Genomic DNA, 53,512 nt, shown 5'->3' on the forward strand with positions numbered 1-53,512 from the left:
GCTAACGACCTTGTTGCTGGAATCGGTTCGAAGGACTGATAGTTGGCGAAGGACCGGACCTTGCTCCAGCTGCGTACTTGTTCACTTTCTCTGGAGGCTGTGAGCCTAATGGGCCGTCTCGTCTGACCAGGCGACGTACACTGCACGCTCGATAACGTCCTCGTCAGCCGTCGAGTACCTAGTCAGCTCTTCAGCTGTGAGCCTAGCAAGTTGGAAATGTTCAGGATCGTCTCTCATCTTGCGCAGCCATTCTTCGCGAGAGACTGTTTCGCCGGTAGTGGCTGGCAGAACTATCCAAAAGCCTGTTTCTCTTTCTGCAACGACGGTATAGAGATCTAAAAATTTGTCCATGGCGTAGATTGATCGTGATGATTTCCGCAGCATACCAAAGGTAAATGCTGCTCTTCCGATTCGAGTTGAGCCCCTTTGCCTAGGTAATGTCTGAGCTTTCGCCCCCCTAGCGCAATAGTGGGTTGCCATCAGAACGGCAAGAACCGCAGCCGCTATCCCAACCATTCGCAGACTGACGAATACTCGTGGCTGTCGTCAGCGACTAACGGCGAGGCGTATCGTTTGACATAAAATTCGTTATGTCGGCCTAGCTCTCGGTCACCGGGCTGCTCGCGTGCATACTACTGCATGGATATACAGTAGTATTTCGGCATGGGCTTCAAAGAACCTTTGCCAACAGCGCAGCTACGCGAGATCCAAGAACGCAATCTGGACTCAGCTGATGTACGGGCTCTGCTTTGGGAAATCAAGCGGCTTCGATCGGTCCTGCTGTACGCCGACCAGCTGCAGCGCATGTTGACGACACTGGCCGGGCCTCAAGGGGCGATCCTCGATACCCTTCGGGAGAAGCTGCGCGACGAGCCCTGCGTGAAAGAATTTCCTCGCCTACCTCCCAGCGCCTAGGCGCTTTCTAGAAAAACTTTCAACTTACCACCATAACAACATTCTCATTACACTGAGCCTTATTAAAGGTCTGCTATCGGCCTATTGTGTTGAAAAAGTCGCTAGGCAACTTTTCTAGTCAGTTTTTGGTGGTCCCAACACTCCAACTGGCGGGCGGTCGCCGCACATAGCGGCCTTTCTGGACAGTCGAGTTACCGATCTTCAGTTGCCTCTCAGCACGTGGACCGAGTTTTTCAACAGAATAGGCCAAGAGCAGACATCCAGATGGTCTCAACCTAGGTCAAATAACCGTAGATGACTCACATATAAAAAGTTTCATAAATTACACTTATATGGTTTAATAGAAATATTACAATTGTTGGGACGATAGGCGATATGATCAAGTTACGAAAAGTGCTCGCAGTGTTCGCTTGCACAGCTGCACTCGCTCCCGCACACGCCGGGCTCCTCACCCAAGAATTTGTTTCCGAATGGACTGTTTCGACTTGGGACTACTATGGTGACGTCGCCGCTCTTCAATGGCACTACATTCCATATCTCGCTTGGGATCCTGCACTTGGAACGCTCGAGAAAGTGTCGGTCTCGACCGCAGTTTCCGGAAACAAGAATGTGTTCGAAGACCTCGCTATCCGGTATTCATTCTTTACTGGTTGGAGTTCCGCCGCTTACCAATTCTACGACGCTAAGGTCTTTGCCGCAGGCGCGGGCTCATTTGCCGACCTGTTCGAGTATGACATCGCGGCGAGCAATTTCGTCGCCCCTCTCTACCTTCCTCAAGCTAACTATTATTTCGAAAGCCGCTCGGCGACGACGCATCAGATAGCAGCACGCACAACGCTCTCCTATCAGTATGCTTATCCTACCGAGGTAGCAGTTCCAGAACCATCGACTGTGGTGCTTGCCGCAATTGGAGCTTGCGCATTTTTCCTCGGCAGGAAAAGCTGGGCGAGGCATTCAGGCGTCGGCTGATGGCTGCGCACTGAGTATTGCGCTCAACTCGGACACACATGGACTGCTCTATGAACTCGACATGAATCGCCCCGGGTTTTGTAGAGGCTCCATTGTTTGAGAGAATGGAGCTATGAAAAAGCAACCCAAGTATTCCCCTGAAGTCATCGAGCGCGCCGTGCGCATGGTCAGCGAAGCCGGCAGCCAGTACGAGTCGCAGTGGGCCGCAATCACGTCAATCGCTGCCAAGATCGGCTGCACACCGGAGACACTGCGCCGCTGGGTACGCCAGCAGGAGCGCGATACCGGCCAGCGTCCAGGACCAACCACTGCCGAAGAGGAGCGCGTCAAGGCGCTTGAGCGAGAAGTGCGCGAGCTGCGCAAGGCAAACGAGATCCTTCGCTTGGCGAGTGCGTTTTTCGCCCAGGCGGAGCTCGGCCGCCACTTCAAGCCGTGAGGGCTTTCATCGACAGGTACCGCCACGCCTACGGTGTCGAGCCGATCTGCAAGGTGATGCAGGTCGCGCCGTCGGGCTATTGGCGCCACGCTGCGCAGCAACGCAACCCGGCACTGCGCTGTTCCCGCGTCCAACGCGACGACGTGCTGAGCGTCGATATCGAACGTGTCTGGCAGGCGAACCTGCAGGTCTACGGGGCTGACAAGGTTTGGCGCCAGCTGAGGCGTGAGGGAACGGACGTGGCCCGCTGCACCGTGGAGCGCCTGATGCGCAAGGCCGGGCTGCGCGGCGTCATACGAGGCAAGGTGGTACGCACGACGGTTGCCGATGCGAAGGCCCCGTGCCCGCTCGACCGCGTCAACCGCCAGTTCAAGGCCCAGCGGCCAAATCAGCTGTGGGTCAGCGATTTCACCTACGTGTCGACCTGGCAGGGCTTCGTCTATGTCGCTTTCGTGATCGATGTCTTCGCTCGGCGCATCGTCGGCTGGCGCGTCAGCAGCTCGATGCGGACCGATTTCGTGCTCGATGCATTGGAGCAGGCGCTGTACGCACGTCAGCCCGAACGGAACGAGCTGGTCCACCACAGCGACAGGGGCTCGCAATACGTGTCGATTAAGTACAGCGAGCGCCTGGCAGAAGCCGGCATCGAACCGTCTGTGGGTAGCAAGGGCGACAGTTACGACAATGCCTTGGCCGAGACGATCAATGGGCTCTACAAGGCTGAACTGATCCATCGCCGCGCTCCCTGGAAGACGCGTGAGGCCGTCGAACTGGCCACGCTCGAATGGGTGTCCTGGTTTAACCATCATCGTCTGCTTGCGCCGCTCGGCTATATACCGCCAGCAGAAGCTGAGGCAAACTATTACAAGCAACTGAGCAGTCAAGCCGTCGCGGCCTGACTCACACTAACTGGCCTCCACGAAAGCCGGGGCGATTCAGTTGGACTTCAAGTTCACTCCAAAAATGTGGGACGAGGCAGTTGCAGAGTCGCTTTTTTCCGAGGCGCTACAAGAACTCTATCTAGGCATGCCTTCCAATTGATCGGGTGCAACGATGGAAACTGGCCGGATTCTTCTCGACACTTATCGCGCAGAGTCAGAGCAATGGTCGTGGCGGCCGGCTTGGCACGTTTGCGGGGAATCAGTGTGCACGCTTTTCTGGAAGTTTGCCCAGCTCAACCAGATAACGGCAAAGGAGCTCGCTCAACTCATTGCGAACCGAACTTCGGGGCGGCGAACCGCAATATGCATTAAGCCCGATGTCGACTTACGTGATGCCTCGGTTTTCGACCTCGACGTTATAGGACAAATTCTTCGAACCAACCGAGCAACGATTCGCCAATCGTTTTTGTTTGAGGTTCTTCCCGGGAGTGTCCTCCGTTCACACGAGCGGTTGCGCTGGTGTGTCCAATGTATGGAGCAGGGCTTTCACTCCCCTTTATTTCAGATGCGGCAGACCCGAACGTGTCCTCTACACGCACAGACCTTGCTAGACTGTTGTCAACAGTGTCGCCGTGAAATTCCTTACCGACTGAGCACACCATTCCTCGCTAAGCCTTTTCATTGCCCGCACTGCGGATGCGATTTCGCACCAATGATGGCGTCCGAACGGCCACGCATTCTTCAGTTATCCCACGAAGAAACCTCCCAAATTGCATTGTTGCTCAAATTCTATAAAACAGCGGATGTTGAGTCAGTCAGCGTCAGCGACGCGGCGCGCCTATTCATAACGGCACAAAAGACCAGAGTATTCCATGTCGATTTGAACGAGTCAGACGTTCAGAGCCATTATGCCAGTTTCATGGCCCAGACCTTAAAACACTTAGTGCCAGGCGAACTTGAATTAGAGGGAGATCTTTGCGCTAAGCCAGTCGCACGCAGTGTCCGCGGCTACCTCCATCACATTGGCTATGAAGACAGTAGTGAGTGCGACGAGCAGGAAAACAGAATCGATCCCGAAGAGAACGATGTTGCGGAATCAACATCAAAACAATTCATGGCTATTCTAGTGAACTCCTATAGGGGGATACGTCGACATTTATGGCGGCGGGTTTTTAAGGATCACCGGCGTTGCATCGTTTCTGCTGCCTTCTGCTTACGAAACGACATGCATAACAAGTCTACATGCGGATTCTGTCCACACGCGTTGGCATTCATTCGCTGGCGCATGCTTTGGGAGGGTTGCGGTACTCCTCGCTACCTTTTTGCTAAGCGACCCGCTAAATTCTTTGGCATTCTCGGGTGGCACTTGGCTCGGCCCTCTCCAGCTCCAGAGAACTGGTCGACGGAGACAAAAGCATGGATTGCGGGGCACATCTTCAGCTCGACCTGTCTGGCGTCTCTTGCTGAGATATCGAAGTTAGCAATGACGGCGTGCGAAGAAGACGTCGTTCTCTGGGAGAAGAAAAAAAGCGCGGTTGATTACACGTGCTTGTGGGCGGTAGCTGGTCGAGACCGGCGGGAACAACCGGCTACAATCTACTTACGCCATGAGCCGCTTCGGCACGTGAGCGCGTTGACGATAAGCGGGATGGCCGGACACCGTCGGCGCCACGAAGCGGACATGGGTCGTCTGCAGCTGTTTGCGTAAATCTGGGGCTTCGGTAACGCCACTAGATATCATCCCCGAGCAAACCTGGAGCCACACTATTTGTTGAACGAATCAAATCGAGGGCTTCCTGTTCTGTATAGACCATCGTGGTACTTAGATCACGGTGGCCTAACCAAGCCGCCACATTCCGTACATCTTGTCCGGAAAGCAATGCTGCCTTCGCGAACGTATGGCGCAACCAATGTGGAGATGCTTGCCTGATTTGCTCAGCGCGGGCCGTGTCTCCTACCTCATCTAAAAAGGCGGCAGCTGCAGCGAGCCGGCCTTTTACGATGTGATACAGGCCGTGGCGGGTCGTAATTGGTCGCCACGCTTGAAAGTAGCGGCGCGATTGGACGTCCTTGATCACGCGTCCGGTCGAGGTCGCAGCGCTGCGGTTCGTTCGGACAGAAAGCACAAGGGCAATCGTTTCACCTGGTTCGGGTAACCTGGACAAGCCAAACGCCTGACGGTAGGTACCCAGCGCGTCCATGACGCTGCGGGGAACCGGTATCTTGCGCTCCTTACTACCTTTCGCGGTTTCCTCCCTGACCAACATGACCCAGTAGGTCTTCCCGTCACGCGGATCCGATAAGCGGTAGAACGCAGACATGTCCGCTTTAATGAGCTCGCTAGCGCGCAGACCAAGTTCCCGCAGTACGATGAAGATGAACCGATCACGTAAGTCGGTCTGGCGAGCCGTGAAGGTCCGTTTATCAGCCTCGTCCATGCATTGAAACACCATGTCGTACAGGTCAATCGACACTGCACGATTGGCGTTGACCTTGCGGACCGTACCCGCGCCATGCAGCCCCATCGGATTGATCTGGACGTAGCCCATCTCACGCCAGGCACGGAACATGGCGTGAATACAGCGCTGGATGTCCGAGCGGCTACTTTTAGAAGGTTGAGTGCGAAACGGGGTGTATCCGTCGTCCTCTGGGCGGGCAAAGGCACCCGTGATGGGATCCTGCGCACACAACGCCTCATCAGGCAAGTCCGCCAGGAACGAGTAAAACGCATCGACATCTTGCACGGTCCAGCGTGACGGCGGCACGCCATGTATGTTCTCACAGAACCAGCGCAACTTTGCTAGGTGATATCCGTAGGTCGCAACCGTCTCAGGCGAGTTGCGCCGGCCGCGGCTGGCAATCGCCCTCAGCCACACTTGGGCGGCCGCCCAGTCGTCGGCTACCGGGCCGAGACCGTGCGTAATCGCCGAAGCAGGGGAGAGCAGGGCATCATACGTCAGGTCGGTTAGCTGATTCATCGTGGCTTGTTTTGTAATAGTGCTTCGGGGATTGCGGCGCCGGCCCGGTATGCTTTCTGGCGGAACGTCTCGAGCAACTCGGCGTCCATCTTGCGCTGCCCCTCCAAGATTACGCAGCGTTCTTTCCACACGCGCGCTTCGCCACGCGATTCCTCGATCGCCTGCATCGCAAATTTTCTGTGATCGGTTACTTCAGTTCCCAGCTTCTCGACTGCGTTGGCCTGCTGCGTGACGACAGCACGCATCCGTTCAGTCTCTTGTTCTAGACTTGAAATAGCCTGGCGCGCTGCCATCAGTTCCGCGGCAAGCTGAGCGGCCTGAGCGCGGGCTGCCAGCAATTCCTGCTCGGTGTCGTGCAACCTAGCAGCATAAAAATCGGCTTGGCTCGAGCCAGTGGGGCCAAAGCGTGCGCTTCTCACTAAGGCGGCATCGACAGCGTCAGACACGATGGCGTGCAACTGGGTCGAACTAACGGCCGACTGCTGAACACTCTCGGTCGCGTTGCCGGCGCCTTGCTTGAGATGGAAAACGTCCTCCAAAGCCAAGGCCTGCTTTTCCGCCGCGAGGGTCGCCGTCGAGGGTCGGCGTTCCGGTGCGAAGGCCGCCAGGAGGCGTTGATAGATCGCCGGACTGTAGAGTTGGCCGGTCGCTTCCTGCACGGCGCGCAGAAATCCGCGGACGAATGGGCGGTGGTTGCGGGAATCGTACGGATATGTGGCCTGTAGCGCTGCCACGCGGGATGCCAGCAGGCGGGCTTGGTCATCGGTTAGCGAGAAAGTCGGGCGGGCCATCGAGGAAATGCTTGGTTTGGGTAGAGGTATATTAACCATCATATTTATACCTGTCAAATTACACTATTTACCTTAGCACGGATTAAGGTAAGTAGTTTTAGCGGAGGCTTTATTGTTCCACGGAGCGCTTTTGGCGGCGCTATTGAGGCAGATGCTATGCACGTAAAACGATGGGTAAAGCGGAAGGTGAGCTTCTACACGGAGCTGACAAGCGACAGCCTGTGCTGCGTATCGAGTAAACCCAATTGGATACCTGTCACGTGTTGTACGTTGAGTTGCGGTGGGAGAACACTTTCCTAGCTCGAGCGTCGTGCATACTGGCCTTGAGGGACGTGCTAGTACGACCGCCGGCAAGCTGATCGAACGTGGTGTAGCTTTGGATTCGGCCGCTGCTTAGCGACTGTTGGCCTGTCGATGCAGCGAAGGCAGAAAATGTTTCTAAAGATGGGGCTACTGCCAACGAGTGAATGCAGTCTTCACGCCGAAGGGCCGGGTACGGCCCCATCGACTAGCTGGACACTGAGCCAAGCAATGCCAACCGACAGGTGTAGAACGCGAGCGACTTGTGCAGTTTAGGCAGCGTGCGCTTCCGTTGTTCGTTCTGGTTTCAGTCGGCTTTCCAATAACCGCGCGCTCTACACACCGAGGGGTGATGAACGTCCCCAAGCTGTAAACCGTTACTAAAGAGCAACTTGGCGTCAACCCGTTACATTCGGCCCATGCCAAGTGAAGCTCAGGATGTCGCCCCTTCATGTTTGTTCGACTGCCCCATATAAGCAATCGCGGCTGCGGCAGATCGCTATCCTTGAAACGCCATGTATCTCACCGTTGAGATAAATCGACAATACTAAATGTATTGTCGAGTTATTGGTTGTGATAGTGATGGCCTAACTTCGAGCAACCTAGGGCGCTGCTTTCGATTTCGTGAATGGATCCCAGCAAGGAGGCGACTACTCCAGTCCTGCTGAGCGACCTTGCTGAGTCTATTAACTCAGCCGTGAGAAGCCACCGCGGGCTATTAATCCCCTCTTCTACGCCTGCTATCCTGCTTTGGCGGCCTTGCGCATGTAGAGCTTTCAGGTGCCCTTGCTGAGAGCAAGTAGTACCGCGCTTGTGCTTGAGCGAGCCCGCGAAATTTGCGCTTACCGAAGCGAAACTCGACTATGCGCCAGTGGCTCATTTATTGCATTACACTTGCATTGTGCTGCTGGTTTTCTCTGAGACCGCTTAACTAAGCACCTTAGCCCGGCTTCGCTGCCGGTTTCTTTTTTCTGAATATTGCACCTATTCTAAGCACCAATGGCCGACCGCGAACCCATTGTAGCGTCCGCTTACGACCTAGGCTGTGTTAGATCTTGGCTTCAACGCCAGGGATCGCCGAACGCGCCAAGAACGCCGCCGTGATCTGAGGCAGGTGGTCCAGCAGCCAAGCAGCCATTGCCTTTTCCTGCACTAAGATCTGTTCGCAGGCCGTTGCGGTCGTCGTGTCGCCCACGGCATTGGCTGCGCCGATCAGCGAGGTATAGCTCGCGATTTCGAGGTTCTCGAACACGTATCCGGCCATCGCGCCCTTGACCACTTCGTCACTGGTCATCATGCCGCCCACGCCCTGGCTAAAAGCAGCCACTTTGCCTCCTAAGTCCTTCAGCACCGAGTTCTTGATGCCGCGGCGGCTAAGAATGCCATCCAGAATGCGTTGCTGGCCACGGGTTTCTTCGATGTGCTGCACGATGCGTGCGCGCAGTTCAGGATAGTGCTCAAGACGGTCGGCCTGGGCCGTGAGCATCGTTTCAGCCTGCTGTTCGATTGCATGCGCGTCGCGCAGCCAGTCGTTCAGATGGTCGTTTGCTGCTGTGGTCATGATCTTCTCCGTCAATCGTAGGTTGGGGATGAGCGCTGCAGCGCTTTTCTGTGCCGAAAGCCGGCTGCGTTCGCCATTTGACTTGACTTTCGCAGAATTGTGCACAGGTGTTTGTTAGGTCAAACACATTCAAGCCACATCTGCGTCGATATCGCCAGCCAGCAGATAGAGCCGATGCCCACTGCGGTAGGCTAGTAAAAGATTTGCGAAGCCGAACACCATACATCATCAAAGATGGGGCTTCGCAGATGTCTGCAATCGACCTAAAACGTGCGAATTTGTCTCTTCTCCTCGACAACTGTGTAACTGCTTTCTACCTTGCATAACTTTGATAGCGAAGTCAGAAAAGCGTCTTGTAGCAGGACATGGTATTTATTCTTTTAGGCCGGCGATCGGTGCTAGGCCGGCTCGTGCGAGCTGCATCTGGGCCAGGGTTGAATACAATGGCAGGCTGATCACTCGCGACACCATGCTCGCTACAAGTGCGCACGCCATCAGGCTAAGCACCATTGAATGGCCATCTACCATCTCCATAACGATGATGAACGCTGTCAGCGGCGCTTGCGTGGCGGCCGCGAGAAAACCGACCATGCCCAGAGCAATGAGCGCGGGTACCTGTGCCCCATAAAATGCAAGTGCCACGTCGTTGCCTAGCGCTGCCCCGATTGCCAGGGATGGGGCGAAAATTCCTCCCGGGACGCCAGACCAAGCGCTCAGCCATGTCGCCACGAATTTGAAGAACGCATACATCATGGGCATGGTCGCTATCCCCTCGACCATGCCACGGGTCGGGCCATAGCCGGAACCGAAGGTCGTGCCTGCCGTGACAAGACCGATGACGGCCACGCAGAGACCGCACATGGCGCCGAACAGGACAGGATGCCGAGCGCGCAGGCGGCTGAGTCCGTTACTGCCCTGCCCCGTTAGTGAAAGGATCAGCAAGCGCGAGAACAGGCCGCCCGCTAGGCCTGTGCACAGTGCCACTACCACGCCCGGCAGCAGCAGCGCAATGCCGATGTCGCCCGTGTGAACGACGCCGAAATAGGTAGCGTTCCCGTGCACGGAGATGGCCACCACACCGCCCAGTACGATAGCGGCGATGATCAGGCCGCTACTGCGCTGCTCCGGCGCGCGAGCCAGCTCTTCGATGGCAAACATGACGCCGGCAAGCGGTGTGTTGAAGGCCGCCGCAATGCCCGCTGCGCCACCAGCTACCAGCAAGCCGTGGACCGTCACCGAGGAGCGTTTCGGCAGCCAGCGCCTAGCCTGCAGCATGATCCCTGCCGCAATCTGAACCGAAGGGCCCTCTCGCCCCAGCGATAAACCAGCCAGCAGCCCGCTGGCGGTCAACGCGATCTTGGCTACGCTCAGGCGCAACGACACGAATAGTCCACGCTGTTCGGGCGCAAGCGCCGGATCGAGCGCGGCCATGACTTGAGGGATACCCGACCCGGCCGCGCCAGGTGCGAAGCGGCGTGTCAGCCAGACGATGGCGGCGGTACACAGCGGCGTCCAGAGCAAGGCGCTCCACCAGACCTGGCCCCGCACATCCTCGAACAATGCAAACGCGCGCTCGGATAACCAGGTAAAGCCGACCACGGTCAGCCCAGCCACGCCGGCCAGCGCAACGACAAGCGCGCGCCCCCACCAGAGCTGCCAGTCGGAGAGTTCCACCCGCATCTTGTCGCGCCAATCGTGCGTAGTTTTCATGTCGGTTTGCTAGGGTAAAGTGGCCGCCACACCAGGCTGCGCCTGACTCGACACCGTGGGGGCAAGGGTTGAGACGGGAGGCGGACGGCGGTCGATCTTTCCGCGCACCCCGGCAAGCACCAGCCTTGCATTCGGGTTCATCATGCGCACTTTCAGCCATGCGTTGATGCGGTTGAGCTCAGTGGCCTTGGGTAGCTTGCGGCAGTCCGCGCTAAGAAAGGGAATCAAATCTGCCCCTTGATCCGGTGGCGCCGCCATGCCGATCAGGACGTTGCCGCACTGCGGATACTGGACCTCGAACTCGCGTGTTACCGCATCGGCCTGATCCACCCAGCCTTGCTGCGCCCTCACCTGCCCGCGCAGTAAAGCAATTGTGGCTTCCTTGTCCTCTACCACCTGCTGATTACTCCGCACAATGTCTGCAAGAATATCGGCCTTCAGGCTGCCGACATCGATCTTGTTGGTATCCTCGGCTTGCGCCTGATGCACTGACAAACGCGCTCCATGAAGTCCCGCCAGCGCCAAGCGCGATTCGATTGCGCGTATCTTGTCGGAAGACAGTCGTTGGCCAATTAGGGTAACCTCGATTTCGTGTGTCCGGGGTGTCAGGCGCGTCTCAAGCACGTGTACTTTGGCGGCCTTGAACTCCTTGCGCACGAAGTCGCGGGCGCGGCTGCTGAATACCTCGTTATCGACCAGGCGTACTGCCAGATAAATGCTCGGCAGGCCGGTAACCAGAACGATCGCGATCAACGCGCGCTTGACATGACGTTCCCTCACCGGATCGACGAATTTACGATGCGGCAAACGCAAGAATTCGATGACGACCACTGCGGCAAACGCAATGAAGACACAGTTGATCGAAAACAGATAAAAAGCGCCGCCGAAAACCGACCAGTCACCGTTAGCCAACCCATAGCCGGCCGTGCACAGGGGTGGCATAAGCGCGGTGGCAATAGCCACGCCGGGAATGACATTCGATTTTTCGCGCCTTGTCAGCCCGATGATACCGGCCAGGCCGCCTGCCAAGGCAATCAGTACGTCCCACAGCGAGGGCGTAGTGCGCGCCAGCAGTTCGGACTGTGCCTCGTCGAGCGGCGTAATCATGAAATACAGTGTCGAGGTGAGCAGACTGATCGCGGCGGCGATCGCCAGGTTGGCAAGCGAACGGCGCACTAGGAAAAAGTCGAAGATGCCCACACCATAGCCGAGTCCGACGATTGGCCCCATCAGCGGCGACACCAGCATGGCGCCGATGATCACCGCGTTCGAATTGATATTCAGGCCGATCGAAGCAATCAGGATCGCCAGCATCAGGATCCACGGCGTCGCGCCCCGCAACTCGATTCCGGCCCGTATGCTGCGGTCGATTTCCGCATCGTCCGCCTTGTCTTCGAGCAGACTGAAGCGGTGCGCAATGGCCGCGCCCAATGAGGAGGACGCAGGCGGGAGCGGGCTGTCGGGTGCGCTCAATATGTTACCCGGCTATTTGACCATCATCTCGCGCATCCGGCGCCGCAACTCGCGCTCTCGCTGAGCTTCGGCCAGCCAGTCCTCACGCAGGGCACGCGCCAGGGAAATCATCATCAGGACGATTACCAGGGCGAACGGCAAGGCAAACAAAATCGTTGCGGTCTGTACCGCCTTGAGGCCGCCGGCCACGAGCAAGCTCACCGCGATGCCGGCGACCAGCACGCCCCAGATGATCTTGATGCGCCGTGGCGGATTGGGATTGCCCGCGGTACTCATCATGCCTAGCACCAGCACAGCCGAGTCACCCGAGGTCACGAAGAACACGAATACCAGTAGCGTGGCCAGCACCGACATCACTAGCCCGAAGGGCATTGCGTCGAACATGGCAAACAGGCCGGTCGCGACATCGGCCTTGACCGCGGCGGCAAGGGGGACATGCTGCCAGATTTCCATGTACAGGGCGGTGCCGCCGAAGATCGAAAACCACAGGAATGCCGCCAGCGAAGGTGCCAGTACGGTACCGAGGATGAACTCTCGGATCGTGCGCCCGCGCGAGACCCGCGCGATGAACAGCCCAACAAATGGCGACCACGAAATCCACCAGGCCCAGTAGAAGATCGTCCAGTTACCGACCCAGCTGCTGTCGCGAAATGGCGTTGCGCGCAGGCTCATCCGCACAAATTCGCTCAGGTAGCTGCCCAGGGTATTCGTCAGGGTATCGATGATCGCTACAGTCGGCCCCAGCAGGAACACCGTTAGTGCCAGCAAGACCGCCATTCCCATATTGAAGTTCGACAGGTAACGGATGCCCTTCTCGACGCCAGTGACTGCCGATGCGATAAACACAGCGGCGGTCAGGACGATGATTGTCACCTGTGCTGCCTCGCTGACAGCGAGTCCGAATACCGCATTTAAGCCACTGTTGATCTGCAATGCTCCCACCCCGAGGGAGGCGGCAACGCCGAACGCGGTGGCTACCACGGCAAGCCCATTGAACAGCCCTGCCATTGACTGCACCGGGCGCCAGGGCAAAGCGCTCGTCACGGTACTAATCAGGGGGCTGCCGCCGCGGCGGTACTGGAAGAATGCGATTGCCAAGGCGACCACGCTGTACACCGCCCAGGGATGAATGCCCCAATGGAAAAATACATAACGCATGGCTGCGTTCGCTGCCTCCGGCGTATTCGGCAGTGTGCCAGGAGGCGCCGTACCATAATGCGATAAAGGTTCTGCTACGCCCCAGAACACGAGGCCAATGCCCATGCCGGCCGCGAACAGCATGGCAAACCAGCTGCCAATGCCAAATTCCGGCTCATCGTCTTCCCCACCCAGTTTCAGGTTGCCATAACGGCTGAATGCAACAAAAGCCGCAAATACGACCATGGCCAGTACCACCCACAGGTAGAGCCAGCCAAAGTTGCGCGTGAGCATGACAAGCAGGGAATCCAGCACTGACGCCATGTTGTCAGGAGCGAAAATCCCCCACAATACGACAAGCAAAATGAAGCCAGCCGAAAAAAACATTTGCATAGGCGATCCTTATTCTGTAATGGCCGTCTTTTTCGGGCGTGACAAATACAGTGTCTGCGTTGGGTAGGCAAATTCGATGCCTTCGTTCTCAAAACGCTCGAACAGGGCCATGTTGATCGCCTGCTGGACATCCATGTAGGTGCCGTATGCGGGCGTCTTCACGATATACACCGTCTCAAAATCGAGCGATGACGGTCCAAACGATTTGAAATGTGCACGGTCGAAATCAACGTCCGGCTGCGCCTGCACGATATCGCGCAGTATGTCAGGAATGGCAAGTAACTGCCGTTTGCTTGTTTCATACGTGACGCCGATACCGAAAACGATGCGCCGGGTCTGCATCCGCTTGAAGTTGCGAATCCGGCTTTTCAGCAGGTCGCTGTTCGAAAAGATGACCTGCTCGCCGCCGAGCCCGCGGATACGCGTGGTTTTCAGACCGACGAACTCGACCGTCCCTGAGATATCGTCGACAGTGATGAAGTCGCCCACGACAAACGGCTTGTCCAGCACGATCGATAGCGATGAAAACAAATCGCCAAGGATGTTCTGGAGCGCCAGCGCGACAGCAATACCACCGATACCCAGGCTGGCGACCAATGTGGTGATGTTGACGCCGAAATTATCCAGAATCATCAAGATGATGACCAACCAGATGACCGTGCGCACCACAAATCCAAGCGCGGCAGTCGAGGTTGTACTTGCAGCGTCCTGATCGCTGCGACGGACACGGTAGTGATGCAGCCAGGCACGCACGCCAACGTCGCCCCAGCGGGCCACCTGAAGCAGGAATGCTGCAATCGCCAGGCGCGACAGCAAGGTAACCCGCGCCTCGGACAAGACCAGCGACTGCGCTCCCGCATACCCCCCCATGAACACAAAGAAAATCGGATGCGTGGCGGACAGAACCTTCACCGCGAAATCGTCGAGATAGGTCACCGTTGTGGCTGCAAACATCTCAAGGCGGCGTACCAATATCTGCCTGGCAAAGTACAGAACCAAGCAAACGACCAGCCCCATGCCCAGTGCGATTGACCAGGTAGTCAAATCGTTTTCAAGAATGACGTAGCGCATAGCGTGTTTCCATAGTAGTGAAAGGCGGGCCGCATCACGCTGCCTTTGACTCGACTACCGGAGAGGGGGTACCAGTCGTTGCAACGGAAAACTCCTGTCAAACGGTGACATCGACTCGACGGCGATCATCGCCGTGCATGCGACAGGAGCGTCAGTGCGTCAGTCCTTGCGCATGGTCAGTCCCATTGCAGAGGGCAGCCTTGTGTCGACACCTGCTTCTAGATGCCGGGAGGAAACGAATGGAGACAAGCGCGTATTCGCACGTCAACGGTGGATTCAGGCAGCGCACCACCAGCGAACACAATCGCCGGAGAAACACTCCACTAGGAGTGCAGGAGGGTCGATTGTAACCAGTAAAAAGCATTTGCACAAATATTGATGATAATATTGCAATCGAACCCTGACTTTCCGCGCGTTTCGAGCTGGAGCGCTCCTTCGTTTAGTCGACGGTCAAACCACGCCAGCAGTGCGTTGGCCATGCTGCGTCTTCATGTAGAGTGTGCCTGCTTCAAGGTCTGGTTTATACAAATGTAGTGTTTGGTGTACGACGGTCCTTGTTATCAAGGACAGATAACAATGCAGACCATCACCTTCCTCGCAGCAGTAACCGGCAGATTTTTTCGGCATTCATCATCGCGGGTGGAGGACGGACATGCCCGAGGACCGTGTCGGGATCAAGCAATAATGAATTCAGGTTGCCATGACAGTTGACTTGATGCTGGCAGTCGCCAAGAGCTTTCTGTTTGTCCTGGTGACGATGCTACCTATCCTCAATCCCGCTGCCACGGCACCGATCTTCCTGAGCATGACCGAAGGCGCGTCACCTGCCACCCGCGCCCTGCTTGCACGCCGTATCGCGCGCAACATGTTCTGGCTGATGACAGGTTCAATGCTCATCGGTTCGTACGTCCTTGATTTCTTCGGCATTTCGCTGCCTATCGTGCGTGTTGGCGGTGGCCTGATTCTGGCTTCCGTCGCATGGCGGCTCCTCGGGGCAACACCGGCGACACCGGACAGCCGGGCAGCTCTGGCAGAGGCTTTTACCCCTGATCATGCTCACCGGCAGGCTTTTTACCCGCTCACCTTCCCGATCAGCTGCGGCCCGGCCTCGATCTCCGTTGCCATTACAGTGGGCGTCGCCCTGCACGACGTAGAACTTGTGGTATCGCTGGCACGGATGGGGGCTGCGCTGATGGCGCTGGCCGTCATTGGGGTCCTTCTTTATCTTGCGTTCCGCTATGGGGAGCATTTCCTGCGTTTGATCGGAGAAGCCGGGACAGCTGTTTTCCTGCGCCTCACAGCGTTCATCCTGCTCTGCCTTGGGGTGCAAATCGTGTGGGACGGTGTTCGCGAGTTGCTGCTTGAGATAAGCGCTTTTCGCTCGCATCCCGCCACAATCCAAGCGGCCATTTGGCCCATGTTTGCAAGGACAGTGCATGCCTGAACCTGGCAAAATTTCGGCAGGCATCGCCGTCGCCGTAGCGATCTGCATCTACTGCAATAGCGTTGCCGCCCAAACTACCCCTACCGTTGATTTGTACGGCTCGCTACGCACGCAAGTGGAAAGGGTAAGCCCGGGTCGCCGCGATCGACTCGGTGCTTACACGTCCCTGCGCGATGCCTACTCAAGATTGGGAATGAAGATCGACTATCCGCTCGACAATGGGATAGCGCTGACTGGACATCTCGAAATTCCTGTTGATTCCGCAAACTACAGGCTGCGCGATCCCTACGACCAGGAAGAGCCGCTCAGGATCGCCCGGGTGGGCATGCACAGTGACCACGGCTCGATTACCTATGGTCAGCAGTGGATGCCCTACTACAATACGATTGCTGCGCCGGTGGACATGTTCAGCAGTTATTACAGCGGTTTCGCGACCTATACCGTGTTCAGGGTGGCCCGGACCCTCGCTTACCAAACCCCGGATGTCAGCGGTTTTTCCATGGCCGCCGCCTATGCTGACAGATCCGCCAATGTCCGCTCGACCTCACGCATCGACGGTCGGCGCTGGCAAGCGACCGCCGCCTACACCCGCGGCGATACCAGCATTGCCGTGGGAATCGATGACCGGGGAAATTCGGGCTACGGACACAATCGTTTGTATGGCCTGTCTGCCAGCCATCAAGTCGACAAGCTGTATCTGGCAATGAAGTACGAGGTATTTGATACCGGAAATCGTCAGCCCGGCAGTTTTTCAACCGATGGCAATCGCGCGATCAATTTTTTTGGCAGCTATGTACTGGGCAAGAGCACGCTGAAGCTTATGCTCGCGAAACTGGAGAACTACGGCGACAACGTTGTGCATGTTGGCCTTGACTATGCGCTTTCGGACAAGCAGAAGGTTTTTGTTGAAGTGTATCGTGAGGCCAACACTGCCGCCCTTACCACGCGCCGCGGTGGCTTGGACGATATAGATGCACGTACTGGTGGCGGGCATGCGATTACGCTCGGTCTTCGCTATGACTTCTGAATTGTCCTGCCATGGACGACGAGCATCGATGTGCCCGTTGCACGGCCAGGCAGTTCAATGCCTCAAGAAGCTAACGATTTCGACAGTCCTCCTTTAAATGCCTACACCTCCCCACCAGCGCGACGCGTTTCACCCGGTTGAACACGGCGGCCCCCCTGGCGGATGGCGCGCACGCATCCATGAAATTATCTTTGGCATCGATACGCCAGCCGGGCGCGCATTCGACATCGGATTGGTGGCGGCAATCCTGCTGAGTATTCTGGTGGTCGTGCTTGACAGCGTACCCGCAGTCGGTGGGCGGCATGCTCGACTGATGTACGCCCTGGAATGGTTTTTTACGCTGCTATTCACTGTCGAATATGCGGCACGGCTGGCGACAGTACGGCAACCCTGGCGTTATGCGGTGAGCTTTTACGGACTGATCGACCTGCTCTCGGTCCTGCCTACCTACATTTCGCTGCTAGTTCCCGGGAGCGAGGCGCTGCTTGATATTCGCATTTTGCGCTTGCTGCGTGTGTTCAGGATTTTCAAGCTTACGCTCTACATCGAGGAATACACGATGTTGGGCGAAGCGCTCGCCGCGAGCCGGCGCAAGATCATGGTGTTCATTTCAGTCGTGCTCATGGCGGTACTCATCCTGGGTACGTTGATGTATGTAGTCGAGGGTCCCAAACATGGCTTTACCAGTATTCCCACTGCAATGTACTGGGCAATCGTTACCATGACCACTGTCGGATATGGTGACATTACCCCACAAACCGCACTCGGAAAGGCAATTGCGTCGTTCATGATGCTCCTCGGCTGGGGGATCCTAGCAGTGCCGACAGGCATCGTCACCGCCGAGATGACGGCACGCCGGCATGGTCTCCGCGATGGGAATCGGTCGTCGCTCACCTGCACAGGCTGTAGTAGTAGTGACCATGCCCCCAATGCACGTTTTTGCAAGGACTGCGGCGGCAGCTTGCCTGGGAAGGGCGACCGGCCTTAGTGTATGTCCGGCGTCGCGGGCCGGGCAGTGTTCCGCTAATCGAGAACAATGACGCCCTACGCGGTTATGCTTGCACTGTTTTAATCGGTCAGCCGGGCCAGCCAAGAGCTCCTGTACCAGCAACAGCAAACGAAAGCACCGCCTCAATGCACTTGCCAGATCAACTACAGTTTCTTTTGCAACGCTACCGGGAGCGGCTGTGGATCAAACCCGTGATTGCTTGCGTCCTGTCGGTTGCCGGCGTGCTCTTGGCGCACCTTGCCGATAGTATTTCGATCGACTGGAAAGTCCCAGAAATCGCCCAAGGCTCGGTGATCGACCTGCTGAAGATCATTGCCGCCAGTATGCTCGGGGTCGCGACCTTCGCCGTGGCCTCGATGGTTTCAGCCTATGCGTCAACTGGCCAGTCGGCAACTGCACGCGCGTTCCCGCTGGTCGTCGCGGACGATACCTCACAGAACGCGTTGTCGATTTTCGTTGGCGCTTTTATTTTCGCCATCGTGGCCTTGAGCGCGACGACCAACGACTACTTCGGAAAGGCCGGCCGTTTCACCCTGTTCGTCCTCACCGTGCTGACGATCGTCATCGTCGTGCTAGTATTTGTGCGCTGGGTCGACAGCATTGCCCGGCTCGGCAGGTTGGGCGCCGTCATTGCCAAGGTCGAGCAGGCAACGGCCGAGGCGATGTCCAGGCGCAGGCAGCATCCTTGCCTGGGTGGCATGGTCGCCGTCGGCCCGCCCTGTGGCCTTGCTTTCCATACCGACGCGAGCGGATACCTGCAGCGGGTGGACATGCCTGCACTGCAGCGTTTGGCCGCGCACAACAAGGTCCGCATCACGCTGGCCGTCCTCCCTGGCGCGATGATCGTGCCGTCGCGGCCACTAGGTTATGTGCTGCAGGACTCGACAGATAGCGGGCCGGTAGAGGTTGCGCTGTTGCGTAAAGCCTTTACCGTCGGTCCGCTTCGTCGCTTCGATGACGATCCGCGTTTCGGACTGGTGGTGTTGGCGGAAATCGGTTGCCGCGCGCTGTCCTCAGGTATCAACGACCCTGGCACGGCGATCGGGATTCTTGGCTCCCTGCACCGTCTCTTTGCCGACTGGGTCAGCCCCGCCGAGCCGGCGACGCCCGAGTATGAGCGCATCGAAGTGCCGCCGCTGTCGCTCGACGATATGTTCGACGATGTCTTTCCCGCGCTGGCGCGCGATGGCGCCGGACTGATCGAGGTGGCCATGCGCGTCCAGCGGGTCCTTGGCGAACTCTGTCGCTGTAATCACGCACAGCTTTCGACGATTGCACAGCGGCACGCTGCACTGGCGATGGCGCGTGCCGAACGCGCACTGGACTTTCCCCCGGATCTAGCGCTGCTGCGGCGTCAGTTTGCGGACTACCAACTCATTGGAATTCCGGTAGCGAAGCAGCCAGCAAGCCAGTAGTGCTTGCGACGATGCTTGCAGTCTCAGGGATTATTGCCGGTCCTGTAATAGCGCGGCATACGCGGTTCTGTTTCCTGCCTGGCTGGTAGGGATGACCGACAGGCTGCCATCGGCTTCCAGAATCACTGCATCGATATTCGCAAGTGCCCGTGGCCATGCTGCCGTACTGCGGCCAGCACTTCGTCGCTGGTGATGCGCACACGCTTCAGGTCATCTTGGCGCAACTGACCATCCAGCAACAACACCGTGGGAGTTGTCTTGACAATGTCGCTGATGAGCGAAGAGCGCACTGAACACCACGTAATGACAAGTTGCAGGACAATCAGCAAGGCAAGCGCCACAAGCCCCACTGCCAGACTGACGTCCTTGCTGACCAGGATGGTGGAAAGGGTCGAGCCAAAAGCAACCGTGACAACCAGATCAAAGGAATTCATCTTCGAGAGGGTTCGGTTGCCGCTGATACGCAGCAGCAGGACCAGTCCGGCGTAGGCAAGAACGCCGACGACGATAACACGGTAAATATTGTTCGAGCTATCGAAGAACATGCCGCCTCCCATGAATGCTCGACCGGCGACTATGATTGATCACTCTCGTCGGCAACATAGCCCAAGCAGGTATCCAATTCGCCACCATCTCAGGCGACCGCGCTCATGCTCCTGCACGACTCGGCACAACGGCGACAGGCTTCAGCGCAACGTTGGCAATGTTCCATCGAATGTTTTCCGCACTCTTCGCCGCACGACGTGCAGACGTCGGCACACAGTTTGCACATGGCCCGCGCGAATTGGCTGCCGCGTGCCATGTACGCAGCCGCCAAACGACATAGTTGTGCACAGTCGATGTCCGAGGCAATACAGCGAACCATCATCTTGACATCGTCTTCACCGAGGCAGGCGGTAGCACATTGATCACAGGCGTCCGCACAGGCATGGCAGGCGTCGATACATTCTTGAAAGTTCTCGTTGGTCATAATGTCCCTTATTATTTACCTGATCAAAAATGCACGGCGACGCGACGCAAATCCGCGCTCGAAATTACACTTGGATGCGTTTGCAAAAAAATTACACTTGGATGCGTTTGCAAAACAAGCCTACTCCTTTGCAGAGTACGAACACACACCTTTCGTTTGGGAAAGCCAAAATAAGACCAATCGCCGGTTAAAGCAGAACAGCAGTCTGCAACGCCCATCAGCAATGCGCCCCACCAATGTTTCGCACCGTCTGCCATGTTTTCCGTGCGCTCGCCTGCTGCGAAATCCTTGTATTCACATAGCCGCTGAAACGATGATTAGATCAGCGAAGCGTCTTGAACCTGCAGTACCAAACAGAATAAAGTGAATTCAAGATCTACTCTGCGTCCTTTATCATCGCTTGCAAAGCGATAAATCCCTGCGTTACGGCTCCGAAATCACCGAAAAAGGTTAATGATACGGTGCCGATTGGACGCCACCCCTCATTTAGGGCCTCATTTACCCTCTGCTCTAATGATTCAAGTGCCTCGCTTGGGTCTTGCCGAGCGCCCCTGGCAATCATATATTCCATTTAACTTCCCCCCTAAAATTCCTTGAGATAAGGCCGGATCCTGTTCATGTGTCGATTCAAAAATATACATTCATCTTGCAGGATACTGTTCAGTTGCGCGGTCTCGAGCAACATAAAGAGAAATCTCATTTAATAAATGTTGGCGTAGCATGCTGTCAGTGGGAATGAATGACTGTAGAGATTGAAGTTACCCAACAGGCTTATCCTCTAGACTTGCAGGGCCTTCTGTTCGGCCTGACAGCCAGCAATTGAATCTTTGGTCGAAGCTGAAGTACGTATAATGAAATGAGGTTGATCATTCCTACAAACCGGCCGGTTCGACAGGATTAGCGATGGCTGGGTCTGCGGTTATGATTGATTCCTCGCATTCTATCACCATGGAGCGATTTGCCTTCTTCTTTACTCGATATTAACAGTCCATCATTTTTTCTGATCGAGTGATATTGACGTCTTTCTCAATTCTCGATCTTCATAATGCCCTGGCATTCCCGCATCAAAAACTAAGTTTCACGAAAGACTGAATGACGACTATTTACTGGTTTTTACTAATCGGACTGCTCATGTTGGCACGGGGTTTGGCTGCCACGACCATCTCGCGTTTGCCGGTAACGTCCGCAATTGTCTATATGATCGTTGGCGTGGTGCTGGGACCGGTGGTGTTGAACTTGTTCCGTTTCGATCCTGTCGACAACTCAAAAGTGCTGGAAACGCTTACTGAAATTGCAGTATTGATTTCGCTTTTTTCCGCTGGCGTCAAAATGCCAGTGCCGTTCACGTTCAAACGCTGGGCCCCATCAATTCGTCTGGCGTGGCTCTCAATGTCGCTGACTGTCGGCATCGTAGCCATGTTTTCGTATTACGTGCTGAATTTGCCAATAGGAGCCGGCATACTGCTGGGTGCTGTACTAGCTCCAACCGATCCTGTATTGGCCACCGACGTCCAGGTTCGCCATGCGGGTGACCACGATACATTGCGCTTCACGCTAACCTCCGAGGCAGGAATGAACGATGGCTCGGCGTTTCCGTTCGTGATGCTGGGCTTGGCTCTACTGGGCGCCGGCGATAGCGATATCGGTGCCTGGGGCTGTAAATGGGCGCTGGCAGACGTGTTGTGGGCGACTTCGGCCGCAGTCGTAATAGGTCTTTCAGGCGGCGCAGCGCTGGGCAGGCTTAGTTGGGTGTTGCGCAATCGCGAGTCGAAACATGAGGTGCTCGATGATCCGGTCGGTCTCGGTTTAATCGCTGTAGTGTACTCGCTCAGCGAACTTGCCCATGCATGGGGATTTCTGGCGGTATTCTTTACTGGTCTGGGGTTGCGCCATACCGAGTTGTTACTGGCTGGTGCCCATAAGAATCGCCAAGGATTATTAGTCCCGGATGACCCCAAGGCCGACCCTGCCAATAGCGAGGTACCCGATCCCGAAACAACTCCGCTCGCCGTTAGCGCTGAGGCTCTGGTCTTCAAGGAACACCTGGAACGTCTATCTGAATTAACGCTTGTGTTGCTCTTGGGTGGCATGCTAACCCTGGCGAGCTGGAATTGGCGCACGTGGGGTACTGCCCTGTTCTTGTTTGTCATTGCGCGCCCTGCCAGCGTAATGCTTGGCCTGATCGGCAGCGGGCTGTCGATGCGCCTCAAACTCATCATCAGCTGGTTCGGCGTCCGAGGCATCGGGTCCTTGTATTACCTCATGTACGCGATTAATCATGGCTTATCCGGGCCTTTGGCTCATGATTTGTCCGAGATCGTAGCAGTCACGGTGGGCTTGTCCATCCTCGCACATGGCATCAGTGTCAAACCAGTAATGGACAAGTTTGGGAAAAAGCCGTAAAAAGCAAATTCTACAAATTGATTCTAGGCGGAATTAAATTTCCGCCTAGAATCAATTTAGCAACGTTTACCTTGCCAAGCGGTGCGTCCGGCAGGCGGGATTGCCAGTGGTACAAGCTTCCAAAGCTTGTGACTGTCCGTGTCGTCAAGCCTGGTTGTTTTCTTGTTCGCTATGACTCCAGATCGGGTGGAACAGCCAGCTTGGAAATCTGGCCTCCGCCATGAGCGTCCCGCTCTATTCCCCATGTGCTGGTCGCAAGAAGAAGCAGCGCGAGCTCCCCGTCCGCCAGCTCATCGTCCGCATACGACAATTCCCACATGGATTTCCATACGCTCAGGCGTAATTCGGGAAGCGTAATTTCGGCAAGCGCCTGGTCAATCATTTCTTTCTCGACCTTCATTAGTCCATTAAATGTGGTTGCGAGGTCGGTGCACAGCTCATGAAGAACCTGGTCGAAGACATGGTCCTGAATCTGCGCATAGTCCAGGATTTTAAGCCGGTAAGTGGCTGCAATTTCAAGCGGAGAGCCACCACCATCAGCAATGACGGTCAGAGCCAGCAGCCGGGAGACAGCCTGTGCGCTATCGGGTAGGTAGGAACGCATAGTTTTAACCCTTTTCAAACATAGTTGTCGCGCAATGAGATCCTGACGTACATGCGCAGCGATTTCGAAGCCGACGTATCCGCCGTAAGCGCGAGCAGACATTCTCCTAGGCATTCATTCGCTTGTTTGTTCCTTCATCAGTCGAAGGCACACCGAGCAATTTCAGCCGCTCTTCATGTCAATGGCTGCGCATCGGTCCATGCAACGGAGCGTCGTCGAAGTCCATGGTGTCGGTGTCCGGGTCCGACTCCAGTGGCGCGCCAAGGAACTTGAGCCAGGTAAAACCGATCAGGCCAGCCACAAGCGATCCAATCAGGATGGCCATTTTTGAAGCGTTGATCACATCGGCCTGCCCCGTATAGGCCAGGTTGGTGATAAATATCGACATCGTGAAGCCGATGCCTCCGAGCAGGCCAGCACCCAGCACATGTCGCCACGCCAGGTCGAGCGGCAAGCGGCAGATGCCGAGCAGCACGGCGCCGAAGCTGAACAGGAAAATGCCGATGGGTTTGCCTACAACCAATCCAAGCAGAATGCCGAGACTGTTTGCCGACATGAGCTCCTCGGTCCATCCGGTGCCGATCATGATTCCCGTGTTCGCCAAGGCAAATATCGGCAGTATCAGGAAAGCAACCGGCTTGTGCAGCATGTGCTCGAGCCGATGCGAGGGCGACTCGGCATCGTCCTCGAGACTCGAAAAGGGAATGGTAAAAGCCAGCAAGACGCCTGCGATCGTCGCGTGCACCCCCGACTTGAGCATCAGGAACCACATGAGTGCGCCACCCAGCAGATAAGGCCATAACAACATGATGCGCAGCACGCGGTTCATGGCCAGCAAGGCCGCAAAGACAGCAAGTGCGCCCACCAAGTACAGGAAAGACAATTCCGCCGTATAAAACACGGCAATGACGATAATTGCGCCGAGGTCGTCCATGACTGCCAGCGCGGTCAGGAAAATCTTCAGCGATGCCGGCACCCGGCTTCCCAGCAGGGCGAGCACGCCTAGTGCGAACGCAATGTCGGTTGCCATCGGGATGCCAATGCCTGCCTGGGTCGCAGTGCCGCTATTGAACATGAAATGAATCAGGGCAGGCACGGCAATGCCGCCAACTGCGGCCACGACCGGCAACACGGCATTTCGCAGGTCGGACAGTTCGCCATTTTGCATCTCACGCTCGAGCTCGAGACCGATGAGCAAGAAGAAGATAGCCATCAGCGCGTCATTGACCCAGTGCTCAATGGACAGGCCTGCCACGTACTGGTGCCAGAAACCAAGATAGCCAGCACCCAGCGGCGAATTCGCCACAAGAAGCGAGATGACGGTACAGACGATGAGAACGATGCCGCCCGCCTTGCCTGAACTGGTGAACTGTTTGAACGTTTTTGAGAGTCGTTTTTCGATACGCATTTTTCTCTCCGACGGCCGGCTGATTCGAGGCCCGGCTGCACGTGTAAAAAAGCCCGCGAACGGGCAAAGGCTTTCGCCTGCTGAAACAGAATAACGGCGTGTTATTGAACGCCTGACCGCATATTACGAGGAATTTATCGCTGAGAGCACGCCAATGAAAATGGCGGCATTTATGCCAACGAAAAGATTATTTGCGCGAAGAAAGGGGGGAAATACGATTTGCTGCAGCGTGATGTGGAGAAGAGGGTTGGTCATGATGACAGACGTAATGGGAACCACGTGGCGGCCCGACCATCGCGAATCCTGTCGTACCCTAGCTGGGACGATCACCCTCAAATTGATTATACGCGCTTCGTCAAGTATGCGCGTCCCGTTGGGAATGCGGGGACGGATAAAGCTTCGGAGGTATGAAACATCAGTCGATCATCGCCGAGCCCAGGGGTAAAACTTCGATAACCATGCCCGCACGTTGTTGGCATCGGTCGCGCGTGAGAATTTGCCCTGTGCGTCCAGGAACACCATCACGGTCGCTCGCCCTTTGACGTTGGCATGCAGGACCATGCAGCGGCCCGCTTCCGATATATAGCCAGTCTTTTGCAAACGGATCTTCCAGCTGGGGCTGGCGGTAAGGCGGTTGGTGTTGTGATACGCAGTCTGGCGCCGCTCCTGCCTGATCGAAAAATTCCGATCTGTCGAATAGCGCCGGATGAGCGGATATTTTTCCGCGGCGATTACTAGCTTTGCCAGGTCTGCCGGGCTCGCGACATTCGCGCTCGACAGGCCGGTCGGCTCCACAAAGCGCGTCTTGCGCATGCCAAGTGCGCGAGCTTTGGAGTTCATTGCTGCAACAAACGCCCGCGTTCCACCAGGGTAGTGACGCCCAGGGCGGAGGCGGCGCGGTTCTCCGAACTCATCAGGGCAATATGCAGCATCTGCGCACGCGACAGGCGGGTCCCAACCTGTAACCGAGATGACGAATACTTGAGCCGGTCTATGTCCGCCCTAGTGACGGAGAGCATGTCGACCATGCTTTGCCCGCCTTCCACTACGACCAACGCCGTCATCAACTTGGTGAGGGAGGCGATCGGTAGCGCGGCATGCGCATTCTTTTGATACAGCACGCGCTTCGTGCGCGGATCGAGAATCAGGACAGCACTCGACTTGAGCGCTCCCAGCTGGGCGGCATAAGAAGGTTTATCGCGGCGCTGGCTGATTTTTTTCTTGACCCGGTTCTGCTGCGCCGTTTTCGTCGCGGATGAAACGCGCACGTCGCCGGTATTGGCTGCAAGGGAATGGCCGGCCGATAGGCCCAGTGCCAGGAGAATGGAAACAAAGAATTTCATGATGTCGAAGTAGCGAGGCGCGGCCGTCCCAGCCCAGGCATGGACGAGAACAAGCATTCTGGTCATCGTAGAGAAGCAGACTTAGCAAATCCTTAGCTTCCGGCAACTTGGAAGCAAGCACCGCGCCGGCCACCTGTTAACGAGAACAGTGCTAAGGGTTTGCTAAGTGTTCCCTCTTACCATTGCCTCGCCAAGCTCACCCGCCATGCGGCTGAGCCCATCCTGCGAGCGAACATTGATAAAACGACCCTCTCAACCTGCACGCCTCTTGCTTGCCGCCTGTGTTTTCCTGGCGACGCCGGCCCTCTTACCGGTACATGCGGCGCCAGTGTCCGATCGTAGGCCGGCGTCGCACCCCGACGTTCTGGCCGATTTCCGCTTGCTGGCGCAACAGCGCCCCTGGGCCTGCCCGGCACCCGGCAGTGGGCAGGCCCGCGCGCCTCGACAGGCCCCGGGGGCCGCGTGCGCGTGGCAGAACCGCTTGCGCACACAAACCTGGCGCTGGAGCGAGGGGGCAGAGTCGTCCTGTATCAGCGCGCAGGCGCGCTGGTGGAACCAGGCCCAGGCCGCACTGCCGTCGAACGCGCCGCGCAGCATTTGGGACCGGCGCTGGAACGCACAGACACTGCACTTCGAAACTGGCGGCGAACGAAGATTGCTGCTGCTCGGGCGCAGCCGCGACGGCCAGTGGCAAGCCACCGAATGGCGCTGGAATCCGCACCCCCGCGCGGCCACCCGGCGCTGGCAGCAAGGACGCTGGGACGCGCTGGTGAAATCAGCCGCGCAGCACCAGGCGCAAACGCCCGTCGCCAAGCAACCTGGGACGGCGCGGATGCAGCCGGTGTTTCGCCGTGTGCTCGGTGCGCGGCCGGGCGAACTCGGTCCCGCCGGCCTGCGGCTGGAAACGGCGGGCCGCTGCCTGCAGGTCGGCAATCCGCTGCCGGGCCAGTCCAGGCTACCTTTGTCGTATAGCCCGAACGACAGCCGGCTCGAACAGCGCGCCGCCATGCACCTGCAACTGAGCAGGCAGCACCCGGACGCAAAATGGCTCACGCCCTTCAAGATGCTGGACATGCCCGCGGATGTGCCCAGCGGCGCAAAGTTTCTCGCCACCTGGACCAATGGTGCAACGCTGAACAGCCAGCTGTGGATCCCTGGCAAAAATGACACTGCCACCGTGCGACTGCGCGCGAGCACCCAATTGCCGCGCGGGCAGGAAGATGCCGCCGTCCTGTGGCAAGCGCGCCAGGCCCTCGAACGCGAGCTGGCGGCGATTGCGCTGCACTGGGCGGCGTCATATGAATGACGTGTCCAGCCTGCCCTTGTTCCTCTTCTCGCCGCTGGCCATCATCGGAGCAAGCCTGTTGCTATCGCAGATGTTAGGCGTGCTGCTGCAGCGGCGCGGGGTGCCTCGCCTGTACGGCGCCGTTGCTGCCGGGCTGATCCTGGGTATGAGCGGATTTGGACTGGTCGACGCCCCATTGTTGACCTATTTCCAGGAATTGATGAACGCTGCAGCGGCACTCGTGTTGTTCGAAGCCGGCCGCAAGATGGACCTGACATGGCTTTGGCGCAGCCGCGCGCAGGGCGGGTCGCTTGTGCTCGGCTGCGTCTTGCGCGGCGCCTGCACCGTCGCGCTGCTGGTCCCGTTTGGCCTGGCCTGGGGCGAGGCGGCCTTTATTGCCTCGATCCTGATCGCCATCAATCCCGTGGTCTTCACCTCGATGGTGTCCGACCACAACGCTACCGGTGTCGCGACCTACGCCGCAGCAAATGCCGTCGGCCTGAGCCACCTCGTGGCACTGGTGGCTTTGTCAGTGTCGTTGTCCTGGCTACGCAGCCATGGCATTACGGACGAGCCGCCCTTCGTCGACCAGCTCGTGCTCCAAGGTGGCAAGCTGCTGCTGGGCGCTGCCATTGCGCTGCTGTGCTACGGCGTCTACAAGCTTGCCGCGCGCCTGTCACGGGCCGAAGCAAGCGCACGGCCGGGCATCCTGCTGGCGACACTGATGCTGGACCTAGGCCTGTGCTCGGTGACCTCGTCGAGCGCGCTGTTGTCGCTGCTGCTGATGGGTTTATTGCTGCGCAACGCCGAGAAGCGTGAAAACGTATTCCAGGCGCAGCTCAAGACGGTGCAGGACATCGGCTATGCGCTGCTGTTCATGGCCTCGGCCGCTCTGGTCGAGCTAGAACAGGTACTGCAATGGCAGATCCTGCTGATGGCGCTGCTGCTCTTTAGCATGCGCATTGCGGCAACCCGCCTGGCCCTCGTTCCAGGCTACGCATGGAGCGCACACAAGAAACACGCGATCGCACTGTCGGCCTGCTCGCTGGTAAGCTTCAGCACCCTGGTCGTGGACAGCTCGATCCCCAACGCCGCCTACTTGAGCGGGACTGCCACCAGCCTGATGGGCGCCTTGCTGGCCCTGAACGTGCTGGTGGCACCCGCGCTGACCTGGGCCGGCCTGCACTTTGCCGGCGAAACACATGAAGGAAGCGAACGATGACAGATGCGATCACGGACCTCGACAGCGCAGCGGCGCAGGCCAGCGCGGTCGCCGGCGCCGGCCCGGCATTCCTGCCGCCTTTTGCCAGCTCCCGCCTGGGCAGCATGGGCATCGAACTGGAACTGATGGTGCTCGACCGCCTTACTTACGACCTGCTGCCGGCCGCCCCAGACATCCTGCTGCTGCTCGACCAGCAGGAAAAAGCCTGGGTGGCGACGCCTGAGATCACCACATCGATGCTCGAGGTCGCGACCTCGGTCCTAAGCGGCTACCGCGAAGCGGCGGACCAGCTTGAAGAGATCCGCAACAGCGTGCAGCGGGCCGCCTTCGCGGTCGGTGCAGCCATTTCCGGCGGCGGCGCCCACCCGTTCCAGAAATGGAACGAGCAGCGCATTTATCCGAAAGACCGTTACCGCGAATCGGCCAGGAAGTATGGCTACCTGGCTAAACTGTTTACTGTCTTCGGCATGCACGTCCACATCGGGATGCCGAGCGCCGACGAGGCGGTGCGCGTCGGTGCCTGGCTTACCCAGCGCGCGCCGCTGTTCATCGCCCTGTCGGCCAATTCGCCTTGCTGGCAGGGAGAGGACTCGGGATTCTGCAGCGCGCGCAGCAATGTGGTGGGGGCTTTCCCGATGAGCGGCATCATGCCGTCTGAACTGCGCAGCTGGGACGAATTTGCCGCGCACTTCGCTCGCCTCGCCGAGCACGGCATTGTCAACAGCATCAAGGATTTCTACTGGGACGTTCGCCCCAAACCGGAATATGGAACCATCGAACTGCGCGTGCTGGACACGCCCCTGCACCCGGCGTATGCCGCCGCGTTGGCCTGCTATGCGCGCGAACTGTGCATTGAAATGGCAGACCAGCCCGGTGTCTGGCCCACTGGAAACGCACGCGAACTCTACAACTGGAACCGGTTCAACGCTGCCAAGGAGGGCGTCAAGGGCCGCTGGATTGACCCATGCACGGGAAAGGAACACCCCATCGAACACGTCGTACGCGGTGACCTGGCGCGGCTAGCGGCACGCTCGGACGATCCCGACTTTCCCGAGGCATGCCTGTTGATCGATGAACTGCTTAGAAATGGTGGACAGGCGGGCTGGCTGTCCGGCCAGATGGCCGCGGGCGCCGGCATGAATGACTTGGCAAGGGTGGCCAGTGAATTCTTCGAGCGGCCCCTGGCGCCTGGTGCCATGACTGCACACGCGGCAGGCCAGGGAGCCGGGCAATGAGGGTGCTGCTGGTGGAAGACGACCCGATGATCGGCAGCGTGGTCCAGCATGCGCTGCGCGACGCCAGTTACGCGGCCGACTGGGTACTTGACGGCGACGCCGCCCTGGCGACCCTCCAAACGCTTGAATATGAAATGGTGCTCCTCGACCTGAACCTGCCCCGCACCGACGGGATGGCAGTGCTGCACGCGATCCGCAAGGCGCGCAACGACGTACCGGTGCTGGTGCTAACGGCGCGCGAGACGACGGAAGACCGCGTGGCGGGGCTCGATGGCGGCGCCGACGATTACCTGGTAAAACCGTTCGCGATGAGCGAGCTGCTTGCCCGCATGCGCGCCCTCACCCGGCGCAAGGAAGGAACAACCAGCACGGTCCTGGGAAACGGCATCGTCGAACTTGACCCGGCAACCCACGAGGCCAGGGTTGGAACGACGGCGGTGCGCCTGACGGCGCGCGAATTTCCGCTACTGCAAGCCCTTCTCGTGCGTCCGGGCGCCATCCTGTCTCGTTCGGAACTGGAGCATCGCGTCTATGGCTGGAACGAGGAAGTCGAAAGCAATGCGATCGAATTCCTGATCCACTCGATACGCAAAAAACTGGGCAGCGACATCATCAAGAACGTGCGGGGGGTAGGATGGATGGTCGCGAAGGGCCGCTGACGGCATCGCTGCAATTGCGGCTGTCGCTCTGGATTTCGACGGCGATCTTACTCGGCGCTGCGATTGCTGGCCTCTATACCTACCATGTCGCTACCAACGACGCCCACCGCGAACAGGACACGCAATTGCGGCAGGTCGGCTACCTCATCAGCAGGCTTGATGCTGTGCCCACGTCGCCAATGGCACGCGAACGGGTGGGTGACATCGGTTTCGATGCGCGACTGGTCGTACGCTTCATTGATGCGCCCGGTATTGCGTTAACGTACCCAGAACGCCCCCCTCGCTTCGCCACTTCCCTTCCTGACGGCCTGCAGACAGTCTCCATCGGTAAGGAGAACTGGCGCGTCTTCGTCCGCACCAATGCCAAAGGGGTCCGCGTTGCGGTCGCCCAACAGACGTCGGTGCGCGATGCTGCTGCGCGGTCGGATGCCTGGCGGACGGTCATGCCGATCCTGTTCCTCGGGCCAGTCTTGGTGATGATGGTGACGCTGCTCGTACGCGCCATGTTCCGGCCTCTCCACAGGCTTGCCGTGCAACTGGGAGCACGCCACGAGCACGACCTTGGAGAAGTCAATCGGGCCGCGCTGCCATCGGAAGTGTGGCCGTTCGTTACCGAAATTAACAAGCTTATTGCACGCACGGTGCGTGTGTTGGCACTGCAACGGCGTTTTATTGCCGATGCCGCGCACGAACTACGCTCCCCCATGACCGCCATGTCGCTGCAAGCAGAACGACTAGCGGCCAGCGACATGCCAGGCGAGGCACGAGGACGGCTTGAGACGCTCTCGGCGGGCCTGTCGCGTACCAGGGTCCTCCTCGACCAGTTGCTGACGCTGGCTCGCACCCAGGACGCGACTAATGACCAGCTGACGAAAGTACCTTTGAAAAAAGCGATTCAGGAATGCCTCGAGGACCTCGTACCGCTGGCCGAAGCCAAAGCAATTGATCTCGGCGTGGTAGGCGACGCAGAGCCGGTAGTGACAGGAAGACCTGTGGATATCAAAATCCTCATCAAGAACTTGGTCGATAACGCAATCCGCTATACACCCGCCGGAGGGCGCGTCGACATCAGCGTGGACGAACATGATGGCCGTGTGTTGCTCGACGTTGACGATACTGGTGTTGGCATTCCCCCGGAAGAACGTGTACGTGTCTTCGATCCGTTCTACCGCGTGCTCGGCAGCGGAGAGATCGGCTCCGGTCTTGGGCTGGCAATTACTTCATCAATCGCCAACGGTATTGGGGCAACTATTACGTTAGGAGAGAAGCCTGATGTCACACGCGGATTACGAGTTCGGGTGACGTTTCGCAGGAGCCCGCCTTAACTTTGATGATGAACGCTCGGCTTCCGATGAACCGCATGTTTTCACTCAGTGAAACGAGCACTGTGCTTCGTCGCATGAGGTTGGGCACATATCTCAAAGACACCATCAGCCAGTCGCCGTCAGCTCATTGAACGTTCCGTGAACTATCGTCGACGTCCTAGCACCAGCCTAGAGTGTAGCAATGTACTAAAAGGAAGTGCTTAAATGAAACAGTCACACATTTACTTCATCTCCGTCGGGTAATCACACATTTCCTTCGACAGTAGTCACACATTTCCTTCATCGGACGGGTCACTCCTGGCCTCGAAATATGCCGTGACTACGTCATGTCTCACGGGATATTCGCTCTGCTGATTGCATGTGCATACGAGGCGCCTAAGCAATCCATACTTCGAGGCACTACCTAGACACTTGTGGAGATGTTGAAATTGATGCAAAATTGGCTCATCTTTGATGTTGGAGGAATCATGAGAACAACTGTGACGATCGATGATGAGCTGTATGCGAAAGCCCTGGACATGGCCGACCCGGAAATGGATCGGGCAGATCTGTTTCGGGAGGCGATCAAAACCTTTGTAAGGGTGCAAGCGGCAAAACGTCTGGCGGCACTCGGCGGTGCCTCTCCAGAGATGCCTGAGGTATCGCGTCGAGGCGCTGAACTGGCATGATCGGCGGTGTCTTAGTCGACACCTCAATATGGGTGGACCATTTTCGACGCTGCAACGAGGTGCTTGTCAATTTACTTACGCTGGACTTGGCATTAACGCATCCAATGGTGGTGACAGAGTTAGCGTGTGGTACGCCGCCCGCACCGAGGGCGCGCACGCTGACTGACATCGCAATGCTTCCACAGGCACAGCAAGCGAGCCCCGATGAAGTGAGAGACCTTATCGAGCGTGAGCAGCTGTTTGGCCTCGGATGTGGGCTGGTCGACCTGACGCTGTTGGCGTCGGCGTTACTGACGCCAGGGTCCCAGTTGTGGACGCAAGACAGGCGCCTCGTGCAGCTGGCAAAGCGGTTTGGCATCGCGTACCAGCCAAGTCGACACTAGCAAAGGGTGGGTGCCCGCCCGAAACCTGGTCGTTCGTGGCTGGTGGGGCTATGCTGGCAATGCAAGTGAATTCTTTCTGGACGCGCGTAGGTCAGGACTTAACACCGACCCATGCTTCGGCCTCGTCAAGAGCGTCGTTGTACGCCTCTGCCAAGAGGTAAGCATGACGTGCCGCGGCTGGCATCGCGGAGGCCGCCATCATAAGCCAGTGGGCGCGCCGCTCCTCTGTCAAATCATTCCACCACGCCATGCCAGCGGCCGCGTCCTCTTCTTCGATCGGAAAGACACCACCGCCGGCCTCCTGCCCGTTCTCGATCAGCTTTAAACTCCAGCCAGCTCCCAAATTCGCTGGTCGTGGACGGATTTCATAACTGCGGCCCATTTTTCCCCTTATCAATAGTGAACGAGCTAGTGAAGTCTACACTCGGTTGATTTTTCTAGCCAGCCCATCTAAACCAGCTCCAGACGCATCTGCGCGGACATTATGGCCATACGTAGCGGCAACAGTCTGACGAGCGAGCAGTACTCGTATCTCATGCGAAGGACGCCCCGGGAAGGGCTTTCCCATGCGCTTCCTCAAGCTGCTAAAGCCACGATATCGGTGACCACCTTCTCTTAGCGTCCGCGCCGGCGGCACCAGCTGCCAATTGGCCCGTTGCCGGCCGGTCGATACTGACGCATATTTGTACCGCCGGAATGCCTGCAGTTACCTTAGCCATTATTAAGTAAACTACTGACGAGATACCCCGAATACGGCGGGGGGCCAATTTTTGACGCAAAAGCAGTCACGCGAAGTCCGTTGCACACTGAATGCAAGAGTGGGAAAAGTTTGAAAAGCGAAAGGTGAGGATCTGCAGGGACTCATTGCGAGCTAGGAACTGACGCTGTAGCGAGGCTCCCCACGCACGAAGCCTGTGGAAGCAGCGTACGTTGGGCGCCGCACGCGGGTTCCTTACTCGCAATCGCAGTACTGTAGAAGGCAGACTCACTTGGCAAGTTGCATAGAAGTTGCAATTGACCAGGGGCGTTACTGACGCAGACAGGCCCAGTCGCGAAACTAGATAACGTATGCGCAGGCTTTTTTCTACACCAAAGAGTCGCTAACGCTCTAGCCACCATAGCGCAAGATCCTACATTGGGCCAAAAATCTAACATCGTGCGTCGTTGCCGCTGTGTTGTGCTTATAATCATATTGCTTTGTTGGCTAGCAGGACGTCTACATTTGATTGCCGGAAAGATTCAGCACAGCGAAAACTTACAACCTCAAGAAAGTAAATTATGGCAAGCGGTATTGTGAAATGGTTTAACGATGCAAAAGGCTTTGGCTTCATTACACCAGATGGTGGTGGCGAAGACCTATTTGCGCATTTCTCAGCTATCAACGCAGCTGGCTTCAAGTCACTGGCCGAGAATCAGCGCGTGACCTTCGAAGTCACCACAGGACCGAAAGGTAAGCAGGCTTCCAACATCCAGCCTGCGTAATTAGTTGACTTAAGTCGACTGGCATATCGTTAGTACGTGAGCTGTGACTGAATGCGCCCTCTCGGGCGCTTTCTTTTTGTACCACCCGTTAACGATTCAATTGGAACTCGACATTAGCAAACATATTGTCGAGTTATATTGATAAAAGATTAAAGCTGCACGTCTAAGGCGGTTGTGTCCAAGCTTTCAGCTCTTCCCTGCCCTCTTTTGTCAGTCGTGCTTCGGCTCTCTTGTCTATTGCTCCGAATTCGCTAACGTCCGGTAATGACTCGAAGCGGGCCATCGCGCCCGGAGCAGACGGTTGCCGTCAGATGCGTTCCAGCACCGGTTTAGAGCGTCTTCTCTACCAATAGCGATGGGACGCTTGCCGAGACACGGACGCAATCTTTGTCGAAGTTATCGCAAGCGCTGAATATCAGTTGCTGCTCTGTAGCCAACTGCAGGCATCTGATAGCTGCACACGAGCAGCTAGTGCGACAGCTCGTCCGACCACGTGCACAGCCACGAAAAGTCTATATTTGTCCGGTTTGGGCATCATGCACGACCCGGCGTGCATTAAAGGAAGCCACGAGGACAGTGGCGCGTTGGGCCGGTATTAGGTGACCGGCATGCAGCGATGTTTCCGTCTACAACGTATATCCAGCCAACGGCCATCTCAGCGTCCACGTGTGAGTGTTCGTCAACCGGATACTCGAGCTGTTCCGCAACAGCCCTTATGCCTTTCTGCCCAGGCCGGCTTCCTGATACTGGCGCAACTGCTGGACGAACCAACGGCCGGCGGGGCCGGGCGGTTGTTCCTTGCGGTGGACCGCGTGCATGGCAAAGCCGGGGCCGGCAGTTGGACTGGTCTCAAGCTTGATGCGCACGAGGGCTTTGGCATTGAGATCGGCCTGCACCATATGCAGGGGCATATGCCCCCACCCTAGTCCGGCGCATAAGAAGGCGTGCTTGGCGCCGAGATCGGCCAAGCGCCAGACGTTCGGTGATACGACGCCAAAATTGCGGCCGGCGGTCAGGGGCGAGCGGTCGGTCAGCACTAGTTGCACGTGCTGCTCCAGCACTGAACGCAAAATCATGCCTCGATTCGCTGCCAGCGGATGACCTGGCGCGACTACCGTGACTGAGGGCACGTCGAGCAGGTATTCCGACTGGCAGTCGGGCGGAACCTCGGGAAGCGATCCAATCACCGCGATCCGGCACTGGCCTGCGAGAAGTGGCTGGATGACCGCGCCGAGCGCTTCCACGTAAAGCCGCAATGGCGTGGTCGGGAACTGCTTCTGAAATGCCTGCACTGCCGCGGTCAGGTTTGCGATGGGGAACATGACATCGACAGCAACCGCCAGTTCCGGCTCCAAGCCTTCGGCCAACGTGCGCGCCCTGGCCTTAAACGCATCCATGCCCCCCACCGCAAGCCTGGCCTGTTCCAGCAAGGCCTGGCCAGCGTCCGTCATGACCGGATAGCGATTGGTGCGATCAAACAGGAGAAACCCGACCTGCAGCTCCAAGTTGGCTAGCGTGTGGCTAACGACCGATTGCGCTCGCCTTAGTTTGCGCCCAGCGGCTGAAAAACTTCCTTCATCTGCGGCAGCCACGAAGGTGCGTAGCTGGTCCATGGACATCCCGTCGAGCATATATGTATTCCTTAGATGGTATTCATCCAATTATATAGGCTTCTCGGATCAATATCCGCCTCGTAAGATTCTTCTATACCGATCGGCCAACGGCCCCCGGCAACCCAATGAAAGTATCGACCATGAATACCGTTACCGAACGCAGCACCGCGAAGCAGAAAGTCCAGCACCGCAAGCTAACCTACCGTACCCAAGGCACGACTCGTGGCGGCGTGACGCGATTGATCAGCCCGAGCAATGCGGAGGGGCTCATTAAGCCCTTTGTCTTTCTCGACTTGTTCAACCTCCGCTCGAGTGAGCACAAGATGGGTTTGCACCCGCATTCTGGGATTGCCACAGTGACCGTTATCCTGGATGGCGCGCTGGAATATCGTGAGACTACGGGCAGCGAAGGCACGCTCCCGACCGGCGGCATCGAATACATGAGCGCCGGCGGCGGCGTATGGCATGAAGGGGGGCCGATCAAGAACGGCGCCGTACGCGGCTTCCAGTTGTGGCTGGCGCTGCCGCCGGAAGACGAGAACGGACCGTCGCACAGCATGTACCTAGCGCCCGAGCGCGTCCAGCAGGCGGGATCTGCTCGTGTCGTGCTGGGCAGACACGGCGACGCCGGCAGCGACATCCGGACGTGTGCGCCGATCAACTATCTGCACGTGGCGTTGAAGGATGGCGAGCGCTGGAGCTATACGCCTCCAGCCGGACACGACGTGGCCTGGGTGGCTGTGTCCGACGGCGCGTTGGAGACGGCCGGGACGCGACTGAATAGTGAGTTGGGAGTCTTCGAGAAAGGCGAAGGTCGGCTGGACTTTGTCGCCCGTGGCCACGCGCAGTTCGTGCTTGGTTCCTCGCCCACCCATCCGCATCCGCTGGTGACTGGCTACTATTCTGTGCACACCAGCGAAGCGGCCTTGGAAAAAGGCGAAGCAGGCATTGCCCGGTTGGGCGCTGAACTGCGTGGTTCCGGGGTCCTGTAAGCTTTCATCGAACGCCGGCGCCGCGCTCCTTATTGGAAAGCGCACGGCTCCAAAGAGCCATTTTGGCCATAAGCCAGATTTAGAGCGATCTGCCGGACTCTAGCAGCCGCAGTTTCACCTCTTTTTTGCAGCGAAAGTTATGTCCTTTCCATCTATCGCTAATTCCGATGGTTATCATCGAAATATATAGGGTTCACAGATTTTTCAACCACAGATAAGCTTCATTCCATGCCGCCTACTGACAGCCTAACTAAAAAAACCCCAACGAAAGGAACTACCATGAAAACCGCAACCCACAACAATACTAACCTCTTTGCCGCCGCTGGCCGCCTCCTGCTGGCGACCATTTTTATCTTCAGCGCGCTCGGCAAGCTTGCCGCACCTGCCGCTACGATAGGTTATATCGAATCAAGTGGCCTCCCTTTCGCCACGCTCGGTTTCGCTATCGCTGTAGCAATCGAACTCGGCGGCGGCCTGATGCTGGTGCTCGGCGTGAAAACGCGCTGGGTCGCAGCGGCACTCGCGGCCTTCTCGATCGTCACCGGCCTGGCCTTCCACAATGCGCTGGGCGACCAGAACCAGCTAATTCACCTGCTGAAGAACATTGCGATTGCAGGCGGTCTGCTGCAAGTAGCAGCGTTCGGGGCCGGCGCATTCGGCATCGATGCGCGCACCAGCCGCCCGGCGATCCGCCAGGCAGCCTAAGCTTTTGCAACCAGCAAGGCTGTGCACACGAGAGACTGCAAAGCCTTTTGCCATTTCTGGTTTATGTCTTCGGCTGTGTCGCAGCATTACCTGCTCGAGTATAGACGCAATACGATAGGGATTGTCAGCAGTTATCCCAAATCGATACGGGCAAACGCCATCGGCGCTAATCACGCTTGCACCACCCATATCGCCTTTTTGGCGGCAATTTCGATTAGTAAAAACCTGCACGAGAACGCCGTGACCGAGCGTGAAGCGCAGGCGCTTGAGCGGGCATAAATCAGCAAGACCAACCGGCTGATAAACCCGCAGCTTTCCATGTCCGAAGCAACAGTCAAAATGTACGTATCGGAATAACCGATTCATAGATGACATTTGGGTCCCAAGTACTTTATTGAGGTATGCCTCGCCAAATTCATGCACTGTCATTTTGCCGATATGGGCGTTCGTCAACCGAATGCTGCAATGCTTGGTCTCCGCAGTCGAAATTTTTGAACAAGTCACCAACGTGCTGTTGGATTTCGAGCTTAGCTTACGCTCGTACGGATACAACATCAGTCAGCTCTTCGGCCGTATAGCACTATCCGCACAGCCGTTCAGGATTGTGATGAAGTATCCGTTCCATTATCGCCCTGCTAGTAGCCGATAGTGAAGCGAGTGCGTAGGTGGGGAGGTTGCTCAAGTTCGTCGATCATAGCTATCGCATAGTCCGCCAGTGAGATGTGGCTGTGACCTTCGGCGTCAATCAACAGCGCATCCTTACCAAGGCGGAATTTGCCCGTACGATCACCTGGCTCAAGATGCGCAGACGGGGCCAGCACGGTCCAGTCCAAGTTTGGATCTTGGCGGAGTAAGTGAAGGGCTTGACGTATGCCCTCCACAGTACTTTTCCACTGAGCTGGAAACTGTCGCGTATCGATAAGCTGCACACCGGCGCTACTTCCAAGCTGCCAGCGCCCCCTACAAGCAGTAGACGCAAGACTTCGGCGTGTTTAAAGGCCAAGATCATGGATTAGATTCCCTTGACGTAATAGCCGAGCACATCGGTTTGCGCGTGGCCGCTAAATGCGCTGATGACGGCGTCATGCCCATCTAGTTTGCCTGCCAAATCCGTCTCGGTTGGCTACGAGACTTATCCAGCAGAGCGGTCGAACTCGGTGAATTAGAGCAATACGTCGTTGCATCGTCTGACTATTTTAAACGGATCAATCTACCTGCAAGTCCTGAAGAGCTAGAAGCGCTTGACTGGATTGCCCTGGCACTGCTCCCCACTCCCCTTACCTAGAAATTCTCTTCTGCCAACGGGGACACCAAGACTATTCATGTCAAATCGCGTCTTCGTGTCGATTTCCCCTAGTGTTCTGCGCGCTCTGCTGCAAGAAGCCATGGGCCTCTCTATCATGGATCAATTCAATGCCCAAGACGCCATTTCATCGAACCGGCTCATGCGTAGAGTGCCGGATTGGTCTTTGCCTACCACAGGGATTTACGCTGGGTATCCGCCCGGGAAACAGGTAGCTGCAAACGTCCGTAGCTTCATCGATTTTTACCGGCAATATTTAGGATATTAATTTTTATTTAGCTCGGCGAAGGTCTGCTTTGGTCGGTCTTGGTCTTTGGTGACAGTCTGCGATTTCGACCTTGACAACCTTGACGACCCGCTATGCCGAATTCACCGGCGAGGTTCGGGCAAAAGCGATTTCCGTGTTCATGCACCGATAATTTTCTGATGGCAGTGTTCTGACGGCAGTGTATAGAGGACAGTTGACGCAAATATATGCAGCGGTTAAATGTTCTGCGGGCCCTCCCGGTTACACTGTTGTTCTTCAACGCATGCCGGCAATGTTGTACCCGCCATCGACCTGAATGCTCTGGCCGGTCACAAAACGAGCTTCGTCGGTGCACAACCAGACCGCAACATCGCCGACGTCGTCCGCGTCGGCGACCCGCTTTAGCACTGTGTGCGCAGCGACCGCGTCAAACATCTGCTTTGGATAATCGACTGTCATCGGCGTTCTCGTAAGACCCGGGCTCACATTGTTGATCCGGATGCCATTCCCGCCAACCTCGATGGCGACATGGCGGACCATGGCGTCGAGCGCGCCCTTACTGGCCCCGTAGATTGGACCGCCCCGGCTTTCGTGGAGGCCGGTTAGTGTGAGTCAGGCCGGGACGGCTTGACTGCTCAGTTGCTTGTAATAGTTTGCCTCAGCTTCGGCCGGCGGTATATAGCCGAGCGGCTCCAGCAGCCGGTGGTGATTGAACCAGGAAACCCATTCCAAGGTGGCCAGCTCGACGGCCTCACGTGTTTTCCAGGGAGCGCGGCGATGGATGAGTTCAGCCTTGTAGAGCCCGTTGATGGTATCGGCCAGGGCATTATCGTAGCTGTCGCCTTTGCTACCCACAGACGGCTCGATGCCCGATTCTGCCAAGCGCTCGCTGTACTTTATTGACACGTATTGGGCGGGCGGCGGCGCCGACGCGGCCTATCCGAGCGCCACGGTGACGCGTGCGTACCACGCCGCACGCGGAGAACTGGAACAGCGCAACGAGATCATCACCACGATCCAGACCCATCCGAGCAGCGCGGTCACCGCCGCCGCCGCCAGCTTCAAGGTCATCACCCTAATGATCGACGAAAAGACCGGCTACCCCTCGCTAGCATCACTCAAGGCGGCGGTGTCGCACCGCACCGCAGCGCTGATGGTAAACAACCCTGACGATATGGGCGTCTACAACCCCGAGATCAAAGAGTGGACCCGCATCGTGCGCGAAGCCGGTGGCCTGTCATTCTACGACTCTGCGAACTTCAACGGAGTCATGACCCGCCTGCGAGCCCGCGAACTGGGGTTCGACGCCTGTATGTTCATGCTGCACAAGACCTTTGGCGCGCCCAAGAGCGGCGTTGGCGGGCCGGCGGCCGGCGCATATGGCTGTTCGGCCGAATTGGTGCCGTTCTTGCCCAAACCGGTCGTGGTGCGCGACAGCGAGCGCTATCGCCTCGACTACGACCGTCCGCTCAGCATCGGCAAGATCCGTGAGTTCTGGGGCAACGTCCCAGTCATCATCAAGGCTTATGCCTGGGCGCGCGCGATGGGAGCGGCAGGCATGGCCGAAGCCGCGGACATCTCGGTGCTCGCCAATAATTACATGGAGAAGGGTCTGCTCGCGATCCGCGGCGTGACTCGCTCGCATCCCAACCACACGACCCCGCGCCTCGAGATGACACGCTACAGCCTGCAGCAGATGAAGGAAGAGACCGGGGTCGATGCCCACGACATGCAGAACCGGATGAGCGACTTCGGCATCGATCCGATGTGGAGCAGCCACCACCCGTGGCTGATTCCCGAGCCGTTCACACCTGAAGCCGGAGAGATGTATGGCAAGGAGGCGCTCGACACCTGGATAGCGGTGTTAGCGAAGATTTGTGAGGAAGCCTATTCCAATCCCGAACTAGTCAAGACCGCGCCGCACAACGCAGCCATCCACCGGCTGAAGGGCCATCTCGACGACCCATCGCAGTGGGCCATGACCTGGCGTGCCTGGAAACGCAAGCGCCACGCGCGCTAGCGAGGATCCTGGGCCTCACGCATCACCTAATAACAAGGAGGAGAAATCATGCTGGATCTTGGACGGACTTTCTTGCAAAGCGTCGAGCGCAGCCCGCAGGCGCTGGCGGTTGTCGACGGCGATCAGCGCCTGACGTATGCGTAATGGTATGAACGCATTCAGGGCGTTGCCGCCGGCCTCGTCGCGCTTGGCCTGACTCGGGGCGACCATCTGATGGTGGTGCTGCAGAATCGGCTCGAGATGGCGACCCTGCATTGGGCCTGCCAGTTCCTGGGCGTTGTCATGACGCCGCTGAACTGGCGCGCCAATGCCGAAGAAGTCGACTATTGCGCGCTTGACGCCGGCGCGCGGGCCGTGGTGGTCGAGCCATGCAGCGAGGCGGCGGTTGCGGCGGTTGCGGCGAGCAGCATCGCCAGCCGTCTACCCCGGATTGCCGTCGGTGCTGCCGCCGGCACGCTGTGTTTCGACGAACTGTGCACGGCAGCGCCGCGCGCAGCCATCGTGCGGGCCGACAGCGCCGACCTGTCCCTAATGCTGTACACCTCTGGAACGACGGGCAAGCCGAAAGGCGTGCCTTGCCGTCACCGCGCGGAACGTGCTGCTGCCCTGGGTCACGTAGCCCAGAACCTGTACAGGCGAGGCGAGCGCACCCTTGGGGTGATGCCGCTGTATCACACGATGGGCGTGCGCTCGCTGCTAGCGATGGCGCTGGTCGATGGCGTGTTCGTCTGTATGCCCCGCTTCGACAGCGCGCAAGCCTTTCGCCATATCCAGGACGAACGTATTACGAGCCTGTACCTTGTACCTACGCTTTACCACGACATGCTGGCCTGGCGTGACTGCCACGGTGCCGATGTCTCGTCCGTGAAAAAGCTCGGCTTCGCTGGCGCGCCGATGCCGGAAGCGCTGCTCAGGCGCTTAGTGGAGGCTTTCTCGCCTGAGCTGTTCGTCAACCACTATGGCTCGTCTGAAGTGTTTACCTTCGCCTATAGCCAGGACGCCTCGCGCAAGCTGGGCAGCGCCGGGCGGGCCGGGATCAATGCGCGCATCCGGGTGATACCGCACGATGCGCGAGTCCCCGGAGAACCGGCTGCAGCGCTCGAGGAAGGCCAGATCATATGCGACCTGGCCGGCGAGGAAGCGTTTGAAGCATACTGCAATCGCCCGGATGCAGATGCGAAGGCAATCCGTGCCGGCTGGTACTTCACGGGTGACACAGGTTATATCGACCACGACGGTGACCTGTTCGTTACAGGACGGGTGGACGACATGATCATTAGTGGCGGCGAGAACATCTCGCCAATGGACATCGAATCGGTCTTGTCACTTCATCCTGCAGTAGACGAAGTTGCTGTCGCCGGTCTGCCCGACGAGCGCTGGGGGCAGCGCGTCGTAGCGTTTGTAAAGGCGCGGGCTGAAGCTACCGCCGAGCAGCTTGACGCGCACTGCAGGGCGTCCAGTCTCCTCGCTTTCAAGCGCCCGCGTGACTACGTTTTTGTACGAGAAATCCCCCGCTCACCGGTTGGGAAAATCCTGCGACGCAAGCTAGTTACTGGTGAGTACGACGCCGTTGAGCCAGGGCGGGCTACACCGGTCTGACATGAATCTCGCAGATATTGGCGGTTGAGCCAATACTGCGAGGGTACATGCATAAAACTCGAAAACAGCATGGACGACACCGCAAGTCAGCCTTGGCAAGTTTGGGAGATTTTAGCGAGAACTGTAGCGTGCATGATTGACATACGCTTCTAAAGCAACGTGCCATTAATAGGAAAGGCACCTGCCAGATGCTCACCGAAGTGAGCACACTAAAGAAATCCAACTCAATGGAACGTAGAGTCTCACTTAGGCGCAAGAAAATCGAGAACTGCCTCGTTTAATGGTTTGGAACATTCTTCCGGCAACCAGTGCCCACAGCTAGGTAGCACTTTACCAGTAACATTGTTGGCATACCTACGAAGCATTGTAGTTTGATAGTTTCCCATGCCACCATGTCCACCCCCCCCGATAGCTAACATGGGAATCGTGATTTTCGTTTTCGCTAATTTCTTGTTGTCCTTTACACCTTGATTTAGAGCCCGATAATATTCAAATGAAGCATGAAGACTATGTGGTTTCGCGTAAGATTTGGCATACATGTCAAGCAAGGCCGGCGTAAAAGCAGCCTTATTAGTCGCATGCTCCTTAATGAAATGCTCAAGGAAGAAACGCTCTTTGCCTGTAATAAGAGTTTCGGCAAGCTGGTTTTGGGCAGCAAAAAAACTGAAGTGCCAAACTAGAGATTCTCCCTCGGGAGTAAATGCTGGAAACTCATAGATACTGTCTTCAGGAATGGGGGCTTCCATATACACAGCGCGGCGTATCATATCCTGGTTTTTGACCAACATGGGGTAGGTGTTCCAGATACCGATATCGTGTGCGATTAAGTCAAACTTTTGACCACCGTTGAACTGCTGGGCAAGCTTATAAAGTATCGGAGCTACGTCAGTAGCCCGATATGACGCAGGAGCTGCCGACTGTCCAAGACCAGGCAGATCGGGGGCAACGACAGTGTAGCGCTTAGCCAGTTCAGGCATTAATTGGTGCCACTCATACCAGGTCTGGCCGAAACCATGGACTAAGTAGACCAGCGGTCCAGAGCCGCCTTTTACATAGTGCATCTTGACGCCGTCAATAGTTCGATATTCGCTACTAAATCCTTGCGGAAGCGGAAACTCATCGGCAGCGAATGCAGATGGGGCCAGCGATATCGCACAGCTTAAAAAAAGAGTTGGTAAGAAATTTTTATACATAATATATCCTTGATTAAAAGGGGATTAAACAAAAAAAGGGGGTATTAGTGCACGCGTGGACTTGCCGGAAAACCGTGCGTTTGAGCTGAGTAAGCGATGCCTAGGCCAGCGACTGATAGTCCCAGTACTGCCCAAGGAAACGAGGCCGCTCCCCAGGTGTCGAGCAGCACACCACCGAGCACACCGGCGCCGGCAATTGCACCGTTCCAAGCCACTACATTCAATGATAGAGCGATGTCGGCGCCGGTGCCAGCGCTATCAGCTAATGCCGTTTGCAACAACGTCGCGGCACCGCCAAAGCTGAGCCCCCAGACGGCGACCCCAACAAAGATCGCCGCTGGAGCATATGGCGCGAAGATGAAGAGCAAAGCAACCAGCGCAAACATAGCCAAGCTCGACAGGACTGCAACGCGTAGCCGTCGGTCGACCATTCGCCCAGCGATCCAGATACCAACAAGCGCCGACAGGCCAAAGGTTAGAAGCACTGCATCGATGCGGCGCTCCAAACCCGCAAGCGCAACAAACGGTGCAATAAAGATATATAAAATGTTATGACCTAGCATCCATAGAATGACTGTTGCCAGAACAGACCTGACACCTGGCGTCTTGAAGACGGTGTTCGTCGAACGCTGTTCATGTTCTGGCTGTCCGGGATAATCCGGTACTTTGACGAGCACCCAGATAATCAACAGCACACTTAGGCCCGACATGATGTCGAAGGCGTTGCGCCAACCAAATGCCTTGCCAAGCCATGTACCGAGGGGTACGCCTAGAGCGAGCGCAATTGGTGTCCCTATCATTGCAATTGCCATTGCTTGCCCCTGCTGGTGCGTAGCCACCATTCGCCTAGCGTAACCGGCGAGCAGACTCCATGCCAAGCCAGCCGCAGCACCTACGCCGAACCGCGCCAACATCGTCATCCAAAAACTGGATGAGTAAGCCGTGATCGTATTGAAGACCAGAAATCCGGCAATTGTCAGCAGCAGAACCTGGCGGCGTCGCCATCCTCGCGTGGCGGCTGTCAGTGGAATAGCGGCGAGGACGGAACCAAGTGCATACGCGGTGACGGTTTGTCCTGCTGCTGCAGTGCTGACGTGAAGGTCGTTGGCGATCAGAGGCAGCAGGCCTGCTGGCAGAGTCTCACTGGCGATGCAGATAAAGCCTGTCATCGCCAACGCAAGTAATGCCGCGATTGGTAGTGGTTCGGACTTCAACGTTTCTTGACCATGGATCTCATTTACTACGTCCATCATTGCTCCTGTTTTGACGAAACGAACACATTGTCTCCATACAACCAAGATATGTACCGATCAGTACACATGATAGGTGAGGCATGTAACGCTTGTCAAGGACTTTTGTATCGTTTAGTATTTAAATCTGAAGAATGGAGGAATGATGACGAAGATGGGCCGCCCGCGACAATTCGACCGCGATGCCGCGCTGACCAAAGCTATGCATCTTTTTTGGCAGAATGGATACGACGCAACATCGTTGAGCCAGTTGAAAGCTGAACTTGGTATCTCCGCGCCCAGCTTTTACGCTGCATTTGAGTCCAAGCACGCACTTTTCCAGGAAACTATCGCTCTTTATCTGCAAAGCCATGGGTCCGTGATGGACTGTCTCTGGGATGCAGAACTCTCTCCACGTGCGGCCATCGAACTAGCGCTACGTAGTTCAGCTCGTATGCAGAGAGAAACAGGGCATCCTGCAGGATGCATGGTCGCGTTGGGGGTGATGAGCGCAGGCGCGCCGGATGACGCGACTGTTACGGAAGAATTGACCAGGGCACGTGCTAGGAACCGTGCCGGCATCTTGGCTTGCGTCAGGCGCGGCGTCGCAGAAAAGGAACTTGATCCCATGACTGATTTCACCGCGCTTTCGAAAGTCTTGGAAAGTTTTCTGCTCGGTTTATCGACGCTCGCGCGTGACGGTGCTACACGTGAGGAAATGGACAACGCAGTTACTCAAATTATGCGACTTTGGAGACCTTCAACGGACACCGAGCTGATCGCTAAATGACTCATATGGTGGTTACTCAACACACAGATCTTTCAGTCTGTCCAGCAGGCGAATTCACTCTAAGCGTCCCTGTGAAACGGCCGCCAACGTGTAAGCGGCAGAGTAAGCCAATACACCAGGCTCCCTAATCGCATACTCATTCGAGCAACTTGCCAACAATGGTTGCTACCTGGCGTCTGCATGTTTCGCGCGATAGTCTAACCCTAGGCGGCCCTACGCTGGCATCGGCGCCGTTGTCGATGGCTGCAACACCGTTGAATTGGGAAACTAGATTTGCTTGGCACGACCTTGCTTAGCACACGCTTTGCACGCAGCACATATCTCTCAACTAAAGACGCTAGCAATGTCCCGCGCGCCATCCGACCTTTGAAATGGGTCCGGCGATGACCTGCATATTTGCCAAACGTGGCGCACCGGATGCCTTAAGATCGTCGCATAGGCTTGGAATTGCTTACAATTGCCGTCTTACTTATTGAGGCACGGTGCCAGAAGTCATGGTGATGTGCTCGTACTAGGTAAAATTGTCCATTGCCGCCATGCCATTGAGGCGCCTCAGCCAGGAGTGCTGTAGCCATCTTCTAGTCCTACCGGAACAACAGTCGCCTCAGGCCGTCGTGATAGGGCGCGCCCGCGCAAGGTTGGCGATGAGTTCCTCGCGTGTGTGGCATTCCTGCTTCCAGGCAGGCTGCCCTGGACAGTTACGCCACGATTCGCTCAGCGGACTGTGGTCGACGCAGTCAACCCGAACTGGTCGTACAAGCGCGCCACCCATGCGACCGCTTCCGGATGATTGCTGGACGTAGCCAGGACCAGCTGTTCCGGCGATCCGGCAGGCTTGTCCCAAGTCAGGATGCGTGGCGCCTGGATGTAGGTGAACGCCTTGACGATTTTCGACGGCGGCAGTTGCTCCTGGCGCAGCTCATGCTCGGTCTTCTTTCGGAGTTGAACCCGCATGTTCGTCGAAATTCGCGCTCATTGCGCCAGACTGTTATCGTAAAGGCTTGAGGTGCTTACGACTGCCATCTTGCTATCGCGGCACGGTGCCTGAAGTCATGGTGATGTGCTTGTATTGGATAAAATCTTCCATTGCCGCCATACCATTGAGGCGCCCTAGCCCGGACTGCTTGTAGCCACCTTCTTCGAACTCGTCGTAAACTACTGCCCAGTCGTTAATCCATACTGTTCCCGCTTCTAAGTTGCGCGCAACTCGTATTGGACGGTCGATATCACGTGTCCAGATACTTGCGGCAAGGCCATACTCGCTGTTGTTAGCAAGTGCTATAGCTTCGGCTTCAGTGTCGAACACCTGCAGCGTCAGCACCGGGCCGAAGGTTTCCTTTTGAACGATATCCATTTCGGCATCCGACACTTCCAGCAACGTGGGGCGGTAAAAAGCACCTCTTGCCAGCGGACCTTCTACTATCGGGCCGCCACGCACCAGTACCTTGGCGCCAGCGTCCAGCGCCGCTTGCACAACGCGCTCTACGCGCTCGACGTTAGACTTGTCGATGAGTGGGCCCATATCACTGGCTGGATCCGAGGCCGGACCGACATTGACCGCTTCCAGCCGCGCCGACAACTGTTCACGCACGGCTTGGGCGATGCCGCGCTGTACCAGCACGCGTGAGCCCGTCAGGCAGAACTGGCCGGAAAAAACAGTAAGAGCCTTTTCTAGTTTTGGAACGGCGACCGCGAGGTCTGCGTCGTCAAACACAATCATCGGTGTCTTGCCACCTAGCTCCAAACCAAAGCGCTTCAAGCGCTGGGCGCCGACAGCCGAAATGGCGCGCCCGGTTGCGGTACTGCCGGTAAAGCTGATCACCGGCACATCAGGCGACTCGATCATCCACTTGGAACCTTCTGCGCCGGACTCACTAAACAAGTTGATAACGCCGCGAGGCAGTGAAGGCACTTCGGCCATAATCTTCGCCACTAGCGCATTGGTCTGAGCGGTCTGACCAGGCATCTTGATTACGGCAGTACAGCCAGATGCCAAGGCTGGCGCCAAAGAACGGATCATCAGCACGACTGGAGAATTCCAAGGCGTAATTATGCCGGCGACCCCCATTGGCTCGCGCAGCACGACCGACAATGAACCAGGCTTCGGTTCGACCGCACGGCCGTATTCGGTACGCGTCAGCGACGCGTAGTACCGCAGCTTCGACGGGACCATCGCAACCTCGAACCCCGCTTCTGGCTTGACCTTGCCATTCTCGATCGCAAGGATCTCGACCAGGGCATCAGCGTGTTGCTCGAACGCGGCGGCCAGTTCATACAGAACTGTGGCGCGGAGCACGCGGTCGTCCTTCCAGGTTGACTCGCGCAAGGCGCGCTTTGCAGCGGCAATGGCGTCGGTTGCCTCCTGCAGCCCACCGTCTGCGTACTGGCCGATTACTTCTGAAGTAGCGGGATTAATGGAGTCCTTGTGGATTCCAGAATCGACCCATGCGCCGTCAATCCAATTCAATGCAATAGCTGTTGTCATAATTAGGCTCCGATAATTAAAGGATTCAGGCAAACATACTGGCGATACGCTCAGCGGTCGCAATAACGGTGACATTCGTCGCCACTGAAGGAACGTCGGGAAAAACGGAGGCATCCACTACCCGCAGCGCTTCTACACCATGCACCTTGCATTCTAGATCGACGACAGCTGCCGGGTTGTTGCGGCGCCCCATTGGCGCGGTCGAGGTAGGGTGATGGTAGGTATCGAGAGTCGACTTAATAGAGGCGAGAATGGCGTCATCGGACTGGGCCGCAGGTCCAGGCTTGAGTTCAGCACTGACCAATGCTGCCAACGGTCCGGTTTGGCCAATTTTTCGCGCCATCTTTACTCCTTCCAGCAGCCGGGCCCTGTCCTGAGGAGCGCTAAGGAAATTCAGGTCAATTCGGGGTGCTGCCATTGGATCTCGGCTAACTAGCGAAAGGCGACCGCTCGAGAGCGGACGCGTCAACGCCACTGCCAGCACGAAACCGACTTTGGTCGGGCTCTGCTCGTGAGGGAACAGGTGGGTTGCCGTAATGTGCAGGTCCAGTTCCCCAGGCGTAGCGCTGGAGCTATGCGTCCACAGTTTGGCGCCGATTACCGGCGATTGCTCTCCGATTGTCTCTGGCCGCGCTGCATAAGCGTTATAGTAGATAGGATGGTCGACCAAGTTCAGGCCCACAGGGAGGTTAGCTACCATCGGGATACTCAGAGAACGCAGGTGTTCTTGCGGCCCGATACCAGAGCGCAGCAGGATCGCGGCACTGCCGTATGTTCCGCCTGACAGGATCACTTCGCCCGCGAACAGCTTCTCGCCATTAACGAGCTGCACGCCAACGGCTCGCTTGCCTTCGAACAATACCTTGTCGACCATAGTATCGGGGCGAATGGTCAAGTTCTTGCGCGCTCGCACTTCAGCCGTCAGGTACGCCATGCCAGTATTGACCCGCACGCCATCAACAATATTCATGGGATACGGGCCGACACCATTGGCGTCAGGACCATCAAAGTCGACGATAGCCTTGAAACCGTTAGCGAGTGATGCGTCCATGAAAGCGCGCTGCATGGGGGTTATATCGGCGCGGGTAAGCTGCCGCACGGGCAGCGGCCCGTTACGGCCATGAAGCGCATTAGAGCCGCCGATTCGGCTCTCGAGCTTTTTAAAGTACGGCAGCATCTCCTCATAGCTCCAACCTGGCAGGTTCCAGCGCTTGAAATCATCAGGACGAGCGCGAAGGGCGACCGCGCCGTTGACAGCGGAACTCCCACCAATGACCTTGCCGCGCACCGCGCTGATGGCATGCCCGACATAGCCAGGTTCGGTCTTGTAACCCCATTCGAACTCAGGATTACCATTGGCACCCAACACATGGCTTTTGGCGACTACATCTGGATAGTGCTTGGGGTCGAAACTGTGGCCGGCTTCGAGCAAAAGTACACGGCGCTTATTGTTGTCGCTCAACCGCCGCGCCATGACGGCGCCAGCCGAGCCCCCGCCGACGATGATGATGTCTGCTGCAAGAGGCATCTTGCGTGCTTTCTGGTTAGACTTTTCAGCTGGCTCAAAGTTGGCCTGTACCGGGACACTGAAACTTCCGATTACAGCGGCAGCGGCAGTAATTAGGCTGTTTCCGAGCAACTTGCGGCGTTCGGAGTTATGCGTTTCGTTATTCATCTAGTATTCTCCTGTGGCGGAATCCGCCTGTGTTTTCTGGACATCCCTTGAGTAGGTCTAATGGGTCCGTGTACTTCTCGGTATGGCGAAAGCCTTAGACACCGAACTTCGCCTTACAGTAAACACGCGCCAATGCATGCGTGATACGCATGTTCGATCAAAGTGACGTCGAATCCGCTCAACCGGGACGTAATGTCAAACGCGTGCTTAGCCCAGGAAGCGCCAGACCGCGCCGAATGTCTCACGCGTACTGATACTTCCTTTTAGGCCCCAGCTGCAGCCATCAAGCCGTGGCCGAGCACACGTTAGGGGTGTGCGATTCGTTATTCATTCAATGTTCTCCTGCAGTAGAAATGCGGCGATGTTTCCTGGAAAGTCCTTGATACGTTTAACTAGCTTGAGATGAATCTTAAGCCCAGCATTCCAATCTCGGTAGCGCATATATTTCGATGCTTACCATCGATATTTTAGATGGTTCTAAAAGATGAGCAATGAATTTCTTGATAGTGGCAATTGAGATTTTTGCTTGCGCAGGCTTATGATAGATAGACAGGCTTGTAAGCGTGAGCGCCCCACATACCCGCAGCGGGCGGCCATGCTGTGAACATCACATGCGGAGAAGAATGCTTTTTTCACGTTCCAGAGCGCGACGGGCAGCTGGACGCTGGATCATCCGATCCTTCATGGCAGCCAAATGCGTTAACTCGTTGATTGGCAGCTTAAGATCACGCCCCCAAGGAAAGAAAACCAACGCATAAGCATCTGCAATCGTCAAGCGATCTCCCATAATCCACGGCTGATCTGCAAGAAGGGAATTTATTTCCTGAAGATAGCTCCAGTAGGTATCTCTGCAGTGAGCCTTTACGCCTGCATGACTGTCTTTGTCGAGAGTAGCGCGTTCGGGATGAATAAATTGCCCGAAGGTTGGGCCGCAGCAGAACGCTTACGTCGAGCGATATAACAGGACAGTTCGCTATGACTGGCTTGCTCATCACCTGTTTGAGACGCTCGACGAAATCCAGGAATTTGCCACCAACTGGCTGTGGACCTACAATCACGACCGGCCTAACATGGCGCTCGGCGGTATTACGCCGAAACAGAAACTGGCGCTCGCCGCTTAACCTCTACTTTTAGCATACTCTAAAAATGGGGGGATTACCATTGTCACCCCTTACGCTAACATTATTCCCATAATGTCGGGTTTAAACCGGGGATCGTCCGGCGGAGCTGATCGGCTAAGCCAGCAGGCAAGCTACCCAATGTTCATTCGACATTGCGAAACACTCGTTTCACTCGTTCATACCACTATGAGTCCATGAAGGGACACCAGCATTCCGGCTCCTCCCGATGTTGGCATGCAAGCGCCGACAGTTTCACTTTTACTTCATTTCTTCAAGAAGTATCATGTTTGCTTCATAAACGGTCCTACTTTTACTTCATCGGACGCTGGCCGAGCTGGCACACTTGTGAAGATGTTCGATTTGATGCAAAATCGGATCATCTTTGATGCTGGAGGAATGATGAGAACGACAGTTACGATTGACGATGAGCTGTATGCAAAAGCGCTAGACATGGCCGATCCGGAAATGGATCGGGGAGATCTGTTTCGGGAGGCAATTAAAACTTTCGTTCGGGTGCAGGCGGCAAAACGTCTTGCGGCACTCGGCGGTGCGTTCCCGGAGATGCCTGAGGTGCCGCGTCGGGGCGTTGACTTGGCATGACTGGAGGTGTCTTAGTCGATACCTCGGTCTGGGTCGATCATTTTCGGGATCGCAACGAGACGCTTGTCGAATTGCTTACGCTGGACCTTGCGCTAACGCATCCCATGGTGGTGACTGAACTGGCGTGTGGTACGCCGCCGGCACCGCGGGCTCGCACGCTAACTGACATTGCAGCGCTTTCGCAGACACAACAAGCTAGCTTGAACGAAGTAAAAGAGCTGATCGAGCGCGAACAGTTGTATGGGCTCGGGTGCGGTCTGGTCGACCTCGCTCTGTTGGCGTCGGCGTTGCTAACGCCAGGCTCGCAGCTTTGGACGCTAGACAGGCGCCTCCTGCATTTGGCAGAGCGGTTTGGCATAGCCTATCAGCCAGCACGACATTAGCAAAGGGATGACAGTTCGCTGTAACCCTGTCCTGCCAGGCTGCTGTACCGTGCTAATACTGTTAGTGATGAGAGGTGATCTAGTTCAGCACCATTGGAGCAAGACTTGCAACCGATCCATGCTTCAGCTTGGTCAAGAGCGTCGTTGTACGCCTGTGCCAGGAGATACGCATGGCGTGCAGCGGCGGGCATTGCGGAAGCTGCCATCATTAGCCAGTGAGCGCGTCTCTCTTCTGTCAACTCATTCCACCATGCCATGCCAACGGCGGCGTCCTCTTCTACGACGGGAAAGATGCCACCGCCGGCCTCCTGCCCGTTCTCGATCAGCTTTAAATTCCACCCAGTTCCCAAATTTGCTGGTCGTGGACGGATTTTATAAGTACGGCTCATTTTCCCCCCATCTACCCAGTGAACAATTTGCTGAAGTCTGCACTTGCTTAATTGTTCGGCCAGCCCAACCGCAAGCTCTAGAGGCATGCGAACGGAAATTATAACAGTACTTTTAAGCAACATTTAATTTTGTGGAAGGTTACATTGCATCTCATGGCGACGACTCCGTAGAAAGGGCTTTCGCATTTGCTTCATCCGGCTGCCAAACCGAAGAGGTCGTACGCACTGCCTCTTCACGTCCGCATTGACGATATCAGCGTGAACTGTCCTGTTGGTCCAGTATAGGCTGAGGCAGATTTTTTCCGCCGAAATAATTGCTGTTCCCTTATCCATTATTAAGTAACTACTGAAGAGATGCCGCGACTACCGCTGTGGGAAAATTTTTTGAGGCGAAAACAGTCACGTCAAGTCCTGCTGCACACGACTTCAAGAGTGGGAACGGTTCGAAGAGCGAACGGTGAGGTTCTCCAGGGATTGTTGTAAAGGTAGGTAATCCCCCCATTTTTAGAGCATGCTAAAAGTAGAGGTTATACGGCGAGTGCCAGTTTTTGTTTTGATGTGATACCGCCGAGGGCCATATTGGGCCGGTCGTTATTGGGTTTTGTCGCGTTAGCCGAGCGGTGGCCCCGATCGGGTAGACTGCAACGCCGCACATTGACGATCCGACATGG

General features: G+C 56.9%; 49 protein-coding genes, 3 pseudogenes and 1 other annotated feature. Of the genes and pseudogenes, 26 read left to right on the top strand and 26 right to left on the bottom strand.

Features of this window, described 5'->3' with window-relative positions; translation table 11 throughout:
* Nucleotides 1–663: 663 nt before the first annotated feature.
* The 4 genes from ACHAC9_RS21630 to ACHAC9_RS21645 all read left to right on the top strand — a co-directional run bounded on the left by ACHAC9_RS21630 (nucleotide 664) and on the right by ACHAC9_RS21645 (nucleotide 4,909).
* Nucleotides 664–915, top strand: coding sequence for a hypothetical protein (locus ACHAC9_RS21630; protein ID WP_435763337.1), 252 nt, complete (start codon nucleotides 664–666; stop codon nucleotides 913–915).
* Nucleotides 916–1,290: 375 nt separating this feature from the next.
* Entirely contained in the window at nucleotides 1,291–1,884 is a 594-nt protein-coding gene (locus tag ACHAC9_RS21635; RefSeq protein WP_435763339.1) for a PEP-CTERM sorting domain-containing protein, read from the top strand.
* A 112-nt stretch (nucleotides 1,885–1,996) separates the two neighbouring features.
* Nucleotides 1,997–3,219 (top strand): IS3 family transposase gene (locus ACHAC9_RS21640; RefSeq protein ID WP_435763342.1). Its coding sequence is split into 2 segments (ribosomal slippage): nucleotides 1,997–2,285 and nucleotides 2,285–3,219, totalling 1,224 coding nucleotides; the frame shifts between segments, so codons are not numbered across the junction.
* Nucleotides 2,275–2,391 (top strand) — a sequence feature (AL1L pseudoknot). (Overlaps the previous gene by 117 nt.)
* 694 nt (nucleotides 3,220–3,913) lie before the next feature.
* Complete coding sequence (locus ACHAC9_RS21645) at nucleotides 3,914–4,909, top strand: hypothetical protein (protein WP_435763344.1); 996 nt, start codon at nucleotides 3,914–3,916, stop codon at nucleotides 4,907–4,909.
* A 22-nt stretch (nucleotides 4,910–4,931) separates the two neighbouring features.
* On the opposite strand, the gene ACHAC9_RS21650 is transcribed toward ACHAC9_RS21645, so the two are convergent.
* The 7 genes from ACHAC9_RS21650 to ACHAC9_RS21680 form a co-directional block, all read right to left on the bottom strand.
* Nucleotides 4,932–6,179 carry a tyrosine-type recombinase/integrase gene (locus ACHAC9_RS21650; RefSeq protein ID WP_435763346.1) on the bottom strand — a complete coding sequence of 416 codons (1,248 nt, stop codon included), beginning with the start codon at nucleotides 6,177–6,179 and terminating at the stop codon, nucleotides 4,932–4,934.
* On the bottom strand, nucleotides 6,176–6,970 hold the full coding sequence (locus tag ACHAC9_RS21655; protein ID WP_435763348.1) for a hypothetical protein: 795 nt from the start codon (nucleotides 6,968–6,970) through the stop codon (nucleotides 6,176–6,178). The genes ACHAC9_RS21650 and ACHAC9_RS21655 overlap by 4 nt, the downstream gene beginning before the upstream one ends.
* Nucleotides 6,971–8,318: 1,348 nt before the next feature.
* Entirely contained in the window at nucleotides 8,319–8,831 is a 513-nt protein-coding gene (locus ACHAC9_RS21660; protein ID WP_435763350.1) for a ferritin-like domain-containing protein, read from the bottom strand.
* Between the two features lie 372 nt (nucleotides 8,832–9,203).
* Entirely contained in the window at nucleotides 9,204–10,541 is a 1,338-nt protein-coding gene (locus ACHAC9_RS21665; protein WP_435763352.1) for a chloride channel protein, read from the bottom strand.
* 9 nt (nucleotides 10,542–10,550) lie between these two features.
* The gene (locus ACHAC9_RS21670; RefSeq protein WP_435763355.1) at nucleotides 10,551–12,014 is read right to left on the bottom strand and encodes a DUF389 domain-containing protein; all 1,464 of its coding nucleotides are present in this window, start codon (nucleotides 12,012–12,014) and stop codon (nucleotides 10,551–10,553) included.
* Between the two features lie 12 nt (nucleotides 12,015–12,026).
* A complete protein-coding gene (locus ACHAC9_RS21675) occupies nucleotides 12,027–13,544 on the bottom strand; it encodes a BCCT family transporter (RefSeq protein ID WP_435763357.1) in 1,518 nt (505 codons plus the stop codon).
* Nucleotides 13,545–13,553: 9 nt separating this feature from the next.
* Complete coding sequence (locus ACHAC9_RS21680; protein WP_435763360.1) at nucleotides 13,554–14,615, bottom strand: mechanosensitive ion channel family protein; 1,062 nt, start codon at nucleotides 14,613–14,615, stop codon at nucleotides 13,554–13,556.
* Between the two features lie 700 nt (nucleotides 14,616–15,315).
* On the opposite strand from ACHAC9_RS21680, the gene ACHAC9_RS21685 reads away from it, so the two are divergent.
* The 4 genes from ACHAC9_RS21685 (at nucleotide 15,316) to ACHAC9_RS21700 (ending at nucleotide 19,510) form a co-directional block, all read left to right on the top strand.
* Nucleotides 15,316–16,059 (top strand): MarC family protein, encoded by a 744-nt coding sequence (locus tag ACHAC9_RS21685; RefSeq protein WP_435763362.1) that lies wholly within the window; start codon nucleotides 15,316–15,318, stop codon nucleotides 16,057–16,059.
* Nucleotides 16,052–17,086, top strand: a complete 1,035-nt coding sequence (locus ACHAC9_RS21690; protein WP_435763364.1) for a porin — start codon at nucleotides 16,052–16,054, stop codon at nucleotides 17,084–17,086. The genes ACHAC9_RS21685 and ACHAC9_RS21690 overlap by 8 nt, the downstream gene beginning before the upstream one ends.
* Before the next feature lie 97 nt (nucleotides 17,087–17,183).
* Entirely contained in the window at nucleotides 17,184–18,074 is an 891-nt protein-coding gene (locus ACHAC9_RS21695) for an ion transporter (protein ID WP_435763366.1), read from the top strand.
* 146 nt (nucleotides 18,075–18,220) lie between these two features.
* Nucleotides 18,221–19,510 (top strand): DUF2254 domain-containing protein, encoded by a 1,290-nt coding sequence (locus ACHAC9_RS21700; protein ID WP_435763368.1) that lies wholly within the window; start codon nucleotides 18,221–18,223, stop codon nucleotides 19,508–19,510.
* 122 nt (nucleotides 19,511–19,632) lie between these two features.
* On the opposite strand, the gene ACHAC9_RS21705 is transcribed toward ACHAC9_RS21700, so the two are convergent.
* From ACHAC9_RS21705 to ACHAC9_RS21715, 3 genes are all read right to left on the bottom strand, one after another.
* The gene (locus ACHAC9_RS21705; protein ID WP_435763370.1) at nucleotides 19,633–20,055 is read right to left on the bottom strand and encodes a DUF421 domain-containing protein; all 423 of its coding nucleotides are present in this window, start codon (nucleotides 20,053–20,055) and stop codon (nucleotides 19,633–19,635) included.
* Between the two features lie 89 nt (nucleotides 20,056–20,144).
* Nucleotides 20,145–20,480 (bottom strand): four-helix bundle copper-binding protein, encoded by a 336-nt coding sequence (locus ACHAC9_RS21710; RefSeq protein WP_435763373.1) that lies wholly within the window; start codon nucleotides 20,478–20,480, stop codon nucleotides 20,145–20,147.
* Between the two features lie 376 nt (nucleotides 20,481–20,856).
* A complete protein-coding gene (locus ACHAC9_RS21715; RefSeq protein WP_435763375.1) occupies nucleotides 20,857–21,051 on the bottom strand; it encodes a DUF1737 domain-containing protein in 195 nt (64 codons plus the stop codon).
* 521 nt (nucleotides 21,052–21,572) lie between these two features.
* Here ACHAC9_RS21715 and ACHAC9_RS21720 point away from each other — a divergent pair.
* Complete coding sequence (locus tag ACHAC9_RS21720; RefSeq protein ID WP_435763377.1) at nucleotides 21,573–22,883, top strand: cation:proton antiporter; 1,311 nt, start codon at nucleotides 21,573–21,575, stop codon at nucleotides 22,881–22,883.
* A gap of 169 nt (nucleotides 22,884–23,052) precedes the next feature.
* Here the strand turns inward: ACHAC9_RS21720 and ACHAC9_RS21725 are convergent, their stop codons facing one another.
* The 4 genes from ACHAC9_RS21725 to ACHAC9_RS21740 all read right to left on the bottom strand — a co-directional run bounded on the left by ACHAC9_RS21725 (nucleotide 23,053) and on the right by ACHAC9_RS21740 (nucleotide 26,295).
* A complete protein-coding gene (locus ACHAC9_RS21725; protein WP_435763380.1) occupies nucleotides 23,053–23,589 on the bottom strand; it encodes a TerB family tellurite resistance protein in 537 nt (178 codons plus the stop codon).
* 76 nt (nucleotides 23,590–23,665) lie between these two features.
* Nucleotides 23,666–24,895 (bottom strand): Na+/H+ antiporter NhaA, encoded by a 1,230-nt coding sequence (nhaA, locus tag ACHAC9_RS21730; RefSeq protein ID WP_435763382.1) that lies wholly within the window; start codon nucleotides 24,893–24,895, stop codon nucleotides 23,666–23,668.
* Between the two features lie 423 nt (nucleotides 24,896–25,318).
* Complete coding sequence (locus tag ACHAC9_RS21735) at nucleotides 25,319–25,735, bottom strand: hypothetical protein (protein ID WP_435763384.1); 417 nt, start codon at nucleotides 25,733–25,735, stop codon at nucleotides 25,319–25,321.
* The gene (locus tag ACHAC9_RS21740) at nucleotides 25,732–26,295 is read right to left on the bottom strand and encodes a hypothetical protein (RefSeq protein WP_435763387.1); all 564 of its coding nucleotides are present in this window, start codon (nucleotides 26,293–26,295) and stop codon (nucleotides 25,732–25,734) included. The genes ACHAC9_RS21735 and ACHAC9_RS21740 overlap by 4 nt, the downstream gene beginning before the upstream one ends.
* Nucleotides 26,296–26,719: 424 nt before the next feature.
* Here ACHAC9_RS21740 and ACHAC9_RS21745 point away from each other — a divergent pair, with 424 nt between their 5' ends.
* The 7 genes from ACHAC9_RS21745 to ACHAC9_RS21775 all read left to right on the top strand — a co-directional run bounded on the left by ACHAC9_RS21745 (nucleotide 26,720) and on the right by ACHAC9_RS21775 (nucleotide 33,015).
* A complete protein-coding gene (locus ACHAC9_RS21745) occupies nucleotides 26,720–27,544 on the top strand; it encodes a hypothetical protein (RefSeq protein WP_435763388.1) in 825 nt (274 codons plus the stop codon).
* On the top strand, nucleotides 27,537–28,745 hold the full coding sequence (locus ACHAC9_RS21750) for a cation:proton antiporter domain-containing protein (protein ID WP_435763390.1): 1,209 nt from the start codon (nucleotides 27,537–27,539) through the stop codon (nucleotides 28,743–28,745). The genes ACHAC9_RS21745 and ACHAC9_RS21750 overlap by 8 nt, the downstream gene beginning before the upstream one ends.
* Nucleotides 28,742–29,980, top strand: a complete 1,239-nt coding sequence (locus ACHAC9_RS21755; RefSeq protein ID WP_435763392.1) for a YbdK family carboxylate-amine ligase — start codon at nucleotides 28,742–28,744, stop codon at nucleotides 29,978–29,980. The genes ACHAC9_RS21750 and ACHAC9_RS21755 overlap by 4 nt, the downstream gene beginning before the upstream one ends.
* Nucleotides 29,977–30,639 carry a response regulator transcription factor gene (locus ACHAC9_RS21760; RefSeq protein WP_435763395.1) on the top strand — a complete coding sequence of 221 codons (663 nt, stop codon included), beginning with the start codon at nucleotides 29,977–29,979 and terminating at the stop codon, nucleotides 30,637–30,639. The genes ACHAC9_RS21755 and ACHAC9_RS21760 overlap by 4 nt, the downstream gene beginning before the upstream one ends.
* A complete protein-coding gene (locus ACHAC9_RS21765; protein ID WP_435763397.1) occupies nucleotides 30,615–31,964 on the top strand; it encodes an ATP-binding protein in 1,350 nt (449 codons plus the stop codon). Before ACHAC9_RS21760 ends, ACHAC9_RS21765 begins: the two co-directional genes overlap by 25 nt.
* A gap of 467 nt (nucleotides 31,965–32,431) precedes the next feature.
* A complete protein-coding gene (locus ACHAC9_RS21770) occupies nucleotides 32,432–32,632 on the top strand; it encodes a type II toxin-antitoxin system VapB family antitoxin (RefSeq protein ID WP_435763435.1) in 201 nt (66 codons plus the stop codon).
* On the top strand, nucleotides 32,629–33,015 hold the full coding sequence (locus ACHAC9_RS21775) for a VapC toxin family PIN domain ribonuclease (RefSeq protein WP_435763399.1): 387 nt from the start codon (nucleotides 32,629–32,631) through the stop codon (nucleotides 33,013–33,015). The genes ACHAC9_RS21770 and ACHAC9_RS21775 overlap by 4 nt, the downstream gene beginning before the upstream one ends.
* Nucleotides 33,016–33,106: 91 nt before the next feature.
* Here ACHAC9_RS21775 and ACHAC9_RS21780 read toward each other — a convergent pair whose 3' ends face one another.
* Complete coding sequence (locus ACHAC9_RS21780) at nucleotides 33,107–33,397, bottom strand: hypothetical protein (protein WP_435763401.1); 291 nt, start codon at nucleotides 33,395–33,397, stop codon at nucleotides 33,107–33,109.
* A gap of 896 nt (nucleotides 33,398–34,293) precedes the next feature.
* Between ACHAC9_RS21780 and ACHAC9_RS21785 the strand changes: the two genes are divergently transcribed.
* The gene (locus ACHAC9_RS21785) at nucleotides 34,294–34,497 is read left to right on the top strand and encodes a cold-shock protein (RefSeq protein ID WP_435763403.1); all 204 of its coding nucleotides are present in this window, start codon (nucleotides 34,294–34,296) and stop codon (nucleotides 34,495–34,497) included.
* 713 nt (nucleotides 34,498–35,210) lie between these two features.
* Here ACHAC9_RS21785 and ACHAC9_RS21790 read toward each other — a convergent pair.
* Nucleotides 35,211–36,128 carry a LysR family transcriptional regulator gene (locus tag ACHAC9_RS21790; protein WP_435763405.1) on the bottom strand — a complete coding sequence of 306 codons (918 nt, stop codon included), beginning with the start codon at nucleotides 36,126–36,128 and terminating at the stop codon, nucleotides 35,211–35,213.
* Between the two features lie 107 nt (nucleotides 36,129–36,235).
* Between ACHAC9_RS21790 and ACHAC9_RS21795 the strand changes: the two genes are divergently transcribed.
* The 3 genes from ACHAC9_RS21795 to ACHAC9_RS21805 all read left to right on the top strand — a co-directional run bounded on the left by ACHAC9_RS21795 (nucleotide 36,236) and on the right by ACHAC9_RS21805 (nucleotide 39,378).
* Nucleotides 36,236–37,102 (top strand): pirin family protein, encoded by an 867-nt coding sequence (locus ACHAC9_RS21795; protein ID WP_435763407.1) that lies wholly within the window; start codon nucleotides 36,236–36,238, stop codon nucleotides 37,100–37,102.
* Nucleotides 37,103–37,381: 279 nt separating this feature from the next.
* A complete protein-coding gene (locus tag ACHAC9_RS21800) occupies nucleotides 37,382–37,807 on the top strand; it encodes a DoxX family protein (protein WP_435763409.1) in 426 nt (141 codons plus the stop codon).
* Between the two features lie 1,322 nt (nucleotides 37,808–39,129).
* Nucleotides 39,130–39,378: a LysR substrate-binding domain-containing protein gene (locus ACHAC9_RS21805; protein ID WP_435763411.1), complete on the top strand. Its 249-nt coding sequence runs from the start codon at nucleotides 39,130–39,132 to the stop codon at nucleotides 39,376–39,378.
* 255 nt (nucleotides 39,379–39,633) lie between these two features.
* Here ACHAC9_RS21805 and ACHAC9_RS21810 read toward each other — a convergent pair.
* Nucleotides 39,634–39,948 (bottom strand): annotated as a pseudogene (locus ACHAC9_RS21810) (SDR family oxidoreductase); the annotation flags it as partial.
* Nucleotides 39,949–39,969: 21 nt separating this feature from the next.
* A pseudogene (locus tag ACHAC9_RS21815) lies at nucleotides 39,970–40,272 on the bottom strand (integrase core domain-containing protein); the annotation flags it as partial.
* On the opposite strand from ACHAC9_RS21815, the gene ACHAC9_RS21820 reads away from it, so the two are divergent.
* Nucleotides 40,223–41,377: an aminotransferase class V-fold PLP-dependent enzyme gene (locus ACHAC9_RS21820; RefSeq protein ID WP_435763413.1), complete on the top strand. Its 1,155-nt coding sequence runs from the start codon at nucleotides 40,223–40,225 to the stop codon at nucleotides 41,375–41,377. The pseudogene ACHAC9_RS21815 and the gene ACHAC9_RS21820 sit on opposite strands and share 50 nt — an antisense overlap.
* 15 nt (nucleotides 41,378–41,392) lie before the next feature.
* On the opposite strand, the gene ACHAC9_RS21825 is transcribed toward ACHAC9_RS21820, so the two are convergent.
* A complete protein-coding gene (locus ACHAC9_RS21825; protein WP_435763415.1) occupies nucleotides 41,393–41,632 on the bottom strand; it encodes a hypothetical protein in 240 nt (79 codons plus the stop codon).
* On the opposite strand from ACHAC9_RS21825, the gene ACHAC9_RS21830 reads away from it, so the two are divergent.
* A complete protein-coding gene (locus tag ACHAC9_RS21830) occupies nucleotides 41,534–42,976 on the top strand; it encodes an AMP-binding protein (protein ID WP_435763436.1) in 1,443 nt (480 codons plus the stop codon). The genes ACHAC9_RS21825 and ACHAC9_RS21830 overlap by 99 nt on opposite strands.
* A gap of 242 nt (nucleotides 42,977–43,218) precedes the next feature.
* Here the strand turns inward: ACHAC9_RS21830 and ACHAC9_RS21835 are convergent, their stop codons facing one another.
* Nucleotides 43,219–44,169, bottom strand: coding sequence for an alpha/beta fold hydrolase (locus tag ACHAC9_RS21835; protein ID WP_435763418.1), 951 nt, complete (start codon nucleotides 44,167–44,169; stop codon nucleotides 43,219–43,221).
* Nucleotides 44,170–44,213: 44 nt separating this feature from the next.
* Nucleotides 44,214–45,422 carry an MFS transporter gene (locus tag ACHAC9_RS21840; RefSeq protein WP_435763420.1) on the bottom strand — a complete coding sequence of 403 codons (1,209 nt, stop codon included), beginning with the start codon at nucleotides 45,420–45,422 and terminating at the stop codon, nucleotides 44,214–44,216.
* Between the two features lie 139 nt (nucleotides 45,423–45,561).
* On the opposite strand from ACHAC9_RS21840, the gene ACHAC9_RS21845 reads away from it, so the two are divergent.
* A complete protein-coding gene (locus tag ACHAC9_RS21845; RefSeq protein WP_435763423.1) occupies nucleotides 45,562–46,188 on the top strand; it encodes a TetR/AcrR family transcriptional regulator in 627 nt (208 codons plus the stop codon).
* A 714-nt stretch (nucleotides 46,189–46,902) separates the two neighbouring features.
* On the opposite strand, the gene ACHAC9_RS21850 is transcribed toward ACHAC9_RS21845, so the two are convergent.
* The 4 genes from ACHAC9_RS21850 to ACHAC9_RS21865 all read right to left on the bottom strand — a co-directional run bounded on the left by ACHAC9_RS21850 (nucleotide 46,903) and on the right by ACHAC9_RS21865 (nucleotide 51,258).
* On the bottom strand, nucleotides 46,903–47,142 hold the full coding sequence (locus ACHAC9_RS21850) for a hypothetical protein (RefSeq protein WP_435763425.1): 240 nt from the start codon (nucleotides 47,140–47,142) through the stop codon (nucleotides 46,903–46,905).
* A 73-nt stretch (nucleotides 47,143–47,215) separates the two neighbouring features.
* Nucleotides 47,216–48,673, bottom strand: coding sequence for an aldehyde dehydrogenase family protein (locus ACHAC9_RS21855; RefSeq protein WP_435763427.1), 1,458 nt, complete (start codon nucleotides 48,671–48,673; stop codon nucleotides 47,216–47,218).
* A gap of 25 nt (nucleotides 48,674–48,698) precedes the next feature.
* Entirely contained in the window at nucleotides 48,699–50,348 is a 1,650-nt protein-coding gene (locus ACHAC9_RS21860) for a GMC family oxidoreductase (protein WP_435763429.1), read from the bottom strand.
* A gap of 607 nt (nucleotides 50,349–50,955) precedes the next feature.
* The gene (locus tag ACHAC9_RS21865; RefSeq protein ID WP_435763438.1) at nucleotides 50,956–51,258 is read right to left on the bottom strand and encodes a glutathione binding-like protein; all 303 of its coding nucleotides are present in this window, start codon (nucleotides 51,256–51,258) and stop codon (nucleotides 50,956–50,958) included.
* Nucleotides 51,259–51,277: 19 nt separating this feature from the next.
* Between ACHAC9_RS21865 and ACHAC9_RS21870 the strand changes: the two are divergent.
* The 3 genes and pseudogenes from ACHAC9_RS21870 to ACHAC9_RS21880 form a co-directional block, all read left to right on the top strand.
* Nucleotides 51,278–51,469, top strand: a pseudogene (locus ACHAC9_RS21870) (integrase core domain-containing protein); the annotation flags it as partial.
* A gap of 399 nt (nucleotides 51,470–51,868) precedes the next feature.
* Nucleotides 51,869–52,069 carry a type II toxin-antitoxin system VapB family antitoxin gene (locus ACHAC9_RS21875; protein WP_435763440.1) on the top strand — a complete coding sequence of 67 codons (201 nt, stop codon included), beginning with the start codon at nucleotides 51,869–51,871 and terminating at the stop codon, nucleotides 52,067–52,069.
* Complete coding sequence (locus ACHAC9_RS21880; RefSeq protein WP_435763431.1) at nucleotides 52,066–52,452, top strand: PIN domain-containing protein; 387 nt, start codon at nucleotides 52,066–52,068, stop codon at nucleotides 52,450–52,452. The genes ACHAC9_RS21875 and ACHAC9_RS21880 overlap by 4 nt, the downstream gene beginning before the upstream one ends.
* Here the strand turns inward: ACHAC9_RS21880 and ACHAC9_RS21885 are convergent.
* Complete coding sequence (locus ACHAC9_RS21885; RefSeq protein WP_435763433.1) at nucleotides 52,449–52,964, bottom strand: hypothetical protein; 516 nt, start codon at nucleotides 52,962–52,964, stop codon at nucleotides 52,449–52,451. The two genes, ACHAC9_RS21880 and ACHAC9_RS21885, sit on opposite strands and share 4 nt — an antisense overlap.
* Nucleotides 52,965–53,512: the final 548 nt, after the last annotated feature.

The organism is Massilia sp. CMS3.1 (assembly GCF_051262535.1).
GTDB lineage: Bacteria > Pseudomonadota > Gammaproteobacteria > Burkholderiales > Burkholderiaceae_D > Telluria.

Bases quoted from the DNA above. Each gene is read 5' to 3' on its own strand.
- ACHAC9_RS21630 (WP_435763337.1), top strand. From the start codon at position 664: ATGGGCTTCAAAGAACCTTTGCCAACAGCGCAGCTACGCGAGATCCAA.
- ACHAC9_RS21635 (WP_435763339.1), top strand. From the start codon at position 1,291: ATGATCAAGTTACGAAAAGTGCTCGCAGTGTTCGCTTGCACAGCTGCA.
- ACHAC9_RS21645 (WP_435763344.1), top strand. From the start codon at position 3,914: ATGATGGCGTCCGAACGGCCACGCATTCTTCAGTTATCCCACGAAGAA.
- ACHAC9_RS21650 (WP_435763346.1), bottom strand. From the start codon at position 6,179: ATGAATCAGCTAACCGACCTGACGTATGATGCCCTGCTCTCCCCTGCT.
- ACHAC9_RS21655 (WP_435763348.1), bottom strand. From the start codon at position 6,970: ATGGCCCGCCCGACTTTCTCGCTAACCGATGACCAAGCCCGCCTGCTG.
- ACHAC9_RS21660 (WP_435763350.1), bottom strand. From the start codon at position 8,831: ATGACCACAGCAGCAAACGACCATCTGAACGACTGGCTGCGCGACGCG.
- ACHAC9_RS21665 (WP_435763352.1), bottom strand. From the start codon at position 10,541: ATGAAAACTACGCACGATTGGCGCGACAAGATGCGGGTGGAACTCTCC.
- ACHAC9_RS21675 (WP_435763357.1), bottom strand. From the start codon at position 13,544: ATGCAAATGTTTTTTTCGGCTGGCTTCATTTTGCTTGTCGTATTGTGG.
- ACHAC9_RS21680 (WP_435763360.1), bottom strand. From the start codon at position 14,615: ATGCGCTACGTCATTCTTGAAAACGATTTGACTACCTGGTCAATCGCA.
- ACHAC9_RS21685 (WP_435763362.1), top strand. From the start codon at position 15,316: ATGACAGTTGACTTGATGCTGGCAGTCGCCAAGAGCTTTCTGTTTGTC.
- ACHAC9_RS21690 (WP_435763364.1), top strand. From the start codon at position 16,052: ATGCCTGAACCTGGCAAAATTTCGGCAGGCATCGCCGTCGCCGTAGCG.
- ACHAC9_RS21695 (WP_435763366.1), top strand. From the start codon at position 17,184: ATGCCTACACCTCCCCACCAGCGCGACGCGTTTCACCCGGTTGAACAC.
- ACHAC9_RS21700 (WP_435763368.1), top strand. From the start codon at position 18,221: ATGCACTTGCCAGATCAACTACAGTTTCTTTTGCAACGCTACCGGGAG.
- ACHAC9_RS21705 (WP_435763370.1), bottom strand. From the start codon at position 20,055: ATGTTCTTCGATAGCTCGAACAATATTTACCGTGTTATCGTCGTCGGC.
- ACHAC9_RS21710 (WP_435763373.1), bottom strand. From the start codon at position 20,480: ATGACCAACGAGAACTTTCAAGAATGTATCGACGCCTGCCATGCCTGT.
- ACHAC9_RS21715 (WP_435763375.1), bottom strand. From the start codon at position 21,051: ATGGAATATATGATTGCCAGGGGCGCTCGGCAAGACCCAAGCGAGGCA.
- ACHAC9_RS21720 (WP_435763377.1), top strand. From the start codon at position 21,573: ATGACGACTATTTACTGGTTTTTACTAATCGGACTGCTCATGTTGGCA.
- ACHAC9_RS21725 (WP_435763380.1), bottom strand. From the start codon at position 23,589: ATGTCTGCTCGCGCTTACGGCGGATACGTCGGCTTCGAAATCGCTGCG.
- nhaA (WP_435763382.1), bottom strand. From the start codon at position 24,895: ATGCGTATCGAAAAACGACTCTCAAAAACGTTCAAACAGTTCACCAGT.
- ACHAC9_RS21735 (WP_435763384.1), bottom strand. From the start codon at position 25,735: ATGAACTCCAAAGCTCGCGCACTTGGCATGCGCAAGACGCGCTTTGTG.
- ACHAC9_RS21740 (WP_435763387.1), bottom strand. From the start codon at position 26,295: ATGCTTGTTCTCGTCCATGCCTGGGCTGGGACGGCCGCGCCTCGCTAC.
- ACHAC9_RS21750 (WP_435763390.1), top strand. From the start codon at position 27,537: ATGAATGACGTGTCCAGCCTGCCCTTGTTCCTCTTCTCGCCGCTGGCC.
- ACHAC9_RS21755 (WP_435763392.1), top strand. From the start codon at position 28,742: ATGACAGATGCGATCACGGACCTCGACAGCGCAGCGGCGCAGGCCAGC.
- ACHAC9_RS21760 (WP_435763395.1), top strand. From the start codon at position 29,977: ATGAGGGTGCTGCTGGTGGAAGACGACCCGATGATCGGCAGCGTGGTC.
- ACHAC9_RS21765 (WP_435763397.1), top strand. From the start codon at position 30,615: ATGGATGGTCGCGAAGGGCCGCTGACGGCATCGCTGCAATTGCGGCTG.
- ACHAC9_RS21770 (WP_435763435.1), top strand. From the start codon at position 32,432: ATGAGAACAACTGTGACGATCGATGATGAGCTGTATGCGAAAGCCCTG.
- ACHAC9_RS21775 (WP_435763399.1), top strand. From the start codon at position 32,629: ATGATCGGCGGTGTCTTAGTCGACACCTCAATATGGGTGGACCATTTT.
- ACHAC9_RS21780 (WP_435763401.1), bottom strand. From the start codon at position 33,397: ATGGGCCGCAGTTATGAAATCCGTCCACGACCAGCGAATTTGGGAGCT.
- ACHAC9_RS21785 (WP_435763403.1), top strand. From the start codon at position 34,294: ATGGCAAGCGGTATTGTGAAATGGTTTAACGATGCAAAAGGCTTTGGC.
- ACHAC9_RS21790 (WP_435763405.1), bottom strand. From the start codon at position 36,128: ATGCTCGACGGGATGTCCATGGACCAGCTACGCACCTTCGTGGCTGCC.
- ACHAC9_RS21795 (WP_435763407.1), top strand. From the start codon at position 36,236: ATGAAAGTATCGACCATGAATACCGTTACCGAACGCAGCACCGCGAAG.
- ACHAC9_RS21800 (WP_435763409.1), top strand. From the start codon at position 37,382: ATGAAAACCGCAACCCACAACAATACTAACCTCTTTGCCGCCGCTGGC.
- ACHAC9_RS21805 (WP_435763411.1), top strand. From the start codon at position 39,130: ATGTCAAATCGCGTCTTCGTGTCGATTTCCCCTAGTGTTCTGCGCGCT.
- ACHAC9_RS21820 (WP_435763413.1), top strand. From the start codon at position 40,223: ATGCCCGATTCTGCCAAGCGCTCGCTGTACTTTATTGACACGTATTGG.
- ACHAC9_RS21825 (WP_435763415.1), bottom strand. From the start codon at position 41,632: ATGCAGGGTCGCCATCTCGAGCCGATTCTGCAGCACCACCATCAGATG.
- ACHAC9_RS21835 (WP_435763418.1), bottom strand. From the start codon at position 44,169: ATGTATAAAAATTTCTTACCAACTCTTTTTTTAAGCTGTGCGATATCG.
- ACHAC9_RS21840 (WP_435763420.1), bottom strand. From the start codon at position 45,422: ATGATGGACGTAGTAAATGAGATCCATGGTCAAGAAACGTTGAAGTCC.
- ACHAC9_RS21845 (WP_435763423.1), top strand. From the start codon at position 45,562: ATGATGACGAAGATGGGCCGCCCGCGACAATTCGACCGCGATGCCGCG.
- ACHAC9_RS21850 (WP_435763425.1), bottom strand. From the start codon at position 47,142: ATGCGGGTTCAACTCCGAAAGAAGACCGAGCATGAGCTGCGCCAGGAG.
- ACHAC9_RS21855 (WP_435763427.1), bottom strand. From the start codon at position 48,673: ATGACAACAGCTATTGCATTGAATTGGATTGACGGCGCATGGGTCGAT.
- ACHAC9_RS21860 (WP_435763429.1), bottom strand. From the start codon at position 50,348: ATGAATAACGAAACGCATAACTCCGAACGCCGCAAGTTGCTCGGAAAC.
- ACHAC9_RS21875 (WP_435763440.1), top strand. From the start codon at position 51,869: ATGAGAACGACAGTTACGATTGACGATGAGCTGTATGCAAAAGCGCTA.
- ACHAC9_RS21880 (WP_435763431.1), top strand. From the start codon at position 52,066: ATGACTGGAGGTGTCTTAGTCGATACCTCGGTCTGGGTCGATCATTTT.
- ACHAC9_RS21885 (WP_435763433.1), bottom strand. From the start codon at position 52,964: ATGTTGCTTAAAAGTACTGTTATAATTTCCGTTCGCATGCCTCTAGAG.